Origin of the sequence: Nocardioides sp. NPDC057767 (assembly GCF_042798275.1) — a bacterium.
Taxonomy (GTDB): domain Bacteria; phylum Actinomycetota; class Actinomycetes; order Propionibacteriales; family Nocardioidaceae; genus Nocardioides.
Window position 1 is genome coordinate 1 of record NZ_JBHVKJ010000036.1, and the last position, 56,003, is coordinate 56,003.

Sequence of the window (56,003 nt, forward strand, 5' to 3'; positions counted from 1 at the left end):
GTCGTGTGCCGGGTGAAGCAGCCGCGTAAGCGAGTTGTGGACGGTTCACGAGTGCGACCCGTCAGCGAACCGGCGCACCGGCGCCGGAGAGCGCCTGCTTGACCTCGCCGATCCGCACCTTGCCGAAGTGGAAGATGGTGGCCGCCAGGACGGCGTCCGCGCCGGCCTCGACCGCGGGCGGGAAGTGCTCGGCCTTCCCCGCGCCGCCGGAGGCGATGACCGGGACGGTCACCTCGCTGCGTACTGCCTTGATCAGGTCGATGTCGAAGCCGTCCTCGGTGCCGTCGGCGTCCATCGCGTTGAGCAGGATCTCGCCGGCGCCGAGCTCGACCGCCTTCGCGGCCCACTCGATCGCGTCGATCCCGGCGGACTTGCGGCCGCCGTGGGTGGTGACCTCGAAGCCGGAGTCAGTCCCCGGCGCCCGGCGGGCGTCGACGGAGAGCACCAGGACCTGGTTGCCGAAGCGGTCGGCGATCTCGGCGATCAGCTCGGGACGTACGATCGCCGCGGTGTTGACCGCGATCTTGTCCGCCCCTGCGCGGAGCATCCGGTCGACGTCGTCGACGCTGCGGATCCCACCGCCGACGGTGAGCGGGATGAAGACCTGCTCAGCGGTGCGGGTGACGATCTCCAACGTCGTCGCCCGCCCCTCGTGGGAGGCGGAGATGTCGAGGAAGGTGAGCTCGTCGGCGCCTTCCTTGTCGTACGTCGCCGCCAGCTCCACCGGGTCGCCGGCGTCGCGTAGCTCCTTGAAGTTGATCCCCTTGACGACGCGACCGGCGTCGACGTCGAGGCACGGGATGACGCGTACGGCAAGGCTCATGCCGCCACCTCCGTAGCGCAAGCACCAGAATACGGACGCGGCGGCCTGAGGCCCATGGTCGCTCGCTGGCGCTCGCTCATGACAGGTCCCCGCGCTGCCGGCCGAGAGTGAGGTCGAGCGCCTCGGCGAGGTCGAGGGAGCCGGTGTAGAGCGCCGTGCCGGCGATCGCACCCTCCACGCCGATCTCCACCAGGCCCATCAGCGCCTCGATGTCGTCGATCGTGGTCACTCCTCCGCTCGCCACGACCGGCCGGTCGGTGGCCTCGCAGACCGTGCGGAGCAGGTCGAGGTTGGGACCCTGGAGCATGCCGTCCTTGTTGACGTCGGTGACGACGTAACGGGCGCAGCCCTCCTGGTCCAGTCGGGCAAGGGTCTCGTAGAGGTCGCCGCCCTCCTTGGTCCAGCCGCGCGCGGCGAGGGTGCGGCCGCGTACGTCCAGGCCCACCGCGACCCGGTCACCGTAGGTAGCGATCGCCCGCCGGGTCCACTCCGGGTTCTCCAGCGCGGCGGTGCCGATGTTGACCCGGCGGCAGCCGGTCGCCATCGCGGCCTCGAGCGACTCGTCGTCGCGGATGCCACCGCTCATCTCGACCTTGATGTCGAGCTTGCCGACGATCCCGGCGAGGATCTCGCGGTTGTTGCCGTGACCGAACGCGGCGTCGAGGTCGACCAGATGGATCCACTCGGCGCCGGTCTCCTGCCACCTCATCGCGGCCTCGAAGGGATCGCCGAACCGCTTCTCCGACCCGTCCACGCCCTGGACCAGCTGCACCGCCTGCCCGCCCTTCACATCGACGGCCGGCAGGAGCTCGAGATAGTCACCCATGGGACGATCCTATGTTCTGTACGCCGCCACCCGCGCCCCGCGGTCCGGCTGCGAGACGGCGGTATGTTCAGCAAGGTATGCAGGCCAACCGTCACTTCCCTCGTGGAGCTCCTCATGGGAAGCGATGCTTCGGCTGCGTACCTTGCTGAACATACCGACTCAGCGAGGCGCCAGCACCTCGAACTCGTACGCATCCGGGTCGGTCATCCTCGCCCATCGACCCGCACCGCCGGTCTCGTCGACCAGGGTCGCACCGAGATCGACGAGGCGACGGATCTCGTCCTCGGGACCCGTTTCCTCGGGCGCGATCAGGTCGAAACGGAACCGGTCCCGGGGTCCGCGCGGCACCGGCGGCGGCCCGCCCCAGGCGACCTTGGCCGTTCCAGATGGGGTCGCGACCGCGGTCTCGCCGTCCTGGTCCCAGACGAGCGGCCAGCCGAGCGCGGCGCTCCAGAAGGTCCCGTTCTCCCGCGACCCGTCCGCGGCCACCTCGCCCAGGAACCCGGTCCCCGCCAGCCAGTTGTTACCGGCCGGGATGACGCACAACTCGTTGCCCTCCGGGTCACCGAGCACGATGTGGTCCTCCTCCGGCAACTGCCCGACATCGAGGTGGCGGGCGCCGAGGTCGATCAGCCGGTCCACCGTCCGCTGCTGGTCCTCGGGCAACCGGCTGGTCAGGTGGAGATGGTGCGGGTTCGCCAACGTCTTGGGCGTGTCCGTGGGCAGGAACCGGATCCGGAGATCCTCCTCGGCCCGTGGCGACAATCTGATCTCGCCGTCCCCGGCCTCGATCTCCCGACCCAGCACCGCCGCCCAGAACCCCGCGACTCGCTCAGGGTCGTTGGCGTCGATGCAGATCCCGAACCCCCGAGGTGCCATGACCGGCAACGTAGGACCTGACCGGCCGCTTGCACAACCGGATTCGATCAGTTCGCGTCCGCAGGCCACGCAACCACGGCCGCGAGCTGGCCAGCCCCTTCTCCATGTCGGGCGCGATCACCTTCTCCATCGAGTAGAACCTGAGCAGCAGCCCCATCACCCCGCTCACCGAGCCGGTGTGGGTCCAGGCCAGCCGCGTGCCGTCGGCGACGGTGGCGAGGGTCGAATGTCACCGTGCTCCTGCTCTTGAAACGGCTTCAGGAATGTCACGACGGTACGCCTGCGGCGACGAGTTCGAGAACGTCCTCGGTGCTGCGTACGTCTCCGAAGGTGCGATAGATGGTCGTCAGCGTCGCGTTGTGGGACTCGTCGTTGCGACCAGCGGTGGCGTCGGCGACCAGGATCGTGCGATACCCCAGCGTGGCAGCGTCGCGCACCGTGCCGGCGACGCAGACCTCGGTGAGAGTGCCGGTGACGAGGACGGTCTCGATTCCGCGGTCTCGAAGCTGGTCGTGCAAGGTCGAGCTGCCCGGAAAGAGCGCGCTCGTTGCGGTCTTCTCGACGAGCAGGTCGCCATCACGTGCCTCCAGCCCTGGCCCGAGCCTCCTCTCGACCGGCCCGGCCCCGCCGCTTCTCCGGAACATCTGCGCGACGTCCTCACCGAGGAACTCTCGCGCCCACGCCGTCGGACCGGGGTCGCCCGGCACGATCCACGCCACGGCGCCACCGGCATCACGAAGGGCTTCCGCCAACAGACGTACGTTCGGGGTGATCGCGTTGCAGATCTCGTTCGCTTCGTAGAAGAAGGGAACGAGATCGACCACGAGCAGCGCGGTCCGGGTCGGGTCGAGAGTCTCGTACGCATAACGGCTGCCCCGCCGGGCCTCGTGACGTACGTACTCACGCTCGGGTATCGCCCACCGGTGCACCCCTGACGCGGGCACTCAGGCTCTCTCGGGGTTGACACCGACGGAGCCGTCGATGGTCTCGCGGAGGATGTCGGCGTGGCCCGCGTGACGGGTGGCGTCACAGAGGCGGGCGGCCATGACGTTGAAGAGCATCACCTTCTCCTCCCACCACGGTACGTCGCCGGGGGCGTCTATCGGGAGCGCTGCGATCGTGGCGTCCACGTGCGCGCCGACCAGCCCGTAGAGGTCGAGGACGTCGGCGCGGCTCTCGTGCTCGGTGGCCCGATGGGTGGCGTCCCACCACCCGGCGGTGTCCCAGGGCGGGAGATCGAGCGGCGGCGTACGGCCGAAGACCTCGCCGAAGTAGCGCGCATCCGAGAGGGCGTTGTGCTTGACCAGGCCGAGCAGGTTGGTGCCGGTGGGCGTCATCGGGCGGCGGATGTCATCCTCCGGGAGCCCCTCGAGCTTCCACACGAGCGCGTCCCGGACGCCACAGAGCTTGTCGTGCAGATGGGCCTTGGCAAAGTCGTCGATCACGACGACCATCCTGCCGTGCCCGGGACGGATCAGCGGCGGAACAACAGTGTGTAGACCACCGGCGCGACCAGCACCGACGCGATGGCCGCGAAGACCACGGTGCCGATGTCCTCGGTGACGAGATAGACCATCGCGTTGAGGAGCAGAAGGACGGCGACAAGGATCCGTACGTTGCGCCGTCGGCGCTCCGCGAGCGCACTCGCCGGCCGGGACCGGCGAGCCGGAACCCACCCCAGGAGCCGTTTCCGCCGGGCCCGGCGCGCGGCCTCCTTGGCCTCCCGCGCGGCCCGGGACTCGGCGGCGGCAGCAGCGAGCCGCTCGCGCTCGGCACGGGCCTTCGCGCGGGCCCCGGTCTGGGCCACCTACGCCGCCTTCAGGGACTGCACCCAGTTGCGCAGCACCGCGGCGCCGGCGTCGCCGGACTTCTCCGGGTGGAACTGGGTGGCGCTCAGCGGCCCGTTCTCGACGGCCGCCACGAACCGGTCACCACCGTGCTCGGCCCAGGTGACCAGCGGGGCGACGGTGCGGTCATTGGTGACGAGGGTCCAGTCGCGCACGCCGTAGGAGTGGACGAAGTAGAACCGCTCCTTCTCGACGCCTGCGAACAGCGACGAGCCCGCGGGGACATCGAGCGTGTTCCAGCCCATGTGGGGCACGATCGGCGCCTGGATGCGCTCGACGACGCCCGGCCACTCGCCGCACCCCTCGGTCTCGACACCGTGCTCGATGCCGGTCTCGAAGAGGATCTGCATGCCGACGCAGATGCCCATCACGGGACGCCCACCGGCCAGCCGCCGGGCGATGATCCGCTCGCCGCGGATCGCCCGCAGGCCCTTCATGCAGGCCTCGAAGGCCCCCACGCCGGGCACCAGCAGCCCGTCGGCCGCCATCGCGGCGTCGAGGTCACCGGTCAGCTCGACCGAGGCACCGGCACGTTCGACGGCGCGCACGGCGGAGCGTACGTTGCCCGAGCCGTAGTCGAGCACGACCACCGAAGGCTCGCTCACAGGGCGCCCTTCGTCGACGGGATCCCGGTCTCGCGCGGGTCGTAGGCGATCGCGTCGCGGAAGGCCCGCGCGAACGCCTTGAACTGCGTCTCCACGATGTGGTGCGGCTCGCGGCCGGCGAGCACGTTGACGTGCATCGTCAGGTGGGCGTGGTGGGCGATGGAGTCGAAGATGTGCTGGGTCAGGGAGCCGAGATAGGGAACCCCGGACCCGCCGAGCAGCACGTACTGCTGCCCTTCCGGCTCACCGGTGTGGACCGAGTATGGCCGCCCGGAGACGTCGACGACGCACCTTACCAGCGCCTCGTCGAGCGGGACGGTCGCGTCACCGTAGCGGCGGATGCCCTTCTTGTCACCGAGCGCCTGGCGCAGTGCCTGGCCGAGCACGATCGCGGTGTCCTCGACGGTGTGGTGGGCGTCGATGTGCACGTCGCCCTCGGAGTGGACGGTCAGGTCGACCAGCGAGTGGCGGCCGAACGCGGTCAGCATGTGGTCGTAGAAACCGACTCCCGTCGACACGTCCACCCGTCCGGTGCCGTCGAGGTCGACCTCGACGACGACCTTCGACTCCGAGGTCTCCCGCTCGATGCGGGCAGTCCTTGCCGAACTCATGCGCGTGCTCCGTTCACATCGGTCAAAGCTCTTCTGAATGCGTTCATCTCGCGGGGTGTGCCGACCGAGACCCGCAGCCATCCCTCGGGCCCGGTCTCGCGAATCAGCACCCCGTGGTCGAGCAGCCCCTGCCACACGGCGTGCCGATCGGCGTAGCGCCCGAAGAGGACGAAGTTGGCGTCCGAGTCGGCCACCTCCAGGCCCTCGCCGCGCAGCCACTCGACCAGCGAATCCCGCTCCGCGCGGAGCGAGGCGACATAGCCCAGCAGCTCCGGCGCGTGCCGTAGCGCGGCGCTCGCCGCCGCCTGGGTCACCGCGGAGAGGTGGTAGGGCAGGCGTACGACACGGATCGCGTCACAGATCGCCGGGTCGGCCGCCAGGTAGCCGAGCCGCAGCCCCGCCCCGGCGAAAGCCTTCGACATCGTGCGGGTGACCACCAGGTTGCGGTGGGCGGAGAGCAGCTCGAGCGCCGAGGGAACCCCGCTCCGCCGGAACTCGCCGTAGGCCTCGTCGACCACGACGATCCCACCGTCACCGACCGCCTCGCACAGCGCGGTCACCGCCTCCGGCGGCAACGCGGTGCCGGTCGGGTTGTTGGGGCTCGGCAGCAGCACGACGTGGGGCTGGGTCTCCTCGACCAGCGCCCGCGCCTTCTCCAGGTCGATCGCGAAGTCGGTCTCGCGGTGCCCGACGACCCACTCGGTGTTGGTGTCGCGGGCGTACTCCGGATACATCGAGTAGGTCGGCGCGAAGCTGATCGCGGTGCGCCCCGGGCCACCGAATGCCTGCAGCAGCTGCAGCATCACCTCGTTGGACCCGTTGGCCGCCCAGACCTGCGCGGGCGTGATCTGCGCCTTGGGCACGTCGGCCCGGAGGTACGCCGCCAGCCCCTCCCGCAGCGCGACGAACTCGCGGTCGGGATAGCGGTTGAGGTTGCGCGCCGCAGCGCCGACGCTCGCCGCGATGTCGGCGACCGTCTCGGCGGAGGGCTGGTAGGGGTTCTCGTTGACGTTGAGCTGGACCGGGACGTCCAGCTGCGGCGCACCGTAGGGCTCGATCCCGGCGAGCTCGGCACGGATCGGCGGCCAGCTCATGAGAACCTCACCGACACTGCGGCGCCGTGGCCCGGCAGGTCCTCGGCCTCGGCGAGCGTGACGACGTGGTCCTTGACCGCCGCCAGCCCCTCGCGGGAGTAGTCGACGACGTGGATCGACTTGGTGAAGGCGCGCACCGAGAGCCCCGAGGAGTGGCAGGCGCAGCCGCCGGTGGGCAGCACGTGGTTGGAGCCGGCGCAGTAGTCGCCCAGCGACACCGGGGCGTAGGACCCGACGAAGATGGCGCCGGCGTTGCGGATCCGCCCGGCGACCCCGGCGGCGTCCGCGGTGTGGATCTCGAGGTGCTCGGCGGCATAGGCGTTCACGACGTCGACACCCTGGTCGACGTCGTCGACGAGCACGATGCCCGACTGCGCACCGGTCAGCGACGTACGGATCCGCTCGACGTGCTTGGTCGCGGCGACCTGCTTCTCGAGCTCGGCCTCGACGTCGGTGGCGAGCGTCTCGGAGTCGGTGACCAGCACCGAGGCTGCGAGGGGGTCGTGCTCGGCCTGGGAGATCAGGTCGGCGGCGACGTAGGCGGCCTCGGCGGTGTCGTCGGCGAGGATCGCGATCTCGGTCGGGCCTGCCTCGGAGTCGATCCCGACCTGGCCCTTGAGCAGGCGCTTCGCGGTGACGACATAGATGTTGCCGGGCCCGGTGACCATGTCGACGCGCTCGCAGGGGTCGACCCCGTAGGCGAACATCGCGATGGCCTGGGCGCCGCCCACGGCATAGACCTCGTCCACGCCGAGCAGCGCGCACGCAGCCAGGATGGTCGGCTGCGGCAGGCCGCCGAACTCCTTCTGCGGCGGCGAGGCCAGCGCGATCGAGGGCACCCCGGCGACCTGCGCCGGCACGACGTTCATCAGCACCGAGGAGACCAGCGGCGCCAGACCGCCGGGCACGTAGAGACCCACGCGTCCCACCGGCACCTTGCGGTGGGTGACCCGGGCGCCGGGCGCCAGATCGGTGACCGCGTCCTGCTCGAGCTCGGCGGTGCAGGTCGCCCGCAGGCGCGCGATCGACTCCTCGAGCCCGGCGCGGATCTCGGGGTCCAGCTCGTCGAGGGCCTTGGTCAGCGCGGCTGCCGGAACCCGGATGTCATCGACGCGTACGCCGTCGAACCTCTCCGAGAACTCGGCGATCGCCTCCTGTCCGCGCTCGCGGACGGCGTCGATGATCGGCTGCACCGCATGAGTGGCCGCCTCGATGTCGAACTCGGCGCGCGGCACGGCGGCGCGGTAGTCGACGGTGCCTCTGTCGGCACCCCTCAGGTCGATGCGGCGGATCATGCCGCAAGTCTACGAGTCGGTGGGCCCCAGAGCCGATCTGCCGACGCCACGTGGACGCGGCCGGGAAGCGCATACGGCGCGCCGATCGGGGTACCCGGAGAACCGACCCATCAAAGGAGGATCGCCATGGCACGCCCTGGACTTTTCCACCGACACGACAAGCATGCCGACGAGAGCTACCCCGAGACCGACGTGAACCACGCCGAGACTCGTGATCCCTACCCCGGTGGCCCTGCGGTCGTCGGCCACGACGACAACGTCGAGCCGCCGCACCGGGCCAACGAGGATGTCAGCCAGGTGCGCGACCGGGGCACCGACGGCGGACCCGGCAGGGGCTACGAGGCAGCCGGCGTCGAGCACTACCGTCACGCCGAGGACAGCCGTCGTGCCGCCCTGCACGACACCTACGGCGGCATCAACTGGGGCGCCTGCTTCTTCGGCTGGTTGGTCGCGGTCGGCGTGACCGTCCTTCTCGGAGCGATCATCAGCGCCGTCGCCTCCGCGATCGGCACCGACCAGAACTGGACCCAGACCGACCTGGAGTCGATGGCCGACTCGATCGGGATCGCGGCCGCGATCACGCTCGCCGTGGTGATGTTCATCGGCTACTACGCCGGCGGGTACGTGGCCGCCCGGATGTCCCGCTTCGACGCCCGCAGGCAGGGCCTCGGTGTGTGGATCGTCGCGATCGCGGTGATGGTCATCGCCGCCGTCGCCGGCGCGCTGTTCGGCTCCAACTACGACATCATGCAGCGGCTCGACCTGCCCAACGTGGGGGTGAGCACCGACCAGCTCGGCTGGGGCGCGCTGATCGCCGGGGTCGTACTCCTGGTCGTGATGCTCGTCGGGGCGCTCCTCGGCGCCGCCACGGGCCAGCGCTACCACACCAAGATCGACCGCGCGGCGTACGAGGACTGACGGCTCGGACCGACACTCGGGGTGGGGTTCGCGGGCGCACACCCCCGCGAGCCCCATAGGTTGGTCCCGTGAATGAGCGCCAGCGAGTGAACCATGCAAGCATCGCGCCGCCGCCTCCGTACCATGGCGCTCGCGCAACGGAGGTGGCGGCGTGAACGAGCGACTCCCGATGTTCCCGCTCAATGCGGTCCTGTTTCCCGGCGTGACACTGCCGCTACGGGTCTTCGAGGACCGCTACCGCGCCATGGTGCACCACCTCCTCCGTCAGGAAGAGGAGGAGCGCCACTTCGGCTCGGTGGCGATCCGCGAGGGCTATGAGGTCGGGGAGACCGGTGCCCAGTCGCTCTACCGCGTCGGCGTGAGGCTGCTGATCACCGAGGTGGAGCAGCACAAGGACGGCTCGTTCGACCTCGAGGTGCTAGCCGTCGACCGGATCCGGATGGACAGCCTGGTCAGCTCGGGCGACTTCCCCGTCGCCGACGTCGAGGAGCTCCCCGAGGACCACGTCACCGTCCCGGGCAGCGTCGTCGACACCGCCCGGGCGACCTTCACCGCCTACCGTGCCGCGCTGCTGGAGTTCCGCGAGGACCCGTTCACCGGCTCGCTCCCCAAGGACCCGGAGTTCCTCTCCTGGACCATCTCGGCCACCACTCCCCTGCCGATGCCCGACCGGCAGGCTCTGCTGGAGGCACCCGACGCCGCCCTGCGCCTGGGCATGGCCACCGACCTGCTCCGCGCCGAGCTCAGGGCGATGAACGTCATCCCGTCGTTGCCCGCCACCGAGGTCGCCCGCACGAAGTGGTCGCCCAACTGATGGCGAAGAAGAAGACCGCTGGAGGCACCCCGGCGACCGTCGCTCTCACCCAGGCCGGCATCGACTACACCCTCCACCCCTACGAGCACGACCCGCGCGCCGAGTCCTACGGCCTGGAGGCCGCCGAGGCCCTCGGCGTCGAGCCCGCGCGGGTCTTCAAGACGCTGATGGCCTCACTGGACGGAAAGCTCGTCGTCGGCATCGTCCCCGTCACCGGCCAGCTCGACCTCAAGGCGCTGGCCCGGGCACTGGGTGGCTCCAAGGCGCAGATGGCCGAGGTCTCCGCGGCCGAGCGCGCCACCGGCTACGTCGCCGGCGGGATCTCACCCGTCGGCCAGAAGCGTCCGCATCCGACCGTCGTGGACGAGTCGGCCACGACGTACGAGACCGTCTACGTCTCCGGCGGCCGCCGAGGCCTCGATCTGGAGCTCGCCCCGACGGACCTGATCAAGATCACCGGCGCTGCCACAGCCCCGATCGCCAGATGACCCGCCGAGTCGGCTCGTCATGACGCGCCGGCTCGACGCTCAGGAGCGGGGCAGGCCCTCCGGGTCGGCGTCCTCGTGGGGCGCCCACATCAGGAAGATCACCATCAGCGCCAGCATCGCCGAGCCCGGGACGAGCAGGACCAGCCACGGAGAGGCCAGCTGGAAGCTGTCCTGGAGAACGGTGCCGTCGGCGGCGCCCTTGGCGAGACCGTTGGGGTCCTCGGGTGAGAGCAGCGAGGTGACCAGCAGCATCAGGCCACCACCGACCGCTCCCCCGAGCGTCACCGCGGCGAGGGTGACGAGCTCGGAGCGGTTGAGCCAGACCGCGGCCGCGATGCCGACCAGCAGGCCGAGCACGATCGCGCAGACCGAGAACCAGGCGGTCGCCGCGAAGACGCCCTGGTCGATGTTCTGCGCGATCGTCGGCGGGTCGATCGCGATGAGCCCGCGGTACCACTTGTCCTCGAGCACCATCCCGGTCGGTGGGGTCCACAGCGTCGCCGCGGCGAGACCGGCGGCGAGACCGCCGACGACGAAGGCGACGACGATGATCGCCACCTGCACCAGCACCGGGCGGGACAGGTCGGGGCGGGCGGAGCGGCGGCCGGTCACGTAGAGACTGGGCGGCGGCGGCACGATCAGATTGTCAGGCATCCTGGTCCGAGGAGGTGTTTGAGGTCGGCGAACAGCTCGGGAGTCGGTGTAACCCGCAGCCGGTCATCGAGCTTCATGACCCGGGTCGCGTCCCGTGTCATCAACCGTAGCCTGACCTCGGCTACGCCGGGGTAGGTGGTCAGTACGTCACGCAGCGAGGCGATCACCGGCGGCGTGCACCGCGTCGACGGCAGCGTGATCACCACCGGTCCCCCGGCCGCACCCGGCCCACCGGTCAGGTCGGGGACGGTGACCTCCTGGCCGCGCAGCTCGGGCTGGTCCTTGTCGCGGGAGAGCTGGCCCTTGACCCGGATGATCGAGTCCTCGACCAGGTGCGGCGCCGCCAGCTGGTAGGACGAGGGGAAGAGCAGAACCTCGACCGAGCCCTCCAGGTCCTCCAGCGTCACCGTGGCCCAGGCGTCGCCCTTCTTGGTGATGCGCCGGTTGACGTTGGTGACCAGACCGGAGACCGTGACGGTGGAGTTGTGGGGTCGCGACTCGTCGGTCATCAACTGGCCGATGGTGCAGTCGGTGCCGTTGGCGAGCACGTGCTCCAGGCCCATCAGCGGGTGGTCGGAGACGTAGAGGCCGAGCATCTCGCGCTCGTGGCCGAGCAGGGTCATCTTGTCCCACTCGTCCATCTCCGGGATGGCCACCGAGACCCCGAACTCGACTCCGTCGCCGTCGTCGAGACCGCCGAAGAGGGAGTCCTGGCCGATCGCCTCGTTGCGCTTGATGTCGACGTACTGGTCCACCGCGGTCTCGTGGATCGCGACCAGCGAGCGGCGCAGGTGCTTCATGTCGTCGAAGGCACCGGCCTTGATCAGCGACTCGATCACGCGCTTGTTGCAGACCCGGTCGGGCACCTTGGCGAGGAAGTCGTTGAAGTCCTCGAAGCGGCCCTTGCTGGCGCGCGCCTCCACGATCCCGTCGACCACCTGGGCACCGACGTTGCGGACCGCGGTCAGGCCGAAGCGGATGTCGCTGCCGACGGCGGTGAAGTCGTGGGAGGACTCGTTGACGTCGGGCGGCAGCACCGCGATCTTCATCCGGCGACACTCGTTGAGGTAGATCGCCATCTTGTCCTTGTCGTTCTTGACCGAGGTCAAGAGCGCCGCCATGTATTCGGTCGGGTAGTTGGCCTTCAGGTAGGCGGTCCAGTAGGTGACCACGCCGTAGGCAGCCGAGTGCGACTTGTTGAACGCGTAGTCGGAGAACGGGAGCAGGATCTCCCAGATGGTGTCGATCGCGCTCTGGGAGTAGCCGCGCTCGAGCATGCCGGCCTGGAACCCGGCGTACTGCTTGTCGAGCTCGGCCTTCTTCTTCTTGCCCATCGCGCGGCGCAGGTTGTCCGCCTGTCCCAGCGAGAACCCCGCCAGGACCTGGGCGATCGACATCACCTGCTCCTGATAGACGATCAGGCCGTACGTCTCCCCCAGCACCTCCGCGAGCGGCTCCTCGAGCTCGGGGTGGATCGGCACGATCGGCTCACGGCCGTTCTTGCGGTGCGCGTACTTGTTGTGGGAGTCCGCGCCCATCGGGCCGGGCCGGTAGAGCGCGGAGACCGCGGTGATGTCGGCGAAGCGGTCGGGAAGCATCGACCGCAGCAGGGCGCGCATGCCACCACCATCGAGCTGGAAGACGCCGAGCGTGTCTCCGCGCTGCATCAGCTCATAGGTCGGCTTGTCGTCGAAGGGGACCTCCTCGAGCACCAGGTCGATGTCGCGGTTGGCCCGGATGTTGGCGAGCGCGTCCTCGAGGGTGTGGAGGTTGGAGAGGCCCAGGAAGTCCATCTTGACCAGGCCGAGCGACTCACAGGTCGGATACTCGAACTGGGTGACGACCTGGCCGTCCTGCTTGGGCTCCATCAGCGGGACGATGTCGATGATCGGCTCGGAGGCCATGATCACGCCCGCCGCGTGGATGCCGGTCTGCCGGATCTGGCCCTCGAGACCGAGCGCGGTCTCGTAGATCTTGCGGACGTCGGGATCGGTGTCGTGCAGGGCGCGGAAGTCGCCACCCTCGCCGTAGCGCTTGTGGTCGGGGTTGAACAGCTCCTTGAGCGGCACCCCCTTGCCCATCACGTCGGGCGGCAGCGCCTTGGTGATCCGGTCGCCGATCGCGAAGCCGTGGTCGAGGATGCGGGCGGCGTCCTTGATCGCCTGCTTGGCCTTGATCCGTCCGAAGGTGGCGATCTGGGCGACCTTCTCCGCCCCGTACTTCTCCATGACGTACTTGATCGTCTCGCCGCGGCGGTGGTCGTCGAAGTCGATGTCGAAGTCGGGCATCGAGGGACGCTCGGGGTTGAGGAACCGCTCGAAGAAGAGTCCGTGCTCGAGCGGGTCGAGGTCGGTGATCTTCAACGCGTACGCCACGATCGACCCCGCCCCCGAACCACGGCCCGGTCCGATCCGGATGCCGTTGTTCTTCGACCACTGGATGAAGTCGGCGACCACGAGGAAGTAGCCCGGGTAGCCCTTCTGCAGGATGACGTCGATCTCGAACTCGACGCGGTCCTTGACCTCCTGGGTGAGCTTCTCCCCGGGATAGCGGATCTCGATGCCGCGCCAGGTCTCCTTGCGCAGCCAGGACTCCTCGGTCTCGCCCTCGGGGATGTCGGCGCGCGCCATGTAGCCACCGGTGGACTCGGTGAACTCGACGTCGCAGCGCTCGGCGATCAGCAGGGTGTTGTCACAGGCCTCGATCAGGTCCTGCTGCCCCCACAGCTCGCGCATCTCAGCGGCGGTCTTGATGTAGTAGCCGCTGCCCTCGAACGCGAACCGCTTGCCGCCCTTGGAGTAGGGCGGCTCGGTCATCCGGCTGCCGGACTGGACGCACAGCAGCGCCTCGTGCGCGCCGGCGTCCTCGGGGTTGTTGTAGTGGGAGTCGTTGGTGGCGACCGGGCGGATGCCCATGGTCTTGCCGAGCTTGAGCAGGTCGTCGCGGACCCGCTTCTCGATGGAGATGCCGTGGTCCATCAGCTCCAGGAAGACGTTGTCCTTGCCGAAGATGTCCTGCAGCTCGCCGGCCTCCTTGAGCGCCTCCTCCCACTGACCCAGCCGCAGCCGGGTCTGGATCGCGCCCGAGGGGCAGCCGGTGGAGACGATGATCCCCTTGGAGTGCTCGGCGAGGATCTCCTTGTCCATCCGGGGCTTGAAGTAGTAGCCCTCCAGGCTGGACCGGCTGGAGAGCCGGAAGAGGTTGTGCATCCCCTCGGTGTTCTCCGCCCACATCGTCATGTGGGTGTAGGCGCCACCGCCCGAGACGTCGTCGCCGCCCTCCTGGGCCGCGTCGCCCTTGCCCCACCGCACCCGCTTGCGCTCCGAGCGCGGGGTGTTGGGGGTGATGTAGGCCTCGATGCCGATGATCGGCTTGACGTCGTGGGCCCGCGCCTTCTTCCAGAAGTCGTAGGCCCCGTGCATGTTGCCGTGGTCGGTCATCGCGATCGCCGGCATCTCGAGCTCGCTGGTCCGCTTGAACAGACCGTCGAGGAGCGAGGCACCATCCAGCATCGAGTATTCGGTGTGGACGTGCAGGTGGACGAATGAGTCCTTGGAGCCGGCCGCCATTGGCGTGGAGCCCTCCTCGAGGTCGTACGGATGGAGCGGGCGCAGGAGCCCGTGCAGACGGACGACCTGGGGGAAGGACTACAGACTATCGGGGACCACCGACAGGTTTGGTAGGCGGGCCGAGGGTCTCGAGAGGATATGTTTGAGATGTGGTGACGATCCTCGACGGCGGCCTGTCCAACGCGTTGGAAGCACGCGGTCACGACGTCTCAGGTGCCTTGTGGACCGCCCGGCTGCTGGACGAGTCGCCCGCGGAGATCGCCGCCGTCCACCGCTCCTATTACGCCGCCGGCGCCGATGTCGCCACGACCGCCAGCTATCAGGCCAGCGTGCCCGGTTTCGTGGAGGCCGGGATGAGCGAGACGTACGCCACCGAACTGCTGCGCCGCAGCGTGCGCGTCGCCCGCGAGGTCGCCGCGGAGGCGCCCGGGCGCCTGGTCGCCGCCTCGGTGGGTCCCTACGGCGCCTACCTGGCGGACGGGTCGGAGTACCGCGGCCGCTACGGCGTCTCCGCGGCGACGCTGCGCGACTTCCACGCGCCCCGGCTGGCGCTGCTGGAGACCGAGGACCCCGACCTCATCGCGGTCGAGACCATCCCGGACATCGAGGAGGCCGAGGTGCTGGTCGACCTCCTCGACGACATCGGCCTGCCGGTCTGGTTCTCCTACTCCTGCGCCGGCACCCGCACCCGGGCCGGCCAGCCGCTGGCCGACGCCCTGGCGCTGGCCGCTGGCATCCGCTCCGTGGTCGCCGTCGGCGTCAACTGCTGCGACCCCGCCGACGTTCCCGCCGCCATCCAGCTGGCCGTCGCCACCGGCGAGCCCGCCGTCGTCTACCCCAACACCGGCGAGACCTACGCCGACGGCGCCTGGACCGGCACCCCTCACTTCCGCCCCGGCGAGGCCCTCTCCTGGGCCCGGGCCGGCGCGACGTACATCGGCGGCTGCTGCCGCGTCGGCCCCGCCGAGATCGCCCTCATCGCCTCCGAGATGTCCCACCTGCAGGCCGAGGCGTGACGCTGCGGCTAGGGCCAGGCCATCCGTACGTCGGGAGTCTTCTCCTGGTTGGCGGAGCCGTCGGTGCGCTCGACCTCACGCAGGCCGTGGCGGGCGTAGAAGGCCCGGGCGGGGGTGTTCATCTCGAAGACCCACAGGCCGAAGCCGTCGGGGGCCAGCGACTTGACCAGGTCGAGCAGCATCGTGCCGATGCCGGTGCCCTGGGCTCGAGGGTGGACGAAGAGGTCGTCGAGCCAGGTCGTGGTGAAGGCGGCGAACGCGGAGACCTCGCCGCCGACCTCCGCGACCCAGACCTGCGACCCCTTCTGGGGAGCGAGGACCTTGACCCCGAGCCACTCCCGGATGTCGGAGACCGGGTAGATCGGTGGCGGCATCGGCGCGGCCGCACGGGCCTCGACGTAGGTGCGGACGATCTCGGCGACGTCCTCGGCCTCGGCCGGGCGGAGCACTGCCTCGGTGGGAGCCGCGGATTCAGTGCTGTTCACGGATCCAGGCGAGCGCATGCTGGAGATCGTCGGGGTAGGTCGACTCGAACGTGACGTACTCACCGGTCTCCGGATGGTCGAAACCGAGCTTCACCGCGTGCAGCCACTGCCGCTCGACCCCGACGCGGCGGGCGAGGGCGGGGTCGGCACCGTAGGTCAGGTCGCCGACGCACGGGTGCTTGAGCGCGGACATGTGGACGCGGATCTGGTGGGTGCGCCCGGTTTCGAGGTGGATCTCCAGCAGCGAGGCGAAACGGTGTGCCTCGAGCGTCTCGTAGTGGGTCACCGAGTGGCGGCCGTCGGCGCGGACCGCGAACTTGTAGTCGTACTTCGGGTTGCGCCCGATCGGGGCGTCGATGGTGCCCTCGAGCGGGTCCGGGTGGCCCTGGACCAGCGCGTGGTAGGTCTTGTCGACCGTACGCTGCCGGAACGCGTTCTTGAGGACGGAGTAGGCGTGCTCGGACTTGGCGATCACCATCACGCCCGAGGTGCCGACGTCGAGGCGCTGGACGATGCCCTCGCGCTCCTTGGCCCCCGAGGTGGAGATCCGGAAGCCGGCCGCGGCGAGGTGCCCGACGACCGTCTGTCCCTGCCAGCCCGGCGAAGGGTGCACGGCCACGCCGACGGGCTTGTCGATCACCACGAAGGCGTCGTCGTCGTAGATGATCTTGATGCCCTCGACGATCTCGGGCTTGATCTCCAGCGGGTCGGCCTGAGACGGGATGGTGGCGTCGAGCATCGACCCGGCGCTGACCCGGTCGCTCTTGGCCACCACCGAGCCGTCCACGGTCACCAGACCGTCGGCGATCAGCTCCGCGGCCCGGGTGCGGGAGAGGCCGAACAGCCGCGCCATGGCGGCGTCGACCCGCTCCCCCTCCAGACCGTCGGGGACGAGAAGCGTGCGCTGGTCGGCGTGACCGAAGCTCACGTCGCCTCGCCCTCGGAGGCGTCCTCGGTCTTGTCCTTCGCCTTGTCCGCGGCGCCGCCGTCGACGGACCCGTCGAGCCCGATCCCCTTGAAGGAGAGGATCACGATCATCACCGCGGCGACATTGATGCACATGTCGGCGACGTTGAAGATCGGCCAGTTGGGCAGCTGCAGGAAGTCGACGACGTGGCCGACGTAGAACCCGGGTTCACGCAGCAGTCGGTCGATCAGGTTGCCGCTGATGCCCGCGACGAGGATGCCGAGCGCGAACGCCCAGCCCCGGTGTCGCGCACGGCGCGCGAACCAGAGGACGCCGATCGTGGCCACGATCGAGAGCGTCGTGAAGAACCAGGTGAACCCGGTCCCCGTCGAGAAGGCGGCTCCCGGGTTGCGGATGATGTTGAGCTGCAGCACGGAGCCGATCAGCTCCTGCGGCTGCCCGGGAACGAGTGTCGCGACCGCCCAGAGCTTCGTCAGCTGGTCGATGACCAGGAGAAGCACTGCAACGGTCGCGAACTCTGCCCATCGAACAGGGCGCACGTCGGACTCTGGACCGGTATGTGCGTCGCTCAGCGACGCTCCTCGCGCTGCTTGCATGTCATGCACAGTGTGGCACGGGGGAAGGCCATGAGCCGCATCTTGCCGATCGGCTCACCGCAGGACTCGCAGATGCCGTACGTGCCGTCCTCGAGGTATCCCAGAACCCGCTCGATCTGGGCCAGCTTGTCCTTCTCGCTGTTGACCACGGTCAGCTCGTGGTCACGCTCGAAGCTGGTCGCCCCCATGTCGGCCTGGTCCTGGCCGGCGCCGTCGCCTGAGTCCTTCATCAGGCCGGACAGCTCGGCCTCGAGAGCGGTGAGCACCTCGAGGCTGTGAGCCCTCATCTCGTGGAGCTCGTCGACGACCTCGTTGAGCTCGTCCTTGGTCCACGGGTCCTCGCCGTCCTTGACCTTCAGCTGGTCAGGAGAGACGACGGTCTTGGTTGCTTTCTTAGGCACGGCACTCGCTTTCTGGTGTGAGACACGGCCCCCCGGGCCGCAGGTTGGTCAAGGTTTGGCTAGGCGCTCGCCGTGGCCACCGACGTGGAAGCCATGACTGCGAGGCTGGTATTCCCAGAAAGCTCGGGCGGCATCACATGGATACGCCCGACGGTCGCGACAACGCGACCGTCCATAGGTACGGACATGGAGTCCCCTTTCTCCTGCCATCACTTCGCGCCGCCGAGTCGGTGCGGAGTGCGTGCCCGGAATGTAGCCCGGGATCGGGCTCCACTCAACTAACACACCGAAACTGCACCCATATTGGTCCGCAGCGCGGAAAAACCGCGGAATCCTCTTACAGGACCCACCTCACCTGCTACAACGCGTTTCTGCGACGTACCCGCCAGAGGGCGCGGACATGCACATCGGCCGGCCCCGCGTCGCGGGACCGGCCGATGGAAGCCTGACTACGAGGGACTCAGCCCTCGTCCTCCCCCAGGATGGAGCGCAGGCGCTTGGGCGCCGGGCCCGACTCGTTGACGGCGGCCGCCATGACGGGCGCCTGAGACTCAGCCGAGTTGTTCAGTGCGTCGAGCTGCTGCGTGAAGTAGCTCTTCAGGCGCGAACGGTACTCGCGCTCGAAGTTGCGCAGCGTGTCGACCTCGGTGGTCAGGTTGTCCTTCTCACGCTCGAGCTCACCGAAGAGCTGCTGACGACGCTCGGCGGTCTCGCTGTCGAGCATCTGCGCGCGGGTGCGCGCGTCGGCCTCCATGCGGTCGGCCTTCGCCTTCGACTCCGCCTCGAGGCGCTCGGCCTTGGTGCGGGCCTCCCCGACGATCTTGTCGGCGTCGTTCTTGGCCGTGTCGATGAGCGCGTCGTGGTTGCGCGTGGCCAGCTCGAGCAGTCGCGCCGCGGCGTTGGAGGCCTCCGGAACGGTCTCGACCCGGATCGTCTCGATGCCGCCGGTCTGCGGTGCCTCCTGGTACATCGGCATCTGGTGCGAGACCGGCTCGGGGGCCGGCATCGGCTCAGGCGCAGGCGGCTCGGGAGCCATCGGGAAGGACGGACCCCCGCCCGACTGCGCAGATGCCAACTTCCCGCGAAGGTCGTCGTTCTCCCGGGTGAGACGTGCCAGTTCGGCCTCGACCTCGTCGAGGAACTGGTCCACCTCGCCCATGTCGTAGCCCTCGCGGAGCCGGACGGGAGTAAAGCGCTTGTTGCTCACGTCCTCTGGCGTCAGCGGCATGACCTCACCCATTCATTACTCGGTTGACTCAGACGTACGGACTGCACCGCCGGGGGGCGGCATCAGGTTAATGCTGTCGAAACTCTAGCGCCTGTCCGTAGACATGCCAGATGCGGACCGCATCCAGGCACCCACAGGCAGGTGTCGAAGGCCTCAGCTCTGGTTGAAGAAGCCGCCCTCAACGATCCTCTGCTTGGCCTCAGCCGTGACCGAAACGTTCGCAGGTGAGATAAGAAACACCTTGTTGGTGACCCTCTCGATGTTCCCATAGGTAGCAAAGATCAAGCCGGCCGCAAAGTCGACAAGCCGTTTTGCGTCGGCATCGTTCATCTCGGTCAGGTTCATGATCACCGGCGTGCCGTCGCGGTAGTTCTCGCCGACCTGACGCGCTTCGTTGTAGGACGTGGGGGTCAGCGTGATGATCTTCGAAAGCTCTGTCACTGCCGGCACCACCGTTGCTCGTCGCCGCTCGGAAAGGTCAGCCACCGGGGCCGGACGAGACTGCTTCGACCGCACCGGCGCCTTGACGGCCTCGTGGGAGCGGGTCTCGTCGTCATCACCCTCGTAGACGTCGTCGTCGTACCCGGTGTCCTCGAGCAAACCGAGGTATTCACCGAACCTGCGCATCGCGCCGCTCATGCTGCCACCTTCCCCAGAGTATTGCTTCCCGAGACATTACTTGACAGTTGGCCTCTCTCCGAGGACCGCAGACCCGACACGTACGTGTGTCGCGCCATGGGCAATTGCCTGCTCCAGGTCGCCGCTCATCCCCGCCGACAGCACCGTCGCGTCGGGATACTCGACCAGGAAGTCCTCTCGGATCCGGGCCAGCCGGACGAAGGCCGGCTCCGGATCCTCGCCCAGCGGAGCGACCGCCATCAGGCCCCGCAGGCGGAGCCCGTCGGTCGCCTCGACCTCGGCCGCGAGGTCGCGTACGTCATCGGGATCCGCCCCGGCACGCCCCTCGCGCCCGGGCGGGTCGAGGGAGACCTGCAGGAGCACATCGAGGATCTGGCCGCGCTCGCCCGCGCCGCGGCTGAGCCGGGGCAGCAGCGAGGAGCGGTCGACGGACTCGACCACGTCGGCGTAGCCGGCCACGGCGGCCGCCTTGTTGGACTGGAGCCCACCGATGTAGTGCCAGCGCAGGCCGAGGTCGGCGCACTCGGCTGCCTTGGCCGCCGCCTCCTGGTGGCGGTTCTCGCCGACGTCGGTGATGCCGAGTCCGGCCAGGATGCGTACGTCGGAGGCAGGGAAGAACTTGGTGACCACGACCAGGTGGACGTCCTCGGCGGGGCGCCCGGCGGCCTTGGCCGCCCGGGCGATCCGCTCGCGGGTCTCGGCGAGCCCCGCCGCGATCTCATCGGCGCGATCTACCATCAGGCACCTCGCAGCCGGATCAGCGCACCGAGCGACATGCCGGCACCGTCGCGGCGGTAGGAGTAGAGGTCCTCGGACTCGCGGGTGCAGCGGCTGGCGTCGACCGCCTCGACATCCTCGCGGGCCAGCTGGGCGAGCACTCCGGCGCCGACGTCGAGGCTCGGGGTGCCCCAGCTCGTGGTGGCGCGCGTGGCCGGCTCGGCCGCAGCGATCTCCTCCTGCATCTCGGCAGGCACCTCGTAACACTTGCCGCACACGTGCGGTCCGACCCAGGCCTTGATCCGGGTCGCACCGAGAGCGCGCATCCGGGCGATCGTCGCGGGCACGACCCCGACCGCCATCCCCTTGCGTCCGGCGTGGGCCGCGCCGATGACGCCGGCGGCCTCGTCGGCGAACAGCACGGGTACGCAGTCGGCGGTCCGGACCAGCAGCACCAGGTCACGCTCCGTGGTGACGATGCCGTCCGCCTCCGGGCGCGCGCCGCACTCCGCGTCGACGACCGCGTTGCCGTGGACCTGGTAGAGGTCGGCGTAGGGCGCGCCGCCGGCGAAGTCGGCCAGCAGCAGCCGGTGGTTCTCAGCCTTGGCCTCCGCAGAGTCCGAGCCGTTGACCGCGAGATTGAGCTCGGCGTACGGAGCACGGCTGACCCCGCCGTACCTGTCGGTGAACGCGAGGTCGACGAGGCCTGCGGAGGCTCGGAACGAATACAAGAAAAAGCCTTACTTCACACTGTGCTTACTTGAGGAAATCGGGAACGTCGAGCTCATCATCGCTGAACTGCACGCTCGGAGCGGGCTTCTTGGCGACCGGAGCGGGCTCGGCCGGCGGGGTCGCCGGCGGAGGCGTCGCCGGAGCAGCCGGCGCGGGCTTGGTGGCGGGCTTGGCCGGAGCGGCCGGGGTCTCCTCGGCCTCCTCGGCGCGCCGGGTGGCCACCGCGGTGGCCACCGCAGCGGTCTCGCCGTTGTCGGCAGCCTGGGAGCTGGTCGACCGACCCTGCACGCTGCCGAGCGCCGAGGTGCCCTCGCGGCGCTTGGGCATTCCGCCGTCGAAGCCGGCCGCGATCACGGTGACCCGGACCTCGTCGCCGAGCGCGTCGTCGATGGTCGCACCGAAGATGATGTTGGCCTCCTGGTGGACCGCGTCGGCGACCAGCGCCGCGGCCTCGTTGATCTCGAAGAGACCGAGGTCGGAGCCGCCTGCGATCGAGAGCAGCACGCCGTGCGCACCGTCGATGGAGGCCTCCAGCAGCGGCGAGGAGACGGCCATCTCGGCGGCCTCGACGCTGCGGTTCTCACCACGCGCGGATCCGATGCCCATCAGCGCCGAGCCGGCGTTGGACATGACCGACTTCACGTCGGCGAAGTCGAGGTTGATCAGGCCGGGGGTGGTGATCAGGTCGGTGATGCCGGAGACGCCCTGCAGCAGCACCTGGTCGGCCTGGCGGAACGCGTCCATCACCGAGACGTTGCGGTCCGAGATCGACAGCAGCCGGTCGTTGGGGATGACGATGAGGGTGTCGACCTCCTCGCGGAGCTTGCTGATCCCCTCCTCCGCGGAGTTGGCGCGACGACGTCCCTCGAAGGCGAACGGGCGGGTCACCACACCGATGGTCAGCGCACCGAGGCTGCGGGCGATGCGGGCCACCACCGGGGCGCCACCCGTGCCGGTGCCGCCACCCTCGCCGGCGGTCACGAAGACCATGTCGGCGCCCTTGATGACCTCTTCGATCTCGTCGGCGTGGTCCTCGGCGGCGCTCTCCCCCACGCTGGGGTTGGCGCCGGCACCGAGACCGCGGGTCAGCTCACGGCCGATGTCGAGCTTGACGTCGGCGTCGCTCATCAGCAGCGCCTGGGCGTCGGTGTTGATGGCGATGAACTCGACCCCCTTGAGGCCGACCTCGATCATCCGGTTGACAGCGTTGACGCCGCCGCCACCGATGCCGACGACCTTGATGATCGCCAGATAGTTCTGTGCAGCTCCCACGGTGGTCGCCCCTTCGATCGCTGGTTGGTCCTTACGGCGGGCTTCTCAACCCTTACCCTCAGCCTGAGGGTTATAGTTATGTCAACCTCACCGTTCTCAGAACAGTAGGCAGACGTACGTGCTCCAACCGGCGCGACACGCGGGTGCGGATCAGTTGTGCCGATCTCGTGGCTTCCGGTACCGGCAATGTGGCAGAGCCGTCCGGTGGAGACCCGGCGGTCCGGATCAGCCGACGCTCTTGCTGGTGACCGGCTGGCCGGGCACGGAGACGTCGTAGCGCGCCACGTCGGGCTCCGCCTTCATCAGCGCGACCAGCACGTCGGCCTTGGTGTCGGACTGGGCGCTGCTCCCCCACACCACGCGCTTGTCGTTGCGCAGCTCCAGCGAGATCGAGTCGACAGTGGTCACCTCGACGTAGTCGACGCTCTTGGCCACGTCGGCGGGGAGCGCCGAGGCCACTGCGGCGGCCTCGCGAAGCGCATCGGAGTTGGTGCCGGTCACGGTGTTCACCTTCGGCAGGCCGCGCGGCGCCTTCTCGTAGTCCCAGAAGACGGCTCCGGTCTCGTCCAGGGCCCGCAGCCGACCGCCGATCGAGACGACCGCCACCGGCGTACGTTCGGTGACGTCGACGCGGATCTTGTCGGGCCACTCCCGGGAGACGTTGACCGAGCGCACCATGGGGAGCCCGTTGAGCACCCGCACCTGCACGGCCTCCAGGTCGGCGGTGGCCAACGGCTCCCCGACGGGTGCCGCGGCGAACTCGGCGACCGCCTCGGCGCTGGTCATCTTCATCGTGCCGTGCACCGAGGTGCCCTTGACCTGCAGCCAGGTGGAGAAGTAGACGGCCCAGATCCCGCCGAGCAGGAGGGCGATCACCAGGGTGCCGACGATCAGGTAGCGCCACGCGAGCCAGCGCCGGCGCCACTGCCGGCGGGCGAAGGCCCGGCGACTCTTGAGGGTCGCCGCATCGACCGCCGGCCGCTCCTCCTCGGAGTCCGCGTCCAGGTCCGGCCCTTCAGCCGATCCGGTGCTCTCCTCGGTGCTCGACCCGGCCGTGGCCTCCTCCGAGCTGAGGTCGATCTCACGCTCCCCGGACGCCGACCGGGCGATCTCCAGGGCCTCGGCGATCTCGGTCTCCGTCTCCGACCCCTTGTCCCCCATGCTCGCCTCCCCCAGCGTTACTGCTCAGCCTTGCGTAGCCTGGCAAGCACCATCGGGCCCACCTCCGTCACGGTACCTGCTCCGAGAGTCAGAACCAGGTCACCCGGACGCGCGCGGCGGGCCAGCTCGGCAGCGGCTTCCTCGAGCCCGGCGACGCTGACGACCCGGTCGGGCGGCAGCGGGACCGCGTCGGCGACCAGCTTGCCGGTCACCTCGGGGTCGTAGTCCTCGCGGGCCAGGTAGACGTCGAGGACGACGACCTCGTCGGCCGCGCCCAGCACACGGCCCATCTCCTCGCCGAAGATCCGGGTGCGGGAGACCATGTGCGGCTGGAAGGCGACGACCAGCCGCCCCTCCCCGGCCACCGACCGGCCGGAGACCAGGTCGCCGGCGATCTCCGAGGGGTGGTGGGCGTAGGAGTCGTAGACGCGTACGCCTGCGGCCTCTCCCTTGCGCTCCATCCGTCGCCGGGTGCCGGTGAAGGACTCCAGGCCCGCCTTGAGCAGGTCGAAGGAGTGGCCGAGGCGCAGGCCCACGGTGAGCGCGGCGAGCGCGTCGGCGACGTAGTGGCGCCCGGGGATCTGCAGCGTGATCCGGCCCAGCTCGTCGAGCCCGTCGACGACGGTGAACGAGGAGGTGGTGCCCTCCAGGACGATGTCGACGGCGCGTACGTCGGCCAGCTCCGACTCACCGACGCCGATGAAGCGGCGGCCCAGGGAGTGGGCGACGTGGCGCAGGTCGGCGGCGCCGGGGTCGTCGATGACCGCGACCAGGAAGCCGTCGGGCGCCAGCCGCCCCACGAACTGGGCGAAGCCCTCGCGGTAGGCCTCCTCGGTGCCCCACTGGTCGAGGTGGTCGGCCTCGACGTTGGTGACGACCGCGGCGTAGGGCTTGTAGACCAGGAAGGCGCCGTCGGACTCGTCGGCCTCGGCGACGAACAGGTCGCTGGAGCCCTCGGCGGCGTTGGTGCCCGAGGCGGCGAGCTCGCCACCGACCGTGTAGGTCGGCGCAGCGCCCGCGGCCTGCAGCGCGACGGTCAGCAGCGAGGTGGTGGTGGTCTTGCCGTGGGTGCCGGCGACGGCGAGGACGCGGCGGCCCTCCATCACCGAGGCCAGACCGGCCGAGCGCGGGTAGATCCGCAGGCCCTTCTCGACGGCCGCGACGTACTCGGGGTTGTCCTCGCGGATCGCCGTGGAGACGATCAGCGTGTCGACGTTCTCCACCTGGGAGGCGTCATGACCGACGAAGACGGTCGCGCCCTCCTCACGCAGCGCCGCGACCATCGATGAGTCGGCGCCGTCGCTGCCGGAGACCTGGATCCCGCGGGCCAGCATCACCCGGGCGATCGCGGACAGGCCCGCACCGCCGATGCCGATGAAGTGGACCCGGCCCAGCTGTTCGGCGGGAAGGATCTGCTCGGGGACAGGCACTCTCATGACTTACCTCCTGCGACGACCTCGAAGATCATCCGCGCCAGCCGCTCGTCGGCGTCGCGCGGGACCAGGTCGCTGGCGGCCTTCGACATCGCCTCGAGCCGGGCGCGGTCGGTGACGATCGGGGGTACGTGGCTGGCGACCCACGCCGCGTTCATCTCGGCGTCGGGGACCAGCACCGCGCCACCGGCCTCGACGACCGCCCGCGCGTTGAGCGACTGCTCGCCGTTGCCGATCGGGAGAGGTACGTAGACGGCCGGGACACCCACCGCGCTCGCCTCGATCACCGAGTTGGCGCCGGAGCGGCAGATCATCAGGTCGGCGGCGGCCAGCGCGAGATCCATCCGGTCGACGTAGTTGAGCACGTGGTAGCCGGGGCCGGGCGAGGCCAGCTCGTTCTTCGGGCCGATCACGTGGAGCACCTGGATCCCGTTGCTGGCCAGGGCGCGGTAGGCGCCAGAGACGGACTCGTTGATGGTGCGAGCACCCTGGGAGCCGCCGGTGACCACGATCGTGGGCCGGTGCTGGTCGAGGCCGAAGAAGGAGCGAGCCTCGGCGCGCAGCGCCGAGCGGTCGAGCGTGGAGATCATCCGGCGGATCGGGAGCCCGATGTATTCGGCCTTGGGCAGCTTGGTGTCGGGGAAGCTCACCGCGACCCGGTCGGCGACCCGGGCGCCCGCCTTGTTGGCGAGCCCGGGCATCGCGTTGCCCTCGTGCACGACGATCGGGATATGACGCCGCTTCGCGGCGAGGTAGGCCGGCATCGAGACGTAGCCGCCGTAGCCGACCACGACGTCGGGGCGGACCCGGTCGAGCACCTCGTAGGTCGCGTCGACCGCGCCCTTGAGGTTGGCGGGCACCTTCAGCAGGTCGCTGCTGAGCTGGCGCGGCATCGGGACCGGAGGGATCAGCTCGAGCGGGTAGCCCGCGGCGGGAACCACCTGGTTCTCCAGGCCGCGAGGCGTGCCGAGGCAGGTCACCTCCACGCTGGGGTCGAGCCGGCGCAGGGCGTCAGCCGTGGCGAGCAGGGGGGATGTGTGTCCGGCGGTGCCACCGCCGGCGAGGAGGGCCTTCATGATGCGTCCGAACTTAGCGGTTGCGTTGGGCGGACCGGAAAGCGGCTGCCTGGCGTGCCCGATCCTTTGCCAAGGCTTTACGCTGCTTCAGCGCCGCCGCTGCCGCCGGTTCACGACGGGCGAAGCCGATCACCACACCGAGCGCCACCATCGACGGGATCAGCGCCGAGCCGCCGTAGGAGACCAGCGGCAGCGGGATCCCGATGACCGGCAGCAGCGCGAGCACCATGCCGACGTTGATGATCATCTGGCCCAGCAGCCAGACCAGCACGCCGAAGCTGAAGTAGCGCACGAACGGCCGGTCGGTCTGGCGCGCCACCTTGATCAGCGCGAAGGCGAGGGTCAGGAAGAGGCCGACGACCAGCAGGGTGCCGACCAGGCCGAGCTCCTCGCCCAGCACCGCGAAGATGTAGTCGGTGTGGGCCTCGGGCAGGTCGCCCCACTTCTGCTGGGAGGCTCCGATCCCCTGGCCCAGGACGCCGCCCGAGCTGAGCGCGTAGAGACCGTGGGAGGGCTGCCACCCCTGTCCGTGGTAGTCCTTGAACGGGTCCGCGAAGCTGGTCAGCCGGGCGAGCCGCTCGGTGTCGGTGCTGATCAGGAACAGCACCGAGACCCCGATGATCGAGATCGCGATCCCGAAGAGCTTGCCGGGCGCACCGACCACCCACAGCATCCCGAGCACGATCGCGAAGAAGACCAGCGCGGTGCCGAGGTCCTTGCCTGCCAGCACCAGCCCCGTGGCCACGGCGATGCCGGGCAGGACCGGCATCAGCACCTCGTGGAGACTGTCGAGCCGGCGGTCCTTGAGCGCGTAGACATGGGCGGACCACAGCACGATCGCCAGCTTGGCGATCTCGGACGGCTGGATCTTGACCGGGCCGGCACCGATCCAGTTCTGCTGGCCGTTGACGTCGTGGCCCAGGAAGATCGTCAGGAAGAGCAGCACGCAGGCCACGACGTAGCCCGGCCACGCCAGCCTGCGCAGGTGCTTGGGCCGGATCCTGGAGGCGATGAACGCGCACGGGATGCCGATGATCACCCAGAGCACCTGCCGGCCGACGATGGCGTAGGAGTTGCCCAGGTACTGGTAGGCCCACACGCTCGAGGCGCTCAGCACCATGATCAGACCGATGGTCAGCAGCAGCGAGGTGCTGGTCAGCAGCAGGTAGTAGGCGGCCAGGGGCCGGTTCAGGGCCACCCGCAACGCGTGGAACCAGGCATTGAGATAGCCGAGGACCGACTTCGGGTACGCCTTGGCCTGCTCGGCCGAGCCGACACCGGTCTGGTCGGGGCTGGTGGTCGTCACAGTCCTACCTCCCCGTTCCTGGCCCAGTACGTCCGTTACATTCTGGCCGCCGTCGCGGCGTTCCCCGCGCATCTCCCCCGCGTGTCGGCTCCCCGCCGGCGAGCCGGGTCAGACGGTGCGGCGTACGGCGTCGGCGAACGCGTCGCCGCGGGCCTTGTAGTCGCGGAACTGGTCCTGGCTGGCACAGCCGGGGGCCAGGAGCACGGTGTCACCGGGCTTCGCCAGCGCGGCGGCGATCTCGACGGCCTCCGCGAGAGCGGCCTCGCCGTCGGGGTCGTCGAGCTCGACGATCTCCAGGTCACCGGCGTGGGCGGCGAGCGCCGAGGCGATCACGTCGCGGTCCTGGCCGATCAGGATGACGGCGCGAAGCCGGTCATGGATGGAGGCGACCAGATCCTCGAAGCGGGCGCCCTTGGCCAGCCCGCCGGCGATCCAGACCACCGGGTCGTAGGCCTGCAGCGAGGCCTGGGCGGCGTGCGGGTTGGTGGCCTTGGAGTCGTCGACCCAGGTGACGCCGCCGACCTCGGCGACGACCTCGATGCGGTGTCCGTCGGGACGGAACGACGTCAGCCCGTCGCGTACGGCTGCCTGGGAGACCCCGTGGGCACGCGCGAGTGCGGCCGCGGCCAGCGCGTTCTGGACGTAGTGGGGCGCGGAGGAGGCAAGGTCGGAGATCTGGCACAGCTCCGCGGCGGAGGTCTGGCGCTCCTCGATGAAGGCCCGGTCGACCAGGATGTCCTCGACGACCCCCACCTGGCCGACGGCCGGGGTGCCGAGGGTGAAGCCGATCGCTCGGGCACCCTCGACGACGTCGGCCTCCTCGACCAGGTGCATGGTGGCCTCGTCGGCGACGTTGTAGACGCAGGCCCGCTCGACGCCCTCGTAGATGCGGCCCTTGTCGGCGGCGTACTCCTCCATCGAGGGGTACCAGTCGAGGTGGTCCTCGGCGATGTTGAGCACGACGGCCGCCTCGGCAGCCATCGACGAGGTGTAGTGGAGCTGGAAGGAGGAGAGCTCGACGGCGAAGACGTCGTAGCGCTCGGGGTCCATCACGGCCTCGACGATCGGCAGGCCGACGTTGCCGACGGCCACGGACCGAAGCCCGGCCGTACGCAGGATGTTGTCGAGCATCTGCACGGTCGTGGTCTTGCCGTTGGTGCCGGTGACCGCCAGCCAGGGCGCGGCGTTGTCGGGGTCGCGCAGCCGCCAGGCCAGCTCGACCTCGCCCCAGATGGGGATCCCGCGCTCGCGCGCCTGCGCCAGCAGCGGGGCCGTCGGCCGCCAGCCGGGCGAGGTGACCACGACGTCGACGTCGTCGGGCAGCACGTGGGTGGCGCCCTCACCGAGGCGTACGTCTGCGCCCAGGATGCCGAGGAGCTTGGCCTTCTCCTGACGCTCCTCGTCGCCCGGGGACTCGTCCAGGGCGATCACCGAGGCACCCAGGTGGGTCAGGTTGTCGGCGGCGGCGAAACCGGAGACACCGAAGCCGGCCACGACCGCCTTCACGCCCTCCCAGGAGTCGTTGCGGCCGAGCTCGTCGAGCTTCTCAGCCATGTTGTCGGGCTCAGTCATCAGATGGTCGCCACCCATTCGGCGTAGAAGATTCCCAGGCCTGCGGCCACGAACAAGCCGGTGATGATCCAGAACCGGATCACCACGGTGACCTGTTCCCAGCCGAGCAGCTCGAAGTGGTGATGGATCGGTGTCATCCGGAAGATCCGCTTCGGAGTTCCCGTCAGGCGGCGGGAGAGCTTGAACCAGCCCACCTGCAGCATCACCGCGGAGGTCTCCATGACGAACAGACCGCCGAGGATGATCAGCAGGAACTCGGTGTGCGACAGGATCGCGAAGCCCGCGAGCACGGAGCCGAGCGCGAGCGAGCCGGTGTCGCCCATGAAGATCTTCGCGGGGCTGGCGTTCCACCACAGGAAGCCGATGCAGGCGCCGCTGATCGCGGCGCCGAGGATCGCCATGTCGAGGGGGTCGCGGACCTCGTAGCAGGTGCCGATCTCCACGCTGGGACGGCCGCACCGCTGGTTGTTCTGCCAGATCGAGATGATCGTGTAGGCGGCGAAGACGATCGCCGAGGACGCGGCCAGCAGGCCGTCCAGCCCGTCGGTGAGGTTGGTGGCGTTCGAGGTGCCGGTGACCATCACCCAGAAGATCGCCAGCAGCAGCGCACCGCCGAGCCAGAAGAGCAGGCCGTCGCCACCGAGGAAGTGGGGACCGAAGTCACGGATGAAGGAGAGCTGGTCGGCGGCCGGCGTGATGCCGTCCTCGTTCGCCATCGCCGGATGGATCGCCACCACGCCGAAGCCCACCGCGACCAGCGTCTGCCCGACCATCTTGGACCACGCGCGCAGACCGAGGTTGCGCTGCATGAAGACCTTGATGAAGTCGTCGACGAAGCCGACCGCGGCCATGCCCACCAGGAGGAAGAGCAGCAGGTAGGCCGTCGCGCTCGGGGCGTCGCCGGTCAGCAGCTTGGCCGCGATGAAGCCCACGAGGACCGAGATCACGATCGCGACGCCACCCATGGTCGGGGTGCCGCGCTTGGTGCGGTGAGTCGTCGGCCCGTCCTCGCGGATCTCCTGGCCGTAGCCCAACTTCGTGAACTGTACGATCGCAAATCGGGTGCCGAGCAGCGAGAACAGAAGCGCAATCGCTCCGCTCAGCAAGATCGCTCTCATGTCAGCCGGGTGCCTTCCTTGCCATGCCGTTCCTGGTCCTTGCCCCCGGGCCGGTGTGCATAGCGAAGACACCGGCCTCGGGCATTCTTCCCTACGGGTTCGCCGGCTCTGCGGCACCCCGCCGAATCAGCGCATCGATCAGTGTTGCGCCAACGCCTCGCGGACGACCTCGCGGTCGTCGAACGGGTGGGTGACACCGTTGATCTCCTGGCCCGTCTCATGGCCCTTACCTGCGACGACGACGATATCGCCGGGCTGGGCGAGGCTGATCGCCCGCTCGATCGCGGCCCGCCGGTCGCCGATCTCCTCGACGCTCGCGGATCCGCCGGCGGCGCCCGCCAGCACCTGTCGCCGGATGCTCGCCGGGTCCTCGGTGCGGGGGTTGTCGTCGGTGACGATCACGTGGTCGGCCAGGCGCGCGCTGATCTCGCCCATGATCGGCCGCTTGCCGGTGTCGCGGTCTCCCCCGGCCCCGATCACCACGATCAACCGGGACTCGGTGAGCGGGCGGAGCGTGCCGAGCGCGGCCTCGACCGCGTCCGGCTTGTGCGCGTAGTCGACCACCACGGTGAACGCCTGGCCCTCGTCGATCCGCTCGAGCCGCCCCGGGACGCCGGAGCCCTTGGCCAGAGCGGCGGCGACGCTGCGTACGACGTCTGCCGAAGCGGAGCCCGAGGCATCGTGCGCCGCCTGGTACGCGTGGTGGATGCTCGCCAGGGCCGCGAGGGTGTTGCTGACGTTGTAGTCGCCGGCCAGCGGGCTGGCGGCCGGGAAGGACAGGCCGTCGGGGCCGTGGACGGTGAAGCTGGAGCCGTCGGGGCGCAGCTCGATGTCGGTGGCACGCCAGTCGGCGGTGTCGTCGTGCAGGGCGTAGGTCAGGATCGGGATGGCCGCCTCGGCCGCGAGCCGGCGGCCGTGCTCGTCGTCGACGTTGACGATGCCGAGCTTCGCCCGCTCGGGAGTGAACAGGTCGGCCTTCGCCGCGTAGTAGTCCTCGACCGTCTCGTGGAAGTCGAGGTGGTCGCGACCCAGGTTGAGGAAGACGGCGACGTCGAAGACGACCCCGTCGACACGTCCCATCACCAGAGCGTGGGAGGAGACCTCCATCGCGCAGGCCTCGGTGCCCTCCTCCACCATCCGGGCGAAGAGCCCGTGCAGGTCGGGCGCCTCGGGCGTGGTGAGCGGCGTCTTCACGTCACGCCCGCCGATCCGGGTGCCGACCGTGCCGATGACGCCGGCACGGTGGCCGGCGTCGAGCAGCGCGCTCTCGGCGAGCCGGGTCGTCGTCGTCTTGCCCTGGGTTCCGGTCACGCCGATCAACCGCAGCCGGCCCGAGGGGTTGCCGTAGACGCGGGCGGAGAGGGCACCGAGCACCTTGCGCGGCTGCTCCACGAGCAGCACGGGCACCTCGCCGAGACCCTGGGCCTCCAGCGCGGCAGCGCCCGCGGCGTCGGTCAGCACCGCCACCGCTCCGGCCTCGATCGCACCGGCGGCGTAGCCGGCGCCGTGCGCCCGGCTGCCGGGGAGCGCGGCGTAGAGGTCACCCGGCAGCACTCGTTGGGAGCTCAGCGTGACCCCGGTGACACGGGCCTCGCCGCGTACGTCCAGGCCGAACTCGCCGGCCAGCTCGGCCAGCATCACCGGCTCGGTCACTCGTGGGCGGGTCGGGCTCTGGGGATCCGCCGTCTCGTACGCACTGCTCACCTGCGAAGGTTATCCGCCCGGCGGGACGAGGTCCCGCCGGGCCGGCCTCAGGCGTGGCGCTCAGGCGTGGCGCAGCTGGGCCAGTGCCGCGGCGCTGAGCTCGTGCGGTTCCTCGCCGGGGACGACGAGCACGACGGGTACGCCGGCGTCGCGCACCACGGCAGTGGTGATCGAACCGTCGGCGAGCTGGGCGGCACGACCCCGCGGCGACGAACCGAGCGCGATCGTGCGGGCCCCGGCCTCGGTGGCGTACCTGGCCAGCACCGTCCCGGCGCTGGCGTGGTCGCCGACGCTGTGCAGCACCAGGCCGGTCGCGGTGACACCGCGGGCGGCGAGGCGGTCGAGATGAGCGCGCACGGTCGCGGCGGCCGTCTCGGGCTCCTCGGCGTCGATCGCGAGCTCCTCGACGACCTCGGTCTCGCGGACGTGGACCACCTCCAGCGGGGCTCCCTCACCCGCAGCCAGCTCGGCGGCCCGGTCGACGACCGCGTCGGCGTCGAGGGTCGCCCCGACGGCGACCAGCACCGGTCGGCCCTCGCCGCGGACGGGTCCGACGGGCTCCAGCGTGGGCGCGACCGGCTCGGCGGTCTCGGCCGACTCGGCGGCCGTGATCAGCCTGTGTCCGCTGGCCAGGACCGGGATCGCGATCAGGAACGCGGCGGCACCGACGTAGAAGGCCACCGACTGGTCGGTCGCCTCGGCGATCCTGCCCGCGGCGAACGGCGCGAGGCCACCGCCGATGAAGCGTACGAACCCGTAGGCGGAGGAGGCGATCGGCCGCTCCACCGGCGAGACCAGCATGACCGCCTGGGTGGTCAGGGTGTTGTTGAGGCCGACGAAGATGCCGGACAGGATCACGGCCACGATCACCACGGTCGGCGAGGAGACGCCCAGGCCGATGACGGCGAGCAGGACGCCGAGTCCGAGCAGGTTGACGTAGAGGGTCGGCGCGGTGCCGAAGCGGCGCTGCGCCCACGGCGCGCCCCACACGGCGAAGACGGCGACCAGGATGCCCCAGGCGAAGAAGACCCAGCCGAGCTGCAGCGGGTCGTGCAGCCCCATCGGGTAGGGCGCGTAGCCGAGCAGCGTGAAGAAGCCCCAGTTGTAGAGCAGCGCCATGATGCCCATCGTCAGCAGCCCGCGGTGGCGCAGGGCGGCGAGCGGCGCGAGCAGCGAGACCTTCTTCTCCGGCTTGGGCGTCGGCGGCAGGAAGACCAGCGTCGCGACCAGGGCGATCGCCATCAGCGCGGAGACGCCGAAGAACGGGCCGCGCCAGGAGATGCCACCGAGCACCCCTCCGAGGAGGGGGCCGACCGCGATGCCGAGCCCGAGCGCGGTCTCGTAGAGGATGATCGCGCCCGCGAATCCCCCGGTCGCCGAGCCGACGATGACCGCCAGGCTGGTGGAGATGAACAGCGCGTTGCCCAGGCCCCAGCCGGCCCGGAAGCCGACGATGCCGTCCACGCCGTCGACGGTGCCGGCCAGCCCGGCGAACACCACGATCAGGACCAGACCGAGGATCAGCGTCCACTTCGCGCCGATCCGGCTGGAGACCCAGCCGACCCCGAGCATCGCCACGGCGGTCACCACCAGATAGCTGGTGAACAGCAGCGACACCTGAGCGGGCGTCGCCTTCAGCTCCTCGGCGAGCACCGGCAGGATCGGGTCGACGAGCCCGATCCCCATGAACGACACCACGCACGCGAACGCGACCGCCCACACGGCGCGAGGTTGCTTGAACGGGCTTGCGGCAGCTGCCCCTTGGTGGGAGCTCATCCTTCTTGCCTCTTCTCAGACGTTGTTTCGTACGCGTCGCCGGCAGGCCGGCGCGTCAGGAATCGAGCACGGCGTCGACGAGCCGGTCGAGCGCGGGCAGTGCGGCCGCGATGGCCGTCCGGTCGGAGGCGTCGAGGCGCTCCAGTGCCGCCTCGAGCACCTCGGCCCGCTGCGTACGCCTGGCGGCGGTGACCTCACGACCACGGTCGGTGGTCTCGACGAGCACTCCCCGGCGGTCGGCCACGTCGGCCGTACGCCGCACCAGCCCGTCCTGCTCGAGCCTGTTGACGAGCTGGGTCATGGCCGGCTGGGACACACCCTCGGCCCGGGCGAGGTCGGTGATCCGCTGGCCGCCGAGCCGGCCGAGCCGCGCGAGCACCGCGGCGCCGGTCGTGGAGACCTCGCCGGCCGTCGACACCTCGCGCACGAGCCGCACGAGGCGCTCGATGATGGGTGCCAGGTCCCGGCCGGTCACTGCTGCGCTCACCCTAAAAACATAACTCGATTATGTATTGGATGCCAATCGACGTTCTCGATCCGCATCGAGAGATGGCGCGGCGTGCTTGACGGGCACGTCGTGGGGTTGACGGGTGTTGCAGTGCTCGTCAACCCCAGGGACACCCTGACGACCGGGTATCCCTGGGACCGGCTTCACCAGCCAGTGGGCATCTTCGACGGCGCGGTGCCGGTCGGCGGGACGCCGTAGCGACGCAGGACGAAGGACGTGATCTGCGAGAAGACCGGACCGGCTACGGAGCCACCACCGCCGCCGTTGCCGGGGTTGTGGATCGCGACGTAGACCGTGAAACGCGGGTCGTCGGTGGGGGCGAAGCCGCCGAAGGAGACGGTGTTGGTGCCGTCGTAGCACTTGCACTCGGAGTTGACCCGCTGCGCGGTGCCGGTCTTGCCGGAGACGCGGTAGCCGGGGACGGCGGCCTGCTTGGCGGTGCCGTTGACCGGGTCGTTGATGACGCGCTCCATCATCTCCGCGGTCTGGGAGGCGGCCTCCTGGGACACCACCCGGTTGCGCTGGGCGGTGTCGGTGCCGACCTCGACGCCGGAGTTGTTGGTCGCGTTCCCGACGATCAGGCTGGGGTCGATGTGTACGCCGCCGTTGGCGATGGTGTTGAGCGCCGCGGTCATCTGCACGGCGTTGACCGAGATGGACTGACCGAAGTCGATGCGGTCCTCGTTGGCGTCGTTCCAGGCCTCCGGCGAGGCCAGCAGGCCCGCCGACTCGGTGTCCAGGCCCAGCCCGGTGCGCCGGCCCAGACCGAACGCCGACAGGTACTCGCGCAGCTGGCCGTCGGCGTACTTGTCCGCGGCCATCACGGTGCCGATGTTGGAGGACTTCGCGATCACACCGGCGAGGGTGAGCTTCTCGACGCCGTGGGGATACCAGTCGCGGATCGGGGCGCCACCCGACATGTAGGACTCCGGCACCCGGATCCGGGTCGAGGGCGAGACGAGACCCTGGTCGAGCAGGCCGGCGACGGTGAGCACCTTCTGGACCGAGCCCGGCTCGTAGACGTTGGAGAGGGCATTGCTCCCCCGCAGCACCTTCGGCGAGGCGGCCGGGTCACGGGCGTCGAAGGTCGGGTAGTCGACCAGGCTGAGGATCTCGCCGGTCTGGGTGTCCATGACCACGGCCATCCCGGACTCGGCGCGCGAGTTCTGCACGGCGTCCATCAGCGTCTGCTGCACGTAGTACTGCAGGTCGCGGTCGATGGTGAGGGTCAGGTCGTTGCCGTCGACGGGGTCGACGCGGTTGTTGGTCCCGAGTGGCATCCGGGTGCCGCTGACCGGGCTGGTCGCGTCGTACTCGGCGTGGCCGTCCTTGCCGGCCAGGTGCTTGTCGAAAGCGGCCTCGAGCCCCGCGAGCGGACCGTCGTTGCCCATGAAGCCGACCAGGTTCGCCGCGACGTCGCCGTTGGGGTAGTTGCGCAGCGGGTCGCGGCTGGTCCACAGGCCCTGGTAGCCCTCCTTGGACGCCTTCTCCACCGCGGCGGTGGCCTGGGTCGCGGGCACCTGCCGCTTGATGTACTGGAACCGGCTGCCGTCCTTGCGCAGCTTGGCGAGCGCCGATGCGTAGTCGACGCCGAGCTCCTTGGCCAGGAACGCGGCGATCGCCGGGGCGTCCTTCTTGGTCTGCTTCGGGTCGGCCAGCACCATCAGCCCGTCGGAGGAGTCGGCCAGCGCCTCGCCGTCACGGTCGAGGATCTCGCCACGCTCGGCCGGCAGCACGACGTCGACGACGTTCTCGGCGGCCGCCATCGCGGCGTACGAGTGCGGGTCGATGCCCTGCAGCTGCACCAGCCGGCCACCGAAGACCGAGAGCACCATCGCCACCAGGATGAAGCCGACGCGGAGCCGGATGTGCACCGGCCCGCGTCGCCGCGTCGCCGCGGATGCGGGCCGCGGGGCAGGCCGTCGCGCCGGCCGGCGAACCTTCCGCTGGACCTGTCGCCTGGCCATCGTTCCCCTCCCCTACCGGGCCTCGCCCGACGACGTACGCTGCTCCTCGGTCGCCTGCTTCTCCGCCGCCTCCTGGGCGCGCTTCTTCTCGGCGAGCTCGGCCGCCTTCTTCTTCGCGGCGGCCGCCTCGGCCGCCTTCTGCTCGGCGACCAGCACGCTGTAGGGCTTGGCGACCTTCGGGTGCAGCGGTGGCGTCGCGGACCGGTCGGCCGGGGCTGCCTCGCCCTCGATCTCCGCCTCGGGGACCCGCAGCATGGCCGCGTTCTGCGGGACGACCATGCCCAGGTCCTTCGCCTCGGCGGCGATCTTGTGCGGGTCCTCCATCTTCTTCAGCTCTCCGTCGAGCGCCTGCTCACGGGCGGCCAGCGTGGTCGCCTGCTCCTGGAGGCGCTGCTCCTGGAAGGCCGACTGCTGCATGGAGGTGTTGAAGACGAGCAGACCCACGACCCCACCGACGAGCAGCATCGAGACGAGCACGACGAACGGCAGCCGCGGGGCCATCGGCGCCGGCAGCGGCGCCGGAACGGCGGCGAGTCGTGGCTGGGTCGTCTCGGCCGCCCGGTCCGGGCGGCGCGCAGGCGCCTGTGGCGCGGCGGCGATGCTCATCTGGTTGCTCCAGGGGTTGACTTGGGAAGGTTGGTTCGGGGCTTGGTGCGCTCCACCGCGCGCAGCCTCACCGAGGCGGCGCGCGGGTTCTCCTCGATCTCCGCCTCGGTCGCCTGCTCGGCACCACGGGTGAGCAGGCGGAAGGACGGCTCCGCGTCGGGCGGCACGAACGGCAGGTCGGGAGGTACGTCCAGCTTCGTCGCCTCGGTGAAGGCCCGCTTGGTGAGCCGGTCCTCCAGCGAGTGGTAGGACTCGACCACCACGCGGCCTCCGACGCCGACGGCCTCGAGCGAGGCCGGCAGTGCCGTACGCAGCGCACCGAGCTCGTCGTTGACCTCCATCCGCAGGGCCTGGAAGGTGCGCTTGGCCGGATGTCCGCCGGTGCGACGAGCCGGTGCCGGGATCTCCGCGTAGAGGAGCTCCACGAGCGGGCCCGAGGTCGTGAACGGCTGCTTCTCCCGACGTCTGACCACGGCGTGGGCGATCTTCTTGGCGAACTTCTCCTCGCCGTAGTCCCGCAGGATCCGGGTCAGGTCCGCCGCCGAGTAGGTGTTGAGCACGTCGGCCGCGGTCTGGCCACGGGTGGCGTCCATCCGCATGTCGAGCGGAGCGTCCTCGGCGTAGGCGAACCCACGCTCGCGCTGGTCGAGCTGCATCGAGGAGACACCGAGGTCGAAGAGCACCGCCTGGACCTCGTCCAGACCCTGCCCCGCGACCACGTCGAGGATCTCGTCGTAGACCGCATGGACTCCTGTCCACCGGTCGCCGAAGCGCGCCAGCCGCTCCCCCGCGATGCCGAGGGCATAGGTGTCGCGATCGATGCCGATCACGCGGGACCCGGGGATCCGCTCGAGGACCGCCTCGGTGTGACCACCGTGGCCGGTCGTGCAGTCGACCAGGACGCCGCCGTCGGCGAGCGCGGGTGCGAGCAGGTCGACGATGCGGTCGAGCATCACCGGCACGTGCTTCTGGTTCGTCACCGCCTCGACCCCCATCGCACGGCTTCGTCTGGTGTGTGTTCTCGCCCGCCTCTTCGGCAGAGCCACGGGCTGACAACGCCACGAATCCGCAGAGCCAGGTCTCATGCCCGCTCCGTCACCACCAAGTGCCGTCCGGAACCGGGGAAGGTGCCCCGGATGGCTGGAGGAGTGGAGCGGGACTGAGACCTCGTCCTGCGGATCCGCTGTTGACTTGTCTTGTTGCTTGTCGCTTTGTCGATCTGTCCCTTTATCAGTCCGTCGACTCGTCGAGGTCTGCGAACTTGGCCTGTGCACCCGCGGAGTACTCCGCCCACTTGGCCGGGTCCCAGATCTCGATCCGGTCCATCACACCGATCACGACGACGTCCTTGACGATCCCGGCGTAGTCGCGCAGGAGCGGCGGGATGCCGATCCGGCCCTGCTTGTCCGGTGTCGTCTGCTCGGCCCCCGCAAAGAGGACACGGGCGTAGTCGCGTGCGTCCCGGGAGGTGAGCGGCGTCTGCTGGGCCCGCTGCGCCTCCTGCATGAAGACGTCCTCGGGCCACACCACGAGGCAGTTCTCCTGACCTTGCGTCACGACAACCCCCTCCGCCAGTCGATCTCGGAACTTTGCGGGAAGGAAGATCCGGCCCTTCTCGTCGAGCTTCGGCGTGTACGTGCCCATGAAGAACATGTGCTCGCCCCCGCGGTCAGCTCAACGTGGATCATTCCTCCACTTTGCCCCACCGTACCCCACAATCCCCCACATTCAAACCACCTTCCTCCCCCACGAGGTGTTTTCGCACCACACGCCGCTCCCCGCAGCTCGGTGCGGCCAGGCCGTCGACCGCCGGCCGGTCGTCCCCCAGGCAGGTCACAGTCGGGTCAATGGCGCAGACGCCCGTAGGCGCTACCCCGTACGGTGTTCCCATAAGCAGGTGTGAGTCGGAAGGACGCGACGTGACGACGCCGTTGGAGGCCCCAGGATCGGGCCCAGTGCATGGGGCAGAGATCGAGACATTGGTGCGGGTCGCGGGCCGCATTCGCGACAGCATCGAGAAGGTGATCGAAGGAAAGACCGACGTCGTCGACTCCACGCTCACCGTGCTCCTCGCCGAGGGGCACCTCCTGATCGAGGACGTACCGGGAGTCGGCAAGACCCAGCTCGCGAAGGCGCTGGCACGCTCGATCGACTGCTCGGTGCGCCGCATCCAGTTCACGCCCGACCTGCTCCCGAGCGACGTCACCGGGGTGTCGATCTTCAACCAGAACACCCGGGAGTTCGAGTTCCGCCCGGGTGGCATCTTCGCCAACATCGTGGTCGGCGACGAGATCAACCGTGCCTCTCCCAAGACCCAGTCGGCGCTGCTGGAGTGCATGGAGGAGCACCAGGTCACCGTCGACAACGTGACCTATCAGCTGGAGTCGCCGTTCATGGTGATCGCGACCCAGAACCCGATCGAGATGGAGGGGACGTACGCCCTCCCCGAGGCGCAGCGCGACCGGTTCATGGCGCGGGTCTCGATCGGCTATCCCCCGGTCGGCTCCGAGATCGCGATGCTGGCCAGCCACAGCGCGGCCAACCCGCTCGACGACCTCGACCCGGTGACCGACGCCGCGGAGATCCGCAAGCTCGTCGGCGTCGTCAACCAGATCTACGTCGCCGACGCGGTGCGCCGCTACACCGTCGCCCTGACCGCGGCGACCCGCGCCAACAACGAGCTCGCCCTCGGCGCCTCGCCGCGGGCCAGCCTGCACCTGCTGCGGGCCGCGAAGGCTCATGCCGCTCTGCACGGACGCGAGTTCGTCCTGCCCGATGACGTACGCAGGCTGACCGGCCCGGTCCTTGCCCACCGTCTCCTCCCCAGCGCCTCCGCGGCGATGCACGGCCGGTCGGTCACCGACATCCTCGAGACCGTCGTGTCCGCCGTGCCGGTGCCGCAGTCCTGACCCACGAGGGAGCCACCCGATATGCGTGAGGCGCTGTCCGGACTGACCGTCCGGGGCCGGGCGTTCCTGGCCGCCGGGATCACCGCGATCATCTGCGGGATCCTGCTGGACCAGTCGACGCTGTCCCGGATCGGGATGCTGCTGGTGGCGCTGCCGCTGGTCACCGCGGTGGTCGCCGCCTGGGGCCGTTACCGGCTCGCCCTCGTGCGCCACATCGAGCCGCACCTGACCGAGGCCGGACAGCCCGCCAAGGTCGAGCTGACCATCGCCAACGAGGGCCGGATCCCCACCGGCACGCTGCTGCTGGAGGAGACGGTGCCCTACGCGCTGGGTGGACGCCCGCGCTTCGTGGTCGACCGGATCGGCTTCGGCTGGCGTCACAAGCTCGGCTACCAGATCCGCTCGGAGATCCGCGGCCGCTTCGACATCGGCCCGATGCGGGTGACCGTGGCGGACCCGTTCGGCCTGGTGGAGCTCAACCGCGCCTTCCACTCCACCCTTCCGTTCACGGTCACGCCGCGGGTGCTCCCGCTGCCGTCCACGCCGCTGACCGGCAACGCCACCGCATCCGGCGACTCCCGGCCGCGGGCCTTCCTCGGCGGCAGCGCGGAGGACGTCACGGTGCGGGAGTACCGCCGCGGCGACGAGCTGCGGCGGGTGCACTGGCGCAGCTCGGCACGTCTCGGCGAGCTGATGGTGCGCCGTGAGGAGCAGCCCTGGCAGGCGCGAGCCACCGTCTTCCTCGACAACCGGCGCTCGGCCCACCGGGGCCAGGGCGCCGGCTCCTCCTTCGAGCAGGCCGTCGTCGTCGCCGCCTCGGTCGCGGTGCACCTGGTCGAGGCCGGCTACTCCGTACGCCTGGTGACCTCCGGCGGCGCCGCCCCCGGAGCCGGCGCAGCCGGCGAGATGAACGCCGGCTGGCACGACCGCGAAGGCCAGGCCGACGCGGCCGCGCTGCTGGAGGCGCTCGCCGTGGTCGAGACCGTCCAGCACCATCACATCGACGCCTCCTGGATCGGCGAGGCCGGGCAGGGCGGCGTCACGGTCGCGATCCTCGGCTCCCTCGACGAGGAGGATGCCGGTGTCCTTCGCCGGGTGCGCCACCACACCGGGGCCGCCCTCGCCTTCTCGCTCGCCGTGGACGGCTGGAGCGCGGTGCACCTGGCGCCCGAGCAGCAGCGGCCCAGCGGCGTACCCCTGCTCATCCAGCACGGCTGGAAGGCGGTCGAGCTCGGCATCGGCGACTCGGTGGCGACGCGCTGGCGCGAGCTCGGCACCCGGGGCGCGGCCGCAGGAGCGGGGGCCGCGCGATGATGACCTCCTCCGACGTACGCGGCGTCGTGCCCGCCATGGCGGTGCCGGTGACGTGCTTCGTGACCGTCCTGTTCGCCCTGTCCTCGTGGGGCTCGTTCACCAGCACGCCGTTCTCCTACCTCGGCCCGATCCTGGTCGCCGGCCTGCTCGTGGTCGGCACCGGCATCTCCGCGCGGCTGCTGCGCGTGCACGGCTCGGTCGTGGTGCTGCTGCAGCTGCTCCTCGGCACGATCGCGACCAGCCTGCTGGTCGTCCAGCACCCCTTCCCCGTCACCGCCGGCGGGCGGGCGCGGGTCTCGGCCGCGATGACCGAGGCCTACGCCGCCTTCAACCCCTTCGACCTGCCGATGTCCGCACCGGAGGTGGCGGCCTACCTCGTCCCGGGCGGTGTCGCGGCCGTGTTCCTGGCAGACGTCCTCGCGGTCTCCCTGCGGCGGCCGCCGATGATGGGCCTGGTCGTGCTGGGCGTGTTCACGGTGCCGTTCAGCATCATCGGCGCCGGCGGCTGGGGTGGGGTCTCCTGGGTCGTCTTCGTGCTCACCGCGACCGCGTTCCTGGTGATGCTGCGCTTCGACCGCGCCCAGCAGCTCGGTCGATGGGGGCGGCGTCTCGACGAGGATCTCCCCGTCGTGCCCGCCGCCGGGCCGGCCGTCATCGGCGTCTCGGCGGTCGCGATCGCCCTTCTCGCCCCGGCCTGGATGCCGAGCCCGAACATCACCCTCCCCGGTCTGGGGCCGGGCGACGGCAGCGGTCAGCTGCGGGTGATCAACCCGACCGTCGGGCTCTACGGCGACCTGCGCAGGCAGTCCGACGAGGTGATGGTCACCGCCACCCCGGTCTTCGACGAGCCCACGTCGCCGCCCTCCTACCTGCGGATCCTGACGCTGACGAAGTTCACCGGCACCGAGTGGACCCCCGGCGACCGCGACGTCCCCTCCGACCAGACCGGCATCGCCGGTTTCGAGCCGCCCATGTCCGACGAGACGTTGCTGGGCGAGCCCACGACCTACCAGCTGCGGGCCAGCGACAAGTTCGAGTCGACCTGGCTCCCGGTCTTCACCCATCCCCTCGAGATCACCGCCAGGGGTCCGTGGCGCTACGACGAGGACACCCTCGACTTCATGTCCACCGAGGGCCGCGACCACACCGTCGCCGGCGAGAGCTGGCGGATGACCGCCGCTCCGGTCGAGCCGTCCCAGCAGCGTCTGCTGGCGGCGGGCGAGCCCGGAATCGGGGCGCCGCCGGGGATGACCGACCTGCCGCTGCTCCCCGACGAGATCGAGGAGATCGCCCTGGAGCGGACCGCAGGTCAGGACCGGCCCTTCGCCAAGGCCGTCGCCCTGCAGAACTGGTTCCGCCACAGCGGCGAGTTCGTCTACAGCCTGGAGCGCGACGTCGGCACCGACAGTGCGGCGCTGCTGGAGTTCCTGACGACCAACAAGGTCGGCTACTGCCAGCAGTACGCGACGGCAATGGCCGTGCTCGCCCGCGAGATCGGCATCCCGGCCCGGGTCTCGGTCGGCTTCCTGAACGGGGACCAGGACGAGGACGGCGTCTGGCAGTTCCGTGGCCGCGATCTGCACGCCTGGCCCGAGCTGTGGTTCGAGGACATCGGCTGGGTCCGCTTCGAGCCCACACCGGCAGCCGCCGACACCCGAGAGCCCGGCTACACGACCGGGGCGCTGGGCAATGCCCGCAACGAGCCGGAGGCGCCCGCACCCAGCGCCGGCACCAGCGTGGCACCGGTGCCCAACCGGCCGCAGCGCGAAGAGCCCGACCTTCCGGAGGTCGCCGACACCGGCGCCGAGGAGTCCAACACCGGCGCCGTCTGGACAGGACTCGGCATCGTCGCGCTCGTCGGAGTGGTCGCGCTCGCGGCACCGGCGGTCGTCCGGCGCCGGCGGCGGACCACGCGGCTCGCGGGCGATGCGGAGGCCGGCTGGACCGAGCTCGGCGACACCGCGATCGACCTGGGCCTGCCCTGGACCGGGACCCGCTCACCGCGGGAGGAGGCCACCGGCCTGGCTCCTCACCTGCAGAGCCGCGAGCCGATGCTCGCGCTGCAGCGCATCGTGGCCGCCGTCGAGCGCAACCGCTATGCGGAGCATCGCGACAACTCGGCGGTCGGCGAGGACGTACGCCTGGTCTCGGCCGCGCTCAGGGAACAGGCCGACCGGCGGGCCCGGAGACGGGCACGGCTGTGGCCGGCATCGGTCTTCAGGCGCCCGGCGACGCCAGCCACCGACGGACCGGCCGCGCGGTCCGAGCGGGAGCTGATCTCGTCCTGACCTCTACAGGTCGTTGTCGCCGCGGCGGCGCTGCTTCCAGCGCTCGCTGGCGCGGTCGAGGAACGAGCTGCGCGGGGTGTGGTTCCCGTCGTCCTCCTCGACCGTGGCGGCGCCGCGCAGAGCGGTGAGCAGCACGGAGGTCGAGGCCAGCATCACCAGGAAGCCGACCACACCGACGACCCACATCCGTGAGATCACACCGGTCATCAACAACGCGACTCCAGCGGCGAGCACGATGCCCGCGATGACCGCGTGTCGACGTTGGGCACGGCGCAAGGCCGTGCCTCGGAGGGCGGAGGCGAACTTCGGGTCCTCCGCCGAGAGCGCGCGCTCCATCTGCTCGAGCAGGCGAAGCTCCTCTTCCGAGAGTGGCACCGTACCTCCCATGTCCTGTTGGGGCATCTACAAGTCTAGGCACGCCACCCTGAAGGCGGTAGTCAGCCCGGAAAATTCTTGCCCCGTCACGTTCTGCCACATGGCACAACCACGACCGATTGTGTCAAGCGAATGGGCATCTGCGTCAACCCCGGCCGTGATCGAGCAGGCTCGCCCGGCGCACGAGGCCGGACCCGAAGCGTTCGGCGACCTGATCGGCGGCGCGGTCGGCCTCGGACCAGCCTCGCTCGCGCTCTCCGAGCACGAGCTGTCGGTCGGTGCCCTCTCGGGTGACCAGGTGCTCCACCCGGACCCCGACCAGGCGCAGAGCCCGGCCGCGGAGGTCGAGCTCGTCGTAGAGCCGGACCGCCGTGGCGTGCACCTCCTGGGTGACGTCGGTGGGGTCGGGCAGCGTGCGGGAGCGCGAGATGGTCTTGAAGTCGGTGAACCGGACCGTCAGCACGATCGTGCGACCGACAGTGCCGGCCCTCCTCATCCTCCGGGTGACGCGGGCCGAGAGGCGCAGCAGCTCACGCACGATGTCCTCGCGGGCGCTCAGGTCGTGGCCGAAGGTCTCCTGGGCGCCGGTGGACCGGTCGGGCAGGTCGGGACCCAGCCGCCCGGTGAGCTCGCGCCGGTCGGTGCCGGTGGCGAGCCGGTGCAGGTGGCCACCGAGGCGGGGGCCGAGGATCTGGTGGAGCGTCGGCACCGGGGTGCGGGCGATGTCGCCCACCGTCTCGAAGCCGAGCCGCCGCAGCCTGGTCCGGGTGCTCGGGCCGACCCCGTAGAGCTCACCGACGTCGAGCGGGTGGAGGAAGCCGGGGATCTCCTCCGGCCGGACGACCACGACGCCGTCGGGCTTCGCCTTGCGGCTGCCGACCTTGGCCACGCTCGGGGTGGGCGCCACGCCGACCGAGCAGGTGATGCTCAGCTCCTCGAAGATCTGGCGGCGGATCCGGTGGGCGATCGACTCGGGGCTCCCGAAGAGCCTGGTCGCTCCACGCACGTCGAGGAATGCCTCGTCGACGCTGACCACCTCCACCAGCGGGGTGGCGCGGCGGAAGATCTCGCGGACCTGGTGGGAGACCTCGGCGACCTCACCGAAGTCGAGACGGACCGAGACGAGCTGAGGGCACAGCCGTCTGGCCATCGAGCCCGGCATCGCGGCCCGCACGCCGTAGGCCCGGGCCGGATAGTTGGCGCAGGTCACCACGCCTCTCGCATGTCCGCCCACCACCGGCTGGTCCCAGAGGTCGGGCTGGTGCCTGATCGCCACCGAGACGAAGAAGGCGTCCATGTCGACATGGAGGATCGGGGTGGCCTCCGGAGCGCCAGCGGAGGAGGTCACCCCGATCCTCCGCGTCGGCGCCCGTGGGCGAAGCGAAGCGAGCCGTCAGCGAAGCGAAGCGAGCAGATGCAGCTGCGAAGCCAACGGCAGGTAGTCGGCGCGAGTAGAAGCGCGCTGCTCGAGCTCGACAAGCGCGGAGGTAGCCGCTGGCTCGACGTCGAGCAGCGACCCCGGAACGTGATCGACGAAGACACGTACGCCACGGACGTCCGCGACCTCGAACCCCGCCGCGTCCAGCAGCCCGGTGACCTCGTCGAGAGCGAACCGGCGACCGGAGCGGCCCTGCGGCGCGGTGTCGTCGAGCAGCTCGGCGGCCTGGGCGAAGTGGCCGGCCAGGGCGCGGGAGAGGACGGCGGCGGTGCGCTGGGCGACCAGCAGGCTGAGGGTGCCACCGGGGCGGAGCACCTCGCGGATCCCCGCCAGTGCCGCCGCGGGGTCGGGGACGACCTCGAGGACGCCGTGGCACAGCACCAGGTCGGCACCGCCAGGGTCGGCGACGTCGGAGAGGGCGGCCAGGTCACCCTGGCGCGCGTCGACGGAGACGCCGGCCTCGCGGGCACGCCGGTCGAGGGCTGCCAGCGCGTCCGGGCTCGGGTCGACGACGGTGACCCGGTGACCGAGCCCGGCGATGCGTACGGCTGAGGTGCCGGTGCCGCCGCCGATGTCGAGGACGTCGAGCGAGCCGGAGCCCAGGACCGGGTCGAGCGCGTCCCAGACGGCGACGGTCCGGGCGCCTGCCCGACGACTGGTTGATGCGGAGCCAGCTGCCATGGGGCCAAGCGTAGGCCCTGATCCCACCTCACCTGAATCAGCCCACGAGGCGGTCGTGACGGAGACGGGTGACGTGGGAGGTGTGGGCCATCAGCCCGAGGGACTCCTCGACGACAGCGAGGAAACGGTCGGCGTCACGCACCTGCTCGTCGGCCTCCTCGGCGGTGACCGCCCGGATCGAGCCGGCCTCCGCGGCGGCGCGCTTGGCGGCACCCGCGGCGAAGTATTCGGCCCACTCCGAGAGCTCGGGCGCGACCTTCTTGAGTCGGACCCAGGCGTTCCACGGACGACGGCGGCCAGCGCGGCTCGCGGCCTCGACCGGATCGGTGCGGGCGGCGATCAGCGCCGCTGCGGCCTGCAGGGCGGCGACATGGGCCATCGCGTACCTGCTCGGCACGTCGTCGGCCACGATGGCCTCCGAGAGAGACTCGGTGGCGCGGAAGAGGTAGCTGTGAGTCGTCGCCGGCAGCAGATGCATCGGGTCGTCCTTCTCGCTCAAGGTCGACCCCGCAGTGGACGGCTCCGGCGGGCGTCGGGGGTCGAGGACGACGCCCGCCAGAGCCTGGTTGTTCGAACATTTGTTCGAACACGGGATCAAACTACACCCCGCCACCGACAGTCACAAGACGTATCGGTGACGGGGCGTGTCGAGGTGGTCCCGGCGGTCGCTCAGTCGTCGTCGACGGCGCCGCGGATCCGGTGCGGCGGGTGGATGTAACGGGTGTTCGCCGGCAGCCACATGACCGCCAGCAGCCCGGCCGCGATGACGATCGCGATCCAGGTGAGGACGCTGATGATCACCGGCGGGCCGGTCAGGATGCCGCCGATGCTGGCGACCGCGGAGATGAACACCAGGAACGTGATCGTGATCCGGGCCCACTCGAAGCCGTTGCGGAGGAAGACCGCGAGCACCCCCATCATGATGGCCATCACGCCGAACAGCGTGATGGCGGGGGCGATGAAGGCCGGCGCGCTGACCCGGTTGTCGGTCGGCGGGTTGATCAGGGCGTCGAGGCCCTCGGTCTCGAGGATGCGCTTGGCCGAGGGGTTGCCCTCCGCCCAGGCGCGCACGAGGTCGTCGGAGCGCAGCACCATCACCACGACCACGACCGCGCTGAAGGCGATCAGGCCGATGATCAGCCGGATCGCCCACGTCATCTCGCGAGGCACGGGCTCGGCGGCGAGCGCTGCCACCTCGAAAGCGACCTCCGGGCCCTCGCTCACGACCACACCTTCGTTCTCGTCGGGTGTCGTCATGGTCATCCGGTCTCCTTGCGACGTGGGGGTTCAGTCTCCGTTGATCAGCCCATTCTGCCGTACCGGGTCCAACGTAGGTAAATACGCGCTCGCGTGCTCTTGGTCTCGGGCCGGGGCCGGGTTGTCGGTGGCGTAGGCCAAGATGTCCTCATGGAATCTCTAGCGCTGACCTTCTCCAGTGGGTGGGCCAGTGGCATCAACGCCTACCTGGTCGTGCTGGTGCTCGGCGTCGCGCAGCGTACGACGGGGGCCGAGGCGATCCCGGACGTGCTCGGCACGTGGCCGGTGCTGGCCGCCGCGGGGCTGATGTACGCGATCGAGTTCGTCGCCGACAAGGTGCCCTACATCGACTCCACCTGGGATTCGATCTCCACGGTGATCCGACCCACCATCGGCGCGGTGATCGGCGTCCTGCTCGCCGGTGAGGCCGACTCTCTCAACGAGGCCGTCGGCGGCGTCGTGGGCGGCACGACCGCGCTGATGTCCCACCTGGTCAAGGCCAGCGAGCGGCTGGCGGTCAACACCTCGCCCGAGCCGGTCTCCAACTCGGTGGTCAGCGTCGTCGAGGACGGCCTCGTCCTGGGCGTGGTCTGGTTCGCGACCGAGCACCCGCTGGCCGCGGCCGGCGTCGCCGCGGTCCTCCTGGTGGCCGGGCTGGTGCTGGTCTACCTCATCATCCGGGCCGTTCGCGGCGGCTGGCGCAAGCTGACCCGGCGCGGGCGGCGGGGCGCGCCACCACCTGACGGGTCCTCCGGCGGCGACACCCTGCCCTACCCGGTCCAGTGACGCGCGTCGTCGTCCTCGGGGGCGGGTACGCCGGGATGGCCAGCGCCGCCAGGCTGGCCAAGCTCGGCCACTCGGTGACCCTCCTGGAGGCGTCCGGCCAGCTCGGCGGCGCCCTGGTGCCGGTGCGCGAGGAGGGGTTCACCTGGGACGCCTCGGCGACCTCGACGCTGCTGCCCGCGGTGATGCGCGACCTGTTCCGCAAGTCCGGACGGCCCGCGGAGCGTGAGCTCGAGCTGGTCCCGATGGACGTCGTCCGCGAGCACCGGTTCCCCGACAAGACCTCGGTCGCGGTGCCGGGCGGCACCCGCGGAGCCCAGCTGGCGGCCTTCGACGAGCTCAAGCCGGGCATGGGACGGCTGTGGACCGACTACGTCGCCCGGTTCAGCGAGGACTGGGAGGTGCTGCGCCAGCACTACTTCGAGGTGCCCTGGGAGCCCTCGGCGCTGCCGTCGGCGGTCGCGGAAAGGTTCCGGTCCCGCGAGACCCTCCACAAGCGGCTGCGCAAGACGTTCAAGGACGAGCGCCTGCGGCTGGTCGCGGCGCACCCGTTCGTCGCCGCGGGACAGGAGCTGCGTGACGTACCTGCCTGGGCGGGGTTGACCGCCTACCTCGAGCAGCGGTTCGGCGCCTGGCGCGTCGAGGGCGGGATGGGCGTGGTCGCCGAGGTGCTCAGCTCCCGGATGGCCACCCGCCGGGTCTCGGTGCAGACCGCGACCCGGGTGGAGGACATCGTCGTACGCGACGGCCGGGCGGTCGCCGTGAGCACCGCCGCCGGCGAGATCGACCTCGGCGCGGACGGAGCGGTCGTGGTCGCCTTCGACCCGCGCTCGCTGCCGGCCCTGCGGCCACTGGTGGAGCGCACCCTGCCGGCGATCCCACCGATGACGTTCCACCTCGGGCTCACCTCGCTGCCCGAGCACCTCACCGACCTGCCCGACGAGCTGGTGCTCCACGGCGAGCCCACCCTGGTCGTACGCACCCGCGGGCTCGCCCCCGAAGGACAGCACGCCTGGACGATCCACTCCCACGGCAAGCTGATGGAGGACGTCCTGCTGGCGCTGGCACGCCACAAGATCGACGTCCGTGAGCACGTCGTGCACCGCGTCGACCTGGGCGCCGCTGAGCTCGTACGCCGCTGGCGCGGGTCTCCGCTGGGCGTGAAGTGGGCGGGGCGCGGCACGGTGTTCCAGCGCCTCGGGCCGCGCACCCCGATCCCGAACGTCTACGCGGCCGGCGCCCACGCCACTCCGGGCGCCGGGTTGCCGTTCGCCGGGCTGTCGGCCGCGCTGGTCGCGCAGTCGATCGGCCCTGCCGAGAAGTGAGTGCGCCTAGACCGTGACGTTGAGCTTGGCGAAGATCTCCAGCGTCGCCTTGGACCGGTTGAGCGTGTAGAAGTGCAGGCCGGGGGCGCCTCCGTCGAGGAGCTCCTGGCACAGCTCGGCGGCGACCGCGATCCCCTCGGCACGAATGTCGGCGGGGTCCGGACCGGCCGCGGTGATGCGCTCGACGATCTCCTCGGGCACCTCGGCCCCGATGAGCTCGCTCTGGCGGCGGATGGCGGCGAGGTTCAGGATCGGCATGATCCCCGGCAGGATCGGGATGCCCACGCCGCGGGCACGGACCCGGTCGACCAGGCCGAAGTAGTCCGCGGCCCGGAAGAACATCTGGGTGACCGCGAACTCTGCTCCGGCCTTCGCCTTGGCGACCAGCACGTCGGCGTCGGCCTCGATCGACTCGGCACCCGGGTGACCCTCCGGGAAGGCGGCGACGCCGATGCGGAAGTCACCGCGCTCCCGGGCCAGCCTCACCACGTCGATCGCGTAGTCGAGACCGCCCGGGGTCGGGGTCCACTCCGCTCGCGGACCCTCCGCGGGGTCGCCGCGCAGCGCCATCACGTGCTCGACCCCCTTCGCCGCATAGGCGTCCAGGATCCCGGCGACCTCCTCGCGGGTGTGACCGACGCAGGTCAGGTGGGCGACCGGCAGCAGCTCGGTCTCCGCGGCGATCCGGCCGGTGATGGCGACGGTCTTGTCACGGGTCGAGCCGCCGGCGCCGTAGGTGACGCTCACGAACGTCGGCCGGTAGGGCTCCAGGGCGCGCACGGCGTTCCACAGCTGCTCCTCGCCGGCCTCGTCCTTCGGCGGGAAGAACTCGAAGGAGAACGAGCGCTCCCCCTGGTTGATCAGCTCCGCCAAGGAGCGCCCACGTCCAGTCACCATCGGGCCATCGTAATGAGTGCCCTAGGCTCGGAGAGTGAATGAAACGTGGGACGCCGATGAATTCCGCAGTCGCGTCCAGGGGGCGCTGGACACCTTTCTCGAGACCCAGACCGAGCGGCTGATCCCGCTCGGCGACGAGGTCGAACCGCTGCTGCGCCGGGCCCGCGAGTCGATGTCCGGAGGCAAGCGGCTGAGGGCCGCGTTCTGCTACTGGGGCTTCCACGCGGTCCGCCCCTCCCCCACGCCCGCCGAGGAGGAGTCGCTCGTGCGGGCGGCCGCCGCGCTCGAGCTCCTCCAGGCTTCGGCGCTCGTCCACGACGACGTCATCGACGACTCCGACACCCGTCGCGGCGCACCGGCCGCGCACCGCGCGTTCGAGGCCGACCACGCCGCCGCGGGTTGGCCGGGCCGGTCCCGCGCCTACGGTGACGCCGCTGCGGTGCTCCTCGGAGACCTGCTGCTGACCTGGGCCGATGAGCTGCTGCGTACCTCTGGGTTCGGGGGTGCCGAGACCGCCGCCGCGCTGTCGGTCTTCGATCACACCCGCAGCGAGGTCATCGCCGGGCAGTTCCTCGACATCACCGTGCAGGCGCGCGGTGCCGCCGACGTCCAGGCCGCGATGAAGGTGGTGCGCTACAAGGCGGCCAAGTACTCGGTCGAGCGTCCCCTCCACGTCGGCGCCGCCCTGGCCGGAGCCTCGCGCGAGCAGATCGAGGCGCTGTCCGCCTACGGTCTTCCCGTCGGTGAGGCCTTCCAGCTCCGCGACGACCTCCTCGGCGTCTTCGGCGATCCCTCGGTCACCGGCAAGCCCGCCGGCGACGACCTGGTCGAGGGCAAGCGCACCGTCCTGGTCGCTCTCGCCCTGACGGGCTCACCGGCCGCCGACGCCGACCTCCTCGACCGTTCCCTGGGCCAGCAGCTCACCGACGATCAGGTCGCGGCGCTGCGTACGATCATCACCACCTCCGGCGCCGAGCAGCAGGTCGAGAAGACCATCACCGAGCTCGCCGACCAGGGCCTCACCGCCCTGGACGAGGCCCGGTCCGCCGGCACCCTGGACGCGGGCGCCGCAGGCACCCTGCGCGCGCTCGCCACCGCCGCCACCCAGCGCACCGTCTGAGGACGAGGCGTCAGAGGCGCTCGGCGGGCATCTCGAAGAGGACCTTCTCGGACGGCTCCTCGGAGCCGCCCTCGGGTTCCATGGTGACCATCAGGTCGCCGTCCTCGACCGGTACGGCGACGGACATCTCCTCGTCGAGGACGCCGGCGGACTCCATGCCGGCGTCGGTGTGCCACCAGACCTGGTAGGTCATCCCCGCCGGACGCGTGAGGTGGGCGGTGTCCACGGCGACCATGTGCATCTCGTGGGACATCGCGACCATGAGCTCGCCGTCGGAGGTCTCCTCCTTGTGCATCCTGGCGTCCGGGGCCGAGATCACCTGGGCCGCGGTCATCGGTGGCGGGTCGTCCTCGCCCACGACGACTCCGACCGTCACCCCGACTCCGACGACCACCGCAGCCGCTGCGGCGATGATGCCCATGAGCCGGCGCCGGCGGGGGCTGCCCGCGGCGACGACGGGTCGCAGCTGCGGCGTCTCCGATGCCGTACGCAGCACCCGCTCGCGCAGCGCCACCGGCGGCGTCGCGGCGACCTCCGCGGCGAGGGAGGCGGTGGCCGCCCGTAGCGAGTCGACCTCCTCGCGGCACTCCGGGCACACCGCCAGGTGAGCCTCGAACTCGGTCCGTTCCCCCGGCACCAGGGCATCGAGGAGGTAGGCCCCGACCAGTCCGTGTACGTCAGGCGCCATCGCGAGCCCCTCCGACCTTCGCCTCGGGCTCCGTCTCGGCCAGGCAGTCGCGCAGCCGGATCAGGCCGTCCCGCATCCGGGTCTTCACCGTCGGCAGCGGCCGGCCGAGCAGCTCGGCAACCTCGGGATAGGTGAAGCCCTGGTAGTAGGCCAGCCGGACCGCCTGCGACTGCAGCGGCGTGAGCGAGTCCAGGCAGCGGCGTACGTCCTGATACTCGGCCGCGGTGACGACGGCGTCCTCCGGGCCGGCGACCTCCACCGGCTCGCGCCGGGCGACCTGCTCCTCCCGCGCACGCGATGCCTGCGAGGAGCGCACGGTGTCGACAGCTCGCCGGTGCGCGATCGTCAGCATCCACGTCCGGACCGAGCCGCGCGAGGGGTCGAACCGAGCGGCCTGGCGCCACACCTCGGTGAACACCTCCTGGGTCACCTCCTCCGCCCGCGAGGGATCGCGCACCACCCGCCGCGCGACACCGAAGACGAGCGGAGCCATCACGTCGTAGAGGCTCCCGAAGGCGTCCAGGTCGCCACCGGCGACGGCGGTGAGGACCCTTGCCGGGTCCAGGTCGTCCTCGGGGTCCGGCGATGACGAATCGCCCACCACCCGCAGCGCTCGGCGCACATGCACCCCTTCCGACGAATGACAGATCTCACCCCGGGTTCGCAGCCGAGAAGTGGGAGGATTGGTCCCATCCGACAACCGATCGGCCACGAACTCACAGCATGACATCCCGCACCTTCCTCGGACGTCTCCCCAGCGGTCCCCTCGCGGGCATCGCCGCGGGCGTGCTCGGCCTCGGCGTCGCCGAGCTCATCGCCGCCCTCGCGCGCGGGGCCTCTCCCCTGCTCGCGCTCGGCGACCGGGTCATCGACCTCACCCCGCGCTGGCTCAAGGAGGCTGCGGTCGCCGCCTTCGGCACGGCCGACAAGCCGATCCTGCTGGCCTGCGTCGCGCTGGTCACGCTGGTGCTCCTCGGCGTGGCCGGCGCTCTGGCCGTACGCAGCCCCGCGCTCGGCGCGGGCATGCTGCTGATCCTCGGCGCGGTCGACATCGCCGCCCTCCTGGCCGACCGGGCCGGCAACGGCACCATGGGCATCGTCGCGCTGGTGATCGGCCTGGCGGTCGGCATCGCAGCGCTGATCCTGCTGACCCGGCGACTGGGCGCACCCGAGACATCGGCCGAGGCGGAGGCGCCCGACGGCTTCGACCGGCGCCGGTTCCTGGTCGCCGCGGCGGCCGTGACCGCGGTGGGCGCGGCCGGCGGGGTCGGCGCGAAGGTGGTCACCGCCCGCCGTCGCCCGGTGACGAGTCTGGCCATCCCGGCTGCGGTCTCCCCCGCCGCGCCCCTCCCGGCGGGCGCTGAGCTCCGGATCGACGGGCTCACGCCCCACCTGACCCCCGTCGACGACTTCTACCGCATCGACATCGCCCTGCTCACCCCACGCGTCGACCTCGCCGACTACCGGCTCAAGATCCACGGCCTCGTCGACAACCCGGTCGAGCTGACCTATGCGGACCTGCTCGCGATGCCGCTCTACGAGCGCCGGGTCACGATCTGCTGCGTCTCCAACGAGGTCGGCGGCGATCTGATCGGCAACGCGACCTGGACCGGCGTACGCATCCGCGACGTCCTCAAGCGCGCCGGCCTCGACCCCGATGCCGACGCGGTGAAGTCCACCGGTGCTGACGGCATCACCATCGGCACCCCGCTCGAGGCGCTCACCGACGGCCGCGACTCCCTGCTCGCGATCGCCCAGGACGGGAAGCCGTTGACACAGGACCACGGCTTCCCCGTACGCATGGTCGTCCCCGGCCTCTACGGCTACGTCTCGGCGACCAAGTGGCTCACCGACCTCGAGGTGACCCGCTTCGCCGACTTCCGGGCCTACTGGACCGACCGCGGCTGGTCCGCCGAGGGGCCGATCAAGACCCAGTGCCGCATCGACATCCCCGGCGACGACGTCATGTCGGGTCAGCGGACCATTGCCGGAGTCGCCTGGGCGCAGCACCGTGGGATCAGCAAGGTCGAGGTACGCATCGACGACGGCCCCTGGCAGCCGGCCACGCTCGCCGCCGAGGACAGCGTCGACACCTGGCGGCAGTGGACCTACCGCTGGGACGCGACCGAGGGCGAGCACCGGATCCAGGCGCGGGCCTTCGACCGCACCGGCACCCCGCAGACCGGCAACGAGGTGCCGCCCGCTCCCGACGGAGCCACCGGCTACCCCACCCGGACCGTCACGGTCGGGTGATCAGCCCAGGTCGGCGAGGTCGGTGTCGGGACCGTCGCCGCGCAGCAGCACGGTGAACGCCGGCCGGTCCTCGGAGATCTCGGCGGCGCGGTCCTTCAGGACCCCGACGATCTTGTCGAACCCGGCACGGTCGGCGTAGGCGGCGCATCCCCAGGTCTCCCACAGCAGCACCGTGGGCGCGGAGAGGTCGCGCAGCGAGTCCCACAGCGCGTCGAGGTTGCGGCCGAAGTGGGCCGGGAACCCGAGCGCGGTGCCGATGGCGCCGAGCACCTCGTCCTTGGTCTCGGCCACGTCGGCGATCTGCTTCAGCGACCAGCCGGCGCCGGTCACCGACTCGGCGAGGTCGGCGGCCGCCAGCTCGGTGTGCCAGCGGTAGACGCCGGGATCGATCCTCCCGGCCAGGAGACCTGCCAGTCCACTCATCTGCCCCATCACCCCCGGTCGATCCGTGCGAACGACTCGTAGTGGTCCTCGGTGAAGTAGAACTCCCCACCCTCGCCTGTGACGATACGCCGCGCACCCCGGTCGTCGGAGCCAGGCGTCGGCACGGTGTATTCGGCGTAGTAGCCCGACGCCTCCTCGGGCAGGATGCCTTCACGGTTGCCGAAGGTGCTGCCGTCCTTGCCCGGATAGGGGAACGGGCCGCCGTCGTCGATCAGCCGGAGCGTCTCCACTCCTTCGGGCGGCAGGTCCGACTCCGCGATCCAGGTGAGCCCGCTGTCGGGATCGGTGCCGGTCCGCCCGACCCCGCCCTCACTCGAGCCGGAGCCAGAGCCGCCGCATCCGGCGAGCAGCGCCATCACTGCTGCGAGCAGCAGAGCCACCAGGGCAGATTTCGACCTCACGACGGTCCTCCGAGACGTACGAACGGTCCTCTAGAGTGCCATGGCCTGAGCCCGGCGCTTGACCTCCGACCCGCGGTTCTCCCGAAGCGCGTCGATCGGACGGCCGGGGAGGTCGTCGTCGAGGAAGAGCCAGGCGATGATCTCGCGGTCGTCGTAGCCACCGTCGTGGAGCACGTGCAGCAGCCCGCCCAGGCCCTTGACCGGCAGACCGTCCTGGATGAACAGGGCCGGGATGTGCTGGCCCTTGATGCCCGGAGGCACGGCCGCCGCGAGCTCGTGCTCGCGGATCATGGTGCGCACCTTCCCCACCGTCACGCCGAGCAACGACGCAGCGGTGGCCCAGTCGATCCACTCCTCCACCAGGACACCCAGATCCTGCTCTGCCAGCCGTACGTCGCTCATACCGCCACCTCCGTAGCGCAAGCGCCAGGATACGGACGTGGCGGCCTGAGGCCCATGGTCACTCGCTGACGCTCGCTCATAACGATCACATTACCGGCCCGGGTAGCCGGGCCGGAAAGTCGTGAGTGGGACCCGCTGGTCCGTACCATTGCCCGGTCCGGAATACTTCTCCAACCGGAGACAGGAGGATCGCGTGGCTAGTGAGGCGGACCCCCGCGACGGCGTCATCGGGCGCCACGGCGGAGGATCGGCTACCGCATCCGACCCCCTTCTGGGCAAGGTCCTGGGGATGCGTTACCGGATCGTCGAGAAGGTCGCGAAGGGCGGCATGGCGACGGTCTACGTCGCTCACGACATGCGGCTGGACCGCATCGTCGCCGTCAAGGTCATGCACCAGAACCTCGATGAGGAGGGCAACTTCGCCGAGCGGTTCGTCCGCGAGGGCAGGTCTGCCGCGAAGCTGTCTCACCCCAACGTCGTCGCCGTCTACGACCAGGACGAGGACGACGGTGTCGCGTTCCTCGCGATGGAGTACATCGAGGGTCACACCCTGCGTGACACGATCGCCTCGCAGGCGCCGCTGGGCGCGGCGAAGGCGCTGGCCTACATCGAGCCGATCCTGAGCGCGATGAGCGCGGCGCACGCGATCGGGATCGTGCACCGCGACATCAAGCCGGAGAACGTCCTCATCACCACCGGCGCCGCCTCGATCTCGCAGCGGGTCAAGGTCGCCGACTTCGGTCTGGCGCGGGTGATGACCAACA

At 70.4% G+C, this 56,003-nt stretch carries 57 protein-coding genes (1 of these 57 running past the window's edge); 12 read left to right on the plus strand and 45 right to left on the minus strand.

Going from position 1 to position 56,003, the window contains the following annotated elements:
• Positions 1-61: 61 nt before the first annotated feature.
• From hisF to hisD, 10 genes are all read right to left on the minus strand, one after another.
• Positions 62-823 carry an imidazole glycerol phosphate synthase subunit HisF gene (gene hisF / locus ACFVDI_RS18575; protein WP_378907833.1) on the minus strand — a complete coding sequence of 254 codons (762 nt, stop codon included), beginning with the start codon at positions 821-823 and terminating at the stop codon, positions 62-64.
• Between the two features lie 76 nt (positions 824-899).
• Positions 900-1,649 carry a bifunctional 1-(5-phosphoribosyl)-5-((5-phosphoribosylamino)methylideneamino)imidazole-4-carboxamide isomerase/phosphoribosylanthranilate isomerase PriA gene (gene priA, locus ACFVDI_RS18580; RefSeq protein WP_378907837.1) on the minus strand — a complete coding sequence of 250 codons (750 nt, stop codon included), beginning with the start codon at positions 1,647-1,649 and terminating at the stop codon, positions 900-902.
• Positions 1,650-1,808: 159 nt separating this feature from the next.
• Positions 1,809-2,528 carry a VOC family protein gene (locus ACFVDI_RS18585; RefSeq protein ID WP_378907842.1) on the minus strand — a complete coding sequence of 240 codons (720 nt, stop codon included), beginning with the start codon at positions 2,526-2,528 and terminating at the stop codon, positions 1,809-1,811.
• 266 nt (positions 2,529-2,794) lie between these two features.
• A complete protein-coding gene (locus ACFVDI_RS18590; RefSeq protein ID WP_378907845.1) occupies positions 2,795-3,472 on the minus strand; it encodes an isochorismatase family protein in 678 nt (225 codons plus the stop codon).
• A complete protein-coding gene (locus tag ACFVDI_RS18595; RefSeq protein ID WP_378907848.1) occupies positions 3,473-3,973 on the minus strand; it encodes a DinB family protein in 501 nt (166 codons plus the stop codon).
• Positions 3,974-4,002: 29 nt separating this feature from the next.
• On the minus strand, positions 4,003-4,335 hold the full coding sequence (locus ACFVDI_RS18600) for a hypothetical protein (RefSeq protein ID WP_378907850.1): 333 nt from the start codon (positions 4,333-4,335) through the stop codon (positions 4,003-4,005).
• The gene (gene hisH, locus ACFVDI_RS18605; protein WP_378907855.1) at positions 4,336-4,980 is read right to left on the minus strand and encodes an imidazole glycerol phosphate synthase subunit HisH; all 645 of its coding nucleotides are present in this window, start codon (positions 4,978-4,980) and stop codon (positions 4,336-4,338) included. It lies immediately after the preceding gene.
• The gene (gene hisB, locus ACFVDI_RS18610; protein ID WP_160024307.1) at positions 4,977-5,591 is read right to left on the minus strand and encodes an imidazoleglycerol-phosphate dehydratase HisB; all 615 of its coding nucleotides are present in this window, start codon (positions 5,589-5,591) and stop codon (positions 4,977-4,979) included. Before hisB ends, hisH begins: the two co-directional genes overlap by 4 nt.
• Positions 5,588-6,685: a histidinol-phosphate transaminase gene (locus tag ACFVDI_RS18615; protein WP_378907861.1), complete on the minus strand. Its 1,098-nt coding sequence runs from the start codon at positions 6,683-6,685 to the stop codon at positions 5,588-5,590. The genes hisB and ACFVDI_RS18615 overlap by 4 nt, the downstream gene beginning before the upstream one ends.
• Entirely contained in the window at positions 6,682-7,980 is a 1,299-nt protein-coding gene (hisD, locus tag ACFVDI_RS18620) for a histidinol dehydrogenase (protein WP_378907864.1), read from the minus strand. Before hisD ends, ACFVDI_RS18615 begins: the two co-directional genes overlap by 4 nt.
• 126 nt (positions 7,981-8,106) lie before the next feature.
• On the opposite strand from hisD, the gene ACFVDI_RS18625 reads away from it, so the two are divergent.
• From ACFVDI_RS18625 to ybaK, 3 genes are all read left to right on the plus strand, one after another.
• Entirely contained in the window at positions 8,107-8,898 is a 792-nt protein-coding gene (locus ACFVDI_RS18625; RefSeq protein ID WP_378907869.1) for a hypothetical protein, read from the plus strand.
• Between the two features lie 151 nt (positions 8,899-9,049).
• On the plus strand, positions 9,050-9,712 hold the full coding sequence (locus ACFVDI_RS18630) for an LON peptidase substrate-binding domain-containing protein (protein WP_378907873.1): 663 nt from the start codon (positions 9,050-9,052) through the stop codon (positions 9,710-9,712).
• Positions 9,712-10,200 (plus strand): Cys-tRNA(Pro) deacylase, encoded by a 489-nt coding sequence (ybaK, locus tag ACFVDI_RS18635; protein ID WP_378907878.1) that lies wholly within the window; start codon positions 9,712-9,714, stop codon positions 10,198-10,200. The genes ACFVDI_RS18630 and ybaK overlap by 1 nt, the downstream gene beginning before the upstream one ends.
• 39 nt (positions 10,201-10,239) lie before the next feature.
• Here the strand turns inward: ybaK and ACFVDI_RS18640 are convergent, their stop codons facing one another.
• Together ACFVDI_RS18640 and dnaE are read right to left on the minus strand one after the other, a co-directional pair.
• Complete coding sequence (locus tag ACFVDI_RS18640; RefSeq protein WP_378907881.1) at positions 10,240-10,854, minus strand: hypothetical protein; 615 nt, start codon at positions 10,852-10,854, stop codon at positions 10,240-10,242.
• Positions 10,839-14,423 carry a DNA polymerase III subunit alpha gene (dnaE, locus tag ACFVDI_RS18645; RefSeq protein WP_378907883.1) on the minus strand — a complete coding sequence of 1,195 codons (3,585 nt, stop codon included), beginning with the start codon at positions 14,421-14,423 and terminating at the stop codon, positions 10,839-10,841. The genes ACFVDI_RS18640 and dnaE overlap by 16 nt, the downstream gene beginning before the upstream one ends.
• Before the next feature lie 152 nt (positions 14,424-14,575).
• Here dnaE and mmuM point away from each other — a divergent pair, with 152 nt between their 5' ends.
• Entirely contained in the window at positions 14,576-15,439 is an 864-nt protein-coding gene (gene mmuM / locus ACFVDI_RS18650; RefSeq protein WP_378907886.1) for a homocysteine S-methyltransferase, read from the plus strand.
• 8 nt (positions 15,440-15,447) lie between these two features.
• Here mmuM and ACFVDI_RS18655 read toward each other — a convergent pair whose 3' ends face one another.
• The 22 genes from ACFVDI_RS18655 to mraZ all read right to left on the minus strand — a co-directional run bounded on the left by ACFVDI_RS18655 (position 15,448) and on the right by mraZ (position 38,317).
• Entirely contained in the window at positions 15,448-15,924 is a 477-nt protein-coding gene (locus ACFVDI_RS18655; RefSeq protein ID WP_378907889.1) for a GNAT family N-acetyltransferase, read from the minus strand.
• Positions 15,911-16,852, minus strand: coding sequence for an RluA family pseudouridine synthase (locus ACFVDI_RS18660; protein WP_378907891.1), 942 nt, complete (start codon positions 16,850-16,852; stop codon positions 15,911-15,913). The genes ACFVDI_RS18655 and ACFVDI_RS18660 overlap by 14 nt, the downstream gene beginning before the upstream one ends.
• On the minus strand, positions 16,849-17,391 hold the full coding sequence (gene lspA, locus ACFVDI_RS18665) for a signal peptidase II (RefSeq protein WP_378907896.1): 543 nt from the start codon (positions 17,389-17,391) through the stop codon (positions 16,849-16,851). Before lspA ends, ACFVDI_RS18660 begins: the two co-directional genes overlap by 4 nt.
• A 29-nt stretch (positions 17,392-17,420) precedes the next feature.
• Positions 17,421-17,849, minus strand: a complete 429-nt coding sequence (locus tag ACFVDI_RS18670; RefSeq protein ID WP_328531537.1) for a TraR/DksA family transcriptional regulator — start codon at positions 17,847-17,849, stop codon at positions 17,421-17,423.
• A gap of 460 nt (positions 17,850-18,309) precedes the next feature.
• Positions 18,310-19,077 carry a DivIVA domain-containing protein gene (locus tag ACFVDI_RS18675; protein ID WP_040757109.1) on the minus strand — a complete coding sequence of 256 codons (768 nt, stop codon included), beginning with the start codon at positions 19,075-19,077 and terminating at the stop codon, positions 18,310-18,312.
• A gap of 153 nt (positions 19,078-19,230) precedes the next feature.
• Positions 19,231-19,716 carry a cell division protein SepF gene (locus ACFVDI_RS18680; RefSeq protein WP_328531538.1) on the minus strand — a complete coding sequence of 162 codons (486 nt, stop codon included), beginning with the start codon at positions 19,714-19,716 and terminating at the stop codon, positions 19,231-19,233.
• Positions 19,717-19,752: 36 nt separating this feature from the next.
• Positions 19,753-20,454: a YggS family pyridoxal phosphate-dependent enzyme gene (locus ACFVDI_RS18685; RefSeq protein WP_378907906.1), complete on the minus strand. Its 702-nt coding sequence runs from the start codon at positions 20,452-20,454 to the stop codon at positions 19,753-19,755.
• On the minus strand, positions 20,454-21,164 hold the full coding sequence (gene pgeF / locus ACFVDI_RS18690; RefSeq protein WP_378907909.1) for a peptidoglycan editing factor PgeF: 711 nt from the start codon (positions 21,162-21,164) through the stop codon (positions 20,454-20,456). Before pgeF ends, ACFVDI_RS18685 begins: the two co-directional genes overlap by 1 nt.
• 25 nt (positions 21,165-21,189) lie before the next feature.
• Positions 21,190-22,437 carry a cell division protein FtsZ gene (gene ftsZ / locus ACFVDI_RS18695; RefSeq protein WP_378907911.1) on the minus strand — a complete coding sequence of 416 codons (1,248 nt, stop codon included), beginning with the start codon at positions 22,435-22,437 and terminating at the stop codon, positions 21,190-21,192.
• Between the two features lie 225 nt (positions 22,438-22,662).
• The gene (locus tag ACFVDI_RS18700) at positions 22,663-23,598 is read right to left on the minus strand and encodes a cell division protein FtsQ/DivIB (protein ID WP_378907914.1); all 936 of its coding nucleotides are present in this window, start codon (positions 23,596-23,598) and stop codon (positions 22,663-22,665) included.
• 17 nt (positions 23,599-23,615) lie between these two features.
• Complete coding sequence (gene murC, locus ACFVDI_RS18705) at positions 23,616-25,034, minus strand: UDP-N-acetylmuramate--L-alanine ligase (RefSeq protein ID WP_378907918.1); 1,419 nt, start codon at positions 25,032-25,034, stop codon at positions 23,616-23,618.
• Entirely contained in the window at positions 25,031-26,107 is a 1,077-nt protein-coding gene (gene murG, locus ACFVDI_RS18710) for an undecaprenyldiphospho-muramoylpentapeptide beta-N-acetylglucosaminyltransferase (RefSeq protein WP_378907922.1), read from the minus strand. Before murG ends, murC begins: the two co-directional genes overlap by 4 nt.
• Positions 26,108-26,120: 13 nt before the next feature.
• Positions 26,121-27,413 carry a putative lipid II flippase FtsW gene (ftsW, locus tag ACFVDI_RS18715; RefSeq protein ID WP_378907924.1) on the minus strand — a complete coding sequence of 431 codons (1,293 nt, stop codon included), beginning with the start codon at positions 27,411-27,413 and terminating at the stop codon, positions 26,121-26,123.
• A 108-nt stretch (positions 27,414-27,521) separates the two neighbouring features.
• The gene (gene murD / locus ACFVDI_RS18720; RefSeq protein WP_378907927.1) at positions 27,522-28,985 is read right to left on the minus strand and encodes a UDP-N-acetylmuramoyl-L-alanine--D-glutamate ligase; all 1,464 of its coding nucleotides are present in this window, start codon (positions 28,983-28,985) and stop codon (positions 27,522-27,524) included.
• Positions 28,985-30,103, minus strand: coding sequence for a phospho-N-acetylmuramoyl-pentapeptide-transferase (mraY, locus tag ACFVDI_RS18725; protein WP_378907932.1), 1,119 nt, complete (start codon positions 30,101-30,103; stop codon positions 28,985-28,987). Before mraY ends, murD begins: the two co-directional genes overlap by 1 nt.
• Before the next feature lie 138 nt (positions 30,104-30,241).
• Entirely contained in the window at positions 30,242-31,741 is a 1,500-nt protein-coding gene (locus ACFVDI_RS18730) for a UDP-N-acetylmuramoyl-L-alanyl-D-glutamate--2,6-diaminopimelate ligase (protein ID WP_378908028.1), read from the minus strand.
• Positions 31,742-31,867: 126 nt separating this feature from the next.
• Positions 31,868-33,583 (minus strand): MFS transporter, encoded by a 1,716-nt coding sequence (locus ACFVDI_RS18735; RefSeq protein ID WP_378907935.1) that lies wholly within the window; start codon positions 33,581-33,583, stop codon positions 31,868-31,870.
• Between the two features lie 55 nt (positions 33,584-33,638).
• Complete coding sequence (locus ACFVDI_RS18740; protein ID WP_378907938.1) at positions 33,639-34,070, minus strand: MarR family transcriptional regulator; 432 nt, start codon at positions 34,068-34,070, stop codon at positions 33,639-33,641.
• 164 nt (positions 34,071-34,234) lie between these two features.
• Positions 34,235-36,058: a peptidoglycan D,D-transpeptidase FtsI family protein gene (locus ACFVDI_RS18745; RefSeq protein WP_378907941.1), complete on the minus strand. Its 1,824-nt coding sequence runs from the start codon at positions 36,056-36,058 to the stop codon at positions 34,235-34,237.
• 12 nt (positions 36,059-36,070) lie between these two features.
• A complete protein-coding gene (locus ACFVDI_RS18750) occupies positions 36,071-36,664 on the minus strand; it encodes a hypothetical protein (RefSeq protein ID WP_378907944.1) in 594 nt (197 codons plus the stop codon).
• Positions 36,661-37,659, minus strand: coding sequence for a 16S rRNA (cytosine(1402)-N(4))-methyltransferase RsmH (rsmH, locus tag ACFVDI_RS18755; RefSeq protein WP_378907947.1), 999 nt, complete (start codon positions 37,657-37,659; stop codon positions 36,661-36,663). The genes ACFVDI_RS18750 and rsmH overlap by 4 nt, the downstream gene beginning before the upstream one ends.
• A gap of 235 nt (positions 37,660-37,894) precedes the next feature.
• A complete protein-coding gene (gene mraZ, locus ACFVDI_RS18760; RefSeq protein ID WP_008363047.1) occupies positions 37,895-38,317 on the minus strand; it encodes a division/cell wall cluster transcriptional repressor MraZ in 423 nt (140 codons plus the stop codon).
• A 302-nt stretch (positions 38,318-38,619) separates the two neighbouring features.
• Here mraZ and ACFVDI_RS18765 point away from each other — a divergent pair, with 302 nt between their 5' ends.
• Genes ACFVDI_RS18765 through ACFVDI_RS18775 form a run of 3 tightly spaced genes read left to right on the plus strand, consistent with a single transcriptional unit; the run spans position 38,620 to position 43,175 of the window.
• Positions 38,620-39,573 carry an AAA family ATPase gene (locus tag ACFVDI_RS18765; protein WP_378907950.1) on the plus strand — a complete coding sequence of 318 codons (954 nt, stop codon included), beginning with the start codon at positions 38,620-38,622 and terminating at the stop codon, positions 39,571-39,573.
• A 21-nt stretch (positions 39,574-39,594) separates the two neighbouring features.
• Complete coding sequence (locus tag ACFVDI_RS18770) at positions 39,595-40,887, plus strand: DUF58 domain-containing protein (RefSeq protein WP_378907953.1); 1,293 nt, start codon at positions 39,595-39,597, stop codon at positions 40,885-40,887.
• Complete coding sequence (locus ACFVDI_RS18775; RefSeq protein ID WP_378907956.1) at positions 40,884-43,175, plus strand: transglutaminaseTgpA domain-containing protein; 2,292 nt, start codon at positions 40,884-40,886, stop codon at positions 43,173-43,175. The genes ACFVDI_RS18770 and ACFVDI_RS18775 overlap by 4 nt, the downstream gene beginning before the upstream one ends.
• Before the next feature lie 3 nt (positions 43,176-43,178).
• Here ACFVDI_RS18775 and ACFVDI_RS18780 read toward each other — a convergent pair whose 3' ends face one another.
• The 5 genes from ACFVDI_RS18780 to ACFVDI_RS18800 all read right to left on the minus strand — a co-directional run bounded on the left by ACFVDI_RS18780 (position 43,179) and on the right by ACFVDI_RS18800 (position 46,932).
• Positions 43,179-43,550, minus strand: coding sequence for a DUF3040 domain-containing protein (locus tag ACFVDI_RS18780; protein ID WP_378907958.1), 372 nt, complete (start codon positions 43,548-43,550; stop codon positions 43,179-43,181).
• 145 nt (positions 43,551-43,695) lie between these two features.
• A complete protein-coding gene (gene dinB, locus ACFVDI_RS18785) occupies positions 43,696-44,898 on the minus strand; it encodes a DNA polymerase IV (protein WP_378907961.1) in 1,203 nt (400 codons plus the stop codon).
• A gap of 45 nt (positions 44,899-44,943) precedes the next feature.
• Positions 44,944-45,669, minus strand: a complete 726-nt coding sequence (locus ACFVDI_RS18790) for a methyltransferase domain-containing protein (protein WP_378907963.1) — start codon at positions 45,667-45,669, stop codon at positions 44,944-44,946.
• A gap of 37 nt (positions 45,670-45,706) precedes the next feature.
• Positions 45,707-46,147, minus strand: coding sequence for an SAV_6107 family HEPN domain-containing protein (locus ACFVDI_RS18795; RefSeq protein ID WP_378907967.1), 441 nt, complete (start codon positions 46,145-46,147; stop codon positions 45,707-45,709).
• Positions 46,148-46,338: 191 nt separating this feature from the next.
• Positions 46,339-46,932, minus strand: coding sequence for a hypothetical protein (locus tag ACFVDI_RS18800; protein WP_378907971.1), 594 nt, complete (start codon positions 46,930-46,932; stop codon positions 46,339-46,341).
• 144 nt (positions 46,933-47,076) lie between these two features.
• On the opposite strand from ACFVDI_RS18800, the gene ACFVDI_RS18805 reads away from it, so the two are divergent.
• Positions 47,077-47,712, plus strand: coding sequence for a DUF4126 domain-containing protein (locus ACFVDI_RS18805; RefSeq protein WP_378907974.1), 636 nt, complete (start codon positions 47,077-47,079; stop codon positions 47,710-47,712).
• Positions 47,709-49,034 carry a phytoene desaturase family protein gene (locus ACFVDI_RS18810; RefSeq protein WP_378907977.1) on the plus strand — a complete coding sequence of 442 codons (1,326 nt, stop codon included), beginning with the start codon at positions 47,709-47,711 and terminating at the stop codon, positions 49,032-49,034. Before ACFVDI_RS18805 ends, ACFVDI_RS18810 begins: the two co-directional genes overlap by 4 nt.
• A 6-nt stretch (positions 49,035-49,040) precedes the next feature.
• On the opposite strand, the gene metF is transcribed toward ACFVDI_RS18810, so the two are convergent.
• Positions 49,041-49,931 carry a methylenetetrahydrofolate reductase [NAD(P)H] gene (metF, locus tag ACFVDI_RS18815; protein ID WP_378907980.1) on the minus strand — a complete coding sequence of 297 codons (891 nt, stop codon included), beginning with the start codon at positions 49,929-49,931 and terminating at the stop codon, positions 49,041-49,043.
• Between the two features lie 34 nt (positions 49,932-49,965).
• Here metF and ACFVDI_RS18820 point away from each other — a divergent pair, with 34 nt between their 5' ends.
• Positions 49,966-51,051, plus strand: a complete 1,086-nt coding sequence (locus ACFVDI_RS18820) for a polyprenyl synthetase family protein (protein WP_378907982.1) — start codon at positions 49,966-49,968, stop codon at positions 51,049-51,051.
• A gap of 10 nt (positions 51,052-51,061) precedes the next feature.
• Here the strand turns inward: ACFVDI_RS18820 and ACFVDI_RS18825 are convergent, their stop codons facing one another.
• Together ACFVDI_RS18825 and sigK are read right to left on the minus strand one after the other, a co-directional pair.
• Positions 51,062-51,739: an anti-sigma factor domain-containing protein gene (locus ACFVDI_RS18825; protein WP_378907986.1), complete on the minus strand. Its 678-nt coding sequence runs from the start codon at positions 51,737-51,739 to the stop codon at positions 51,062-51,064.
• Positions 51,729-52,361 (minus strand): ECF RNA polymerase sigma factor SigK, encoded by a 633-nt coding sequence (gene sigK / locus ACFVDI_RS18830; RefSeq protein WP_378907988.1) that lies wholly within the window; start codon positions 52,359-52,361, stop codon positions 51,729-51,731. The genes ACFVDI_RS18825 and sigK overlap by 11 nt, the downstream gene beginning before the upstream one ends.
• 101 nt (positions 52,362-52,462) lie before the next feature.
• Here sigK and ACFVDI_RS18835 point away from each other — a divergent pair, with 101 nt between their 5' ends.
• On the plus strand, positions 52,463-53,992 hold the full coding sequence (locus tag ACFVDI_RS18835) for a molybdopterin-dependent oxidoreductase (protein ID WP_378907992.1): 1,530 nt from the start codon (positions 52,463-52,465) through the stop codon (positions 53,990-53,992).
• On the opposite strand, the gene ACFVDI_RS18840 is transcribed toward ACFVDI_RS18835, so the two are convergent.
• From ACFVDI_RS18840 to ACFVDI_RS18850, 3 genes are read right to left on the minus strand one after another with little or no spacing between them, the layout of a single operon-like run.
• Complete coding sequence (locus tag ACFVDI_RS18840) at positions 53,993-54,415, minus strand: barstar family protein (RefSeq protein WP_378907995.1); 423 nt, start codon at positions 54,413-54,415, stop codon at positions 53,993-53,995.
• An 8-nt stretch (positions 54,416-54,423) separates the two neighbouring features.
• Positions 54,424-54,837: a ribonuclease domain-containing protein gene (locus ACFVDI_RS18845; RefSeq protein ID WP_378907998.1), complete on the minus strand. Its 414-nt coding sequence runs from the start codon at positions 54,835-54,837 to the stop codon at positions 54,424-54,426.
• Positions 54,838-54,867: 30 nt separating this feature from the next.
• Complete coding sequence (locus ACFVDI_RS18850) at positions 54,868-55,239, minus strand: Rv2175c family DNA-binding protein (protein ID WP_378908001.1); 372 nt, start codon at positions 55,237-55,239, stop codon at positions 54,868-54,870.
• A gap of 193 nt (positions 55,240-55,432) precedes the next feature.
• On the opposite strand from ACFVDI_RS18850, the gene pknB reads away from it, so the two are divergent.
• On the plus strand, positions 55,433-56,003 hold the beginning of the coding sequence (gene pknB, locus ACFVDI_RS18855; RefSeq protein ID WP_378908003.1) for a Stk1 family PASTA domain-containing Ser/Thr kinase. 1,562 nt of this gene lie beyond the right edge of the window; the window shows 571 of its 2,133 coding nt (coding positions 1-571); the start codon lies at positions 55,433-55,435; the stop codon falls past the right edge of the window.

Bases quoted from the DNA above. Each gene is read 5' to 3' on its own strand.
- hisF (WP_378907833.1), bottom strand. From the start codon at position 823: ATGAGCCTTGCCGTACGCGTCATCCCGTGCCTCGACGTCGACGCCGGT.
- priA (WP_378907837.1), bottom strand. From the start codon at position 1,649: ATGGGTGACTATCTCGAGCTCCTGCCGGCCGTCGATGTGAAGGGCGGG.
- ACFVDI_RS18585 (WP_378907842.1), bottom strand. From the start codon at position 2,528: ATGGCACCTCGGGGGTTCGGGATCTGCATCGACGCCAACGACCCTGAG.
- hisB (WP_160024307.1), bottom strand. From the start codon at position 5,591: ATGAGTTCGGCAAGGACTGCCCGCATCGAGCGGGAGACCTCGGAGTCG.
- ACFVDI_RS18615 (WP_378907861.1), bottom strand. From the start codon at position 6,685: ATGAGCTGGCCGCCGATCCGTGCCGAGCTCGCCGGGATCGAGCCCTAC.
- hisD (WP_378907864.1), bottom strand. From the start codon at position 7,980: ATGATCCGCCGCATCGACCTGAGGGGTGCCGACAGAGGCACCGTCGAC.
- ACFVDI_RS18625 (WP_378907869.1), top strand. From the start codon at position 8,107: ATGGCACGCCCTGGACTTTTCCACCGACACGACAAGCATGCCGACGAG.
- ybaK (WP_378907878.1), top strand. From the start codon at position 9,712: ATGGCGAAGAAGAAGACCGCTGGAGGCACCCCGGCGACCGTCGCTCTC.
- ACFVDI_RS18640 (WP_378907881.1), bottom strand. From the start codon at position 10,854: ATGCCTGACAATCTGATCGTGCCGCCGCCGCCCAGTCTCTACGTGACC.
- dnaE (WP_378907883.1), bottom strand. From the start codon at position 14,423: ATGGCGGCCGGCTCCAAGGACTCATTCGTCCACCTGCACGTCCACACC.
- ACFVDI_RS18675 (WP_040757109.1), bottom strand. From the start codon at position 19,077: ATGCCGCTGACGCCAGAGGACGTGAGCAACAAGCGCTTTACTCCCGTC.
- ACFVDI_RS18680 (WP_328531538.1), bottom strand. From the start codon at position 19,716: ATGAGCGGCGCGATGCGCAGGTTCGGTGAATACCTCGGTTTGCTCGAG.
- ACFVDI_RS18685 (WP_378907906.1), bottom strand. From the start codon at position 20,454: ATGGTAGATCGCGCCGATGAGATCGCGGCGGGGCTCGCCGAGACCCGC.
- ACFVDI_RS18700 (WP_378907914.1), bottom strand. From the start codon at position 23,598: ATGGGGGACAAGGGGTCGGAGACGGAGACCGAGATCGCCGAGGCCCTG.
- murC (WP_378907918.1), bottom strand. From the start codon at position 25,034: ATGAGAGTGCCTGTCCCCGAGCAGATCCTTCCCGCCGAACAGCTGGGC.
- murG (WP_378907922.1), bottom strand. From the start codon at position 26,107: ATGAAGGCCCTCCTCGCCGGCGGTGGCACCGCCGGACACACATCCCCC.
- murD (WP_378907927.1), bottom strand. From the start codon at position 28,985: ATGACTGAGCCCGACAACATGGCTGAGAAGCTCGACGAGCTCGGCCGC.
- mraY (WP_378907932.1), bottom strand. From the start codon at position 30,103: ATGAGAGCGATCTTGCTGAGCGGAGCGATTGCGCTTCTGTTCTCGCTG.
- ACFVDI_RS18730 (WP_378908028.1), bottom strand. From the start codon at position 31,741: ATGCTGGCCGAGCTGGCCGGCGAGTTCGGCCTGGACGTACGCGGCGAG.
- ACFVDI_RS18735 (WP_378907935.1), bottom strand. From the start codon at position 33,583: ATGAGCTCCCACCAAGGGGCAGCTGCCGCAAGCCCGTTCAAGCAACCT.
- ACFVDI_RS18745 (WP_378907941.1), bottom strand. From the start codon at position 36,058: ATGGCCAGGCGACAGGTCCAGCGGAAGGTTCGCCGGCCGGCGCGACGG.
- ACFVDI_RS18750 (WP_378907944.1), bottom strand. From the start codon at position 36,664: ATGAGCATCGCCGCCGCGCCACAGGCGCCTGCGCGCCGCCCGGACCGG.
- rsmH (WP_378907947.1), bottom strand. From the start codon at position 37,659: ATGGGGGTCGAGGCGGTGACGAACCAGAAGCACGTGCCGGTGATGCTC.
- mraZ (WP_008363047.1), bottom strand. From the start codon at position 38,317: ATGTTCTTCATGGGCACGTACACGCCGAAGCTCGACGAGAAGGGCCGG.
- ACFVDI_RS18770 (WP_378907953.1), top strand. From the start codon at position 39,595: ATGCGTGAGGCGCTGTCCGGACTGACCGTCCGGGGCCGGGCGTTCCTG.
- ACFVDI_RS18775 (WP_378907956.1), top strand. From the start codon at position 40,884: ATGATGACCTCCTCCGACGTACGCGGCGTCGTGCCCGCCATGGCGGTG.
- ACFVDI_RS18790 (WP_378907963.1), bottom strand. From the start codon at position 45,669: ATGGCAGCTGGCTCCGCATCAACCAGTCGTCGGGCAGGCGCCCGGACC.
- ACFVDI_RS18795 (WP_378907967.1), bottom strand. From the start codon at position 46,147: ATGCATCTGCTGCCGGCGACGACTCACAGCTACCTCTTCCGCGCCACC.
- ACFVDI_RS18800 (WP_378907971.1), bottom strand. From the start codon at position 46,932: ATGACCATGACGACACCCGACGAGAACGAAGGTGTGGTCGTGAGCGAG.
- ACFVDI_RS18805 (WP_378907974.1), top strand. From the start codon at position 47,077: ATGGAATCTCTAGCGCTGACCTTCTCCAGTGGGTGGGCCAGTGGCATC.
- metF (WP_378907980.1), bottom strand. From the start codon at position 49,931: ATGGTGACTGGACGTGGGCGCTCCTTGGCGGAGCTGATCAACCAGGGG.
- ACFVDI_RS18825 (WP_378907986.1), bottom strand. From the start codon at position 51,739: ATGGCGCCTGACGTACACGGACTGGTCGGGGCCTACCTCCTCGATGCC.
- ACFVDI_RS18835 (WP_378907992.1), top strand. From the start codon at position 52,463: ATGACATCCCGCACCTTCCTCGGACGTCTCCCCAGCGGTCCCCTCGCG.
- ACFVDI_RS18840 (WP_378907995.1), bottom strand. From the start codon at position 54,415: ATGAGTGGACTGGCAGGTCTCCTGGCCGGGAGGATCGATCCCGGCGTC.
- ACFVDI_RS18850 (WP_378908001.1), bottom strand. From the start codon at position 55,239: ATGAGCGACGTACGGCTGGCAGAGCAGGATCTGGGTGTCCTGGTGGAG.